At 63.4% G+C, this 55,416-nt stretch carries 58 protein-coding genes (2 of these 58 running past the window's edge); 32 read left to right on the forward strand and 26 right to left on the reverse strand.

From position 1 onward, the window contains the following. Nucleotides 1-56 carry the final stretch of a TetR family transcriptional regulator gene (locus DOM36_RS07690; protein ID WP_110642372.1) on the forward strand. It extends 616 nt beyond the left edge of the window, so only the last 56 of its 672 coding nucleotides appear in the window; its start codon lies beyond the left edge, outside the window; it ends in the stop codon at nt 54-56. A 135-nt stretch (nt 57-191) separates the two neighbouring features. Beyond that, complete coding sequence (locus DOM36_RS07695) at nt 192-1,145, forward strand: SMP-30/gluconolactonase/LRE family protein (protein ID WP_110642374.1); 954 nt, start codon at nt 192-194, stop codon at nt 1,143-1,145. A gap of 17 nt (nt 1,146-1,162) precedes the next feature. Here the strand turns inward: DOM36_RS07695 and DOM36_RS07700 are convergent, their stop codons facing one another. The 3 genes from DOM36_RS07700 to DOM36_RS07710 form a co-directional block, all read right to left on the reverse strand. Further along, nucleotides 1,163-2,005: a fructosamine kinase family protein gene (locus DOM36_RS07700; RefSeq protein WP_110642376.1), complete on the reverse strand. Its 843-nt coding sequence runs from the start codon at nt 2,003-2,005 to the stop codon at nt 1,163-1,165. Next, the gene (locus DOM36_RS07705; protein WP_110642378.1) at nt 1,968-3,824 is read right to left on the reverse strand and encodes a monovalent cation:proton antiporter-2 (CPA2) family protein; all 1,857 of its coding nucleotides are present in this window, start codon (nt 3,822-3,824) and stop codon (nt 1,968-1,970) included. Before DOM36_RS07705 ends, DOM36_RS07700 begins: the two co-directional genes overlap by 38 nt. A gap of 101 nt (nt 3,825-3,925) precedes the next feature. Further along, a complete protein-coding gene (locus DOM36_RS07710) occupies nt 3,926-5,098 on the reverse strand; it encodes a GNAT family N-acetyltransferase (RefSeq protein WP_075571537.1) in 1,173 nt (390 codons plus the stop codon). A gap of 132 nt (nt 5,099-5,230) precedes the next feature. Between DOM36_RS07710 and DOM36_RS07715 the strand changes: the two genes are divergently transcribed. Together DOM36_RS07715 and pncB are read left to right on the forward strand one after the other, a co-directional pair. After that, nucleotides 5,231-5,530 (forward strand): DUF4190 domain-containing protein, encoded by a 300-nt coding sequence (locus DOM36_RS07715; RefSeq protein WP_232823768.1) that lies wholly within the window; start codon nt 5,231-5,233, stop codon nt 5,528-5,530. A gap of 71 nt (nt 5,531-5,601) precedes the next feature. Next, complete coding sequence (pncB, locus tag DOM36_RS07720) at nt 5,602-6,777, forward strand: nicotinate phosphoribosyltransferase (RefSeq protein ID WP_075571539.1); 1,176 nt, start codon at nt 5,602-5,604, stop codon at nt 6,775-6,777. A gap of 135 nt (nt 6,778-6,912) precedes the next feature. Here the strand turns inward: pncB and DOM36_RS07725 are convergent, their stop codons facing one another. From DOM36_RS07725 to gap, 4 genes are all read right to left on the reverse strand, one after another. Beyond that, on the reverse strand, nt 6,913-7,716 hold the full coding sequence (locus tag DOM36_RS07725) for a dienelactone hydrolase family protein (protein ID WP_075571540.1): 804 nt from the start codon (nt 7,714-7,716) through the stop codon (nt 6,913-6,915). Nucleotides 7,717-7,825: 109 nt separating this feature from the next. Next, a complete protein-coding gene (locus tag DOM36_RS07730) occupies nt 7,826-9,127 on the reverse strand; it encodes a sensor domain-containing diguanylate cyclase (protein WP_075571541.1) in 1,302 nt (433 codons plus the stop codon). 64 nt (nt 9,128-9,191) lie between these two features. Continuing rightward, complete coding sequence (locus DOM36_RS20280; RefSeq protein WP_075571542.1) at nt 9,192-9,512, reverse strand: hypothetical protein; 321 nt, start codon at nt 9,510-9,512, stop codon at nt 9,192-9,194. 429 nt (nt 9,513-9,941) lie between these two features. Next, nucleotides 9,942-10,943, reverse strand: a complete 1,002-nt coding sequence (gap, locus tag DOM36_RS07740; protein ID WP_075571543.1) for a type I glyceraldehyde-3-phosphate dehydrogenase — start codon at nt 10,941-10,943, stop codon at nt 9,942-9,944. Nucleotides 10,944-11,193: 250 nt separating this feature from the next. Between gap and edd the strand changes: the two genes are divergently transcribed. The 8 genes from edd (at nt 11,194) to DOM36_RS07780 (ending at nt 19,634) form a co-directional block, all read left to right on the forward strand. Next, entirely contained in the window at nt 11,194-13,044 is a 1,851-nt protein-coding gene (edd, locus tag DOM36_RS07745; protein ID WP_110642382.1) for a phosphogluconate dehydratase, read from the forward strand. Beyond that, the gene (glk, locus tag DOM36_RS07750) at nt 13,041-14,000 is read left to right on the forward strand and encodes a glucokinase (RefSeq protein WP_075571545.1); all 960 of its coding nucleotides are present in this window, start codon (nt 13,041-13,043) and stop codon (nt 13,998-14,000) included. The genes edd and glk overlap by 4 nt, the downstream gene beginning before the upstream one ends. Then, nucleotides 13,997-14,914 carry a D-hexose-6-phosphate mutarotase gene (locus tag DOM36_RS07755; protein ID WP_110642384.1) on the forward strand — a complete coding sequence of 306 codons (918 nt, stop codon included), beginning with the start codon at nt 13,997-13,999 and terminating at the stop codon, nt 14,912-14,914. The genes glk and DOM36_RS07755 overlap by 4 nt, the downstream gene beginning before the upstream one ends. Then, complete coding sequence (locus tag DOM36_RS07760) at nt 14,911-15,786, forward strand: aldo/keto reductase (RefSeq protein ID WP_232823769.1); 876 nt, start codon at nt 14,911-14,913, stop codon at nt 15,784-15,786. The genes DOM36_RS07755 and DOM36_RS07760 overlap by 4 nt, the downstream gene beginning before the upstream one ends. Nucleotides 15,787-15,893: 107 nt before the next feature. Further along, nucleotides 15,894-16,862: a carbohydrate kinase gene (locus DOM36_RS07765; RefSeq protein ID WP_075571547.1), complete on the forward strand. Its 969-nt coding sequence runs from the start codon at nt 15,894-15,896 to the stop codon at nt 16,860-16,862. A 229-nt stretch (nt 16,863-17,091) separates the two neighbouring features. Beyond that, nucleotides 17,092-17,793, forward strand: a complete 702-nt coding sequence (locus DOM36_RS07770; RefSeq protein ID WP_075571548.1) for a CoA transferase subunit A — start codon at nt 17,092-17,094, stop codon at nt 17,791-17,793. 1 nt (nt 17,794) lies between these two features. After that, entirely contained in the window at nt 17,795-18,442 is a 648-nt protein-coding gene (locus DOM36_RS07775; protein WP_110642387.1) for a CoA transferase subunit B, read from the forward strand. 16 nt (nt 18,443-18,458) lie between these two features. Continuing rightward, nucleotides 18,459-19,634 (forward strand): acetyl-CoA C-acetyltransferase, encoded by a 1,176-nt coding sequence (locus tag DOM36_RS07780; protein WP_110642550.1) that lies wholly within the window; start codon nt 18,459-18,461, stop codon nt 19,632-19,634. A gap of 105 nt (nt 19,635-19,739) precedes the next feature. Here DOM36_RS07780 and DOM36_RS07785 read toward each other — a convergent pair whose 3' ends face one another. From DOM36_RS07785 to zwf, 3 genes are all read right to left on the reverse strand, one after another. Further along, entirely contained in the window at nt 19,740-20,402 is a 663-nt protein-coding gene (locus DOM36_RS07785) for a bifunctional 4-hydroxy-2-oxoglutarate aldolase/2-dehydro-3-deoxy-phosphogluconate aldolase (protein WP_075568102.1), read from the reverse strand. A gap of 80 nt (nt 20,403-20,482) precedes the next feature. Beyond that, nucleotides 20,483-21,157: a 6-phosphogluconolactonase gene (gene pgl / locus DOM36_RS07790; RefSeq protein WP_075568103.1), complete on the reverse strand. Its 675-nt coding sequence runs from the start codon at nt 21,155-21,157 to the stop codon at nt 20,483-20,485. Continuing rightward, nucleotides 21,144-22,628 carry a glucose-6-phosphate dehydrogenase gene (gene zwf, locus DOM36_RS07795; RefSeq protein WP_110642389.1) on the reverse strand — a complete coding sequence of 495 codons (1,485 nt, stop codon included), beginning with the start codon at nt 22,626-22,628 and terminating at the stop codon, nt 21,144-21,146. Before zwf ends, pgl begins: the two co-directional genes overlap by 14 nt. 235 nt (nt 22,629-22,863) lie before the next feature. Here zwf and hexR point away from each other — a divergent pair, with 235 nt between their 5' ends. From hexR to fabG, 17 genes are all read left to right on the forward strand, one after another. Further along, nucleotides 22,864-23,724 (forward strand): transcriptional regulator HexR, encoded by an 861-nt coding sequence (gene hexR, locus DOM36_RS07800; protein ID WP_075568105.1) that lies wholly within the window; start codon nt 22,864-22,866, stop codon nt 23,722-23,724. 126 nt (nt 23,725-23,850) lie between these two features. After that, entirely contained in the window at nt 23,851-24,705 is an 855-nt protein-coding gene (locus DOM36_RS07805) for a putative selenate ABC transporter substrate-binding protein (RefSeq protein ID WP_110642392.1), read from the forward strand. 6 nt (nt 24,706-24,711) lie between these two features. Beyond that, nucleotides 24,712-25,437, forward strand: coding sequence for an ATP-binding cassette domain-containing protein (locus DOM36_RS07810; protein ID WP_075568107.1), 726 nt, complete (start codon nt 24,712-24,714; stop codon nt 25,435-25,437). Then, nucleotides 25,434-26,930 carry an ABC transporter permease gene (locus DOM36_RS07815; protein WP_110642394.1) on the forward strand — a complete coding sequence of 499 codons (1,497 nt, stop codon included), beginning with the start codon at nt 25,434-25,436 and terminating at the stop codon, nt 26,928-26,930. The genes DOM36_RS07810 and DOM36_RS07815 overlap by 4 nt, the downstream gene beginning before the upstream one ends. Before the next feature lie 317 nt (nt 26,931-27,247). Next, nucleotides 27,248-27,943, forward strand: a complete 696-nt coding sequence (locus DOM36_RS07820) for a beta-ketoacyl synthase chain length factor (protein ID WP_110642396.1) — start codon at nt 27,248-27,250, stop codon at nt 27,941-27,943. Between the two features lie 149 nt (nt 27,944-28,092). Beyond that, nucleotides 28,093-28,359: a phosphopantetheine-binding protein gene (locus tag DOM36_RS07825; RefSeq protein ID WP_075568110.1), complete on the forward strand. Its 267-nt coding sequence runs from the start codon at nt 28,093-28,095 to the stop codon at nt 28,357-28,359. A 16-nt stretch (nt 28,360-28,375) separates the two neighbouring features. Then, nucleotides 28,376-28,999: a hypothetical protein gene (locus tag DOM36_RS07830; RefSeq protein ID WP_110642398.1), complete on the forward strand. Its 624-nt coding sequence runs from the start codon at nt 28,376-28,378 to the stop codon at nt 28,997-28,999. After that, complete coding sequence (locus tag DOM36_RS07835) at nt 28,986-30,734, forward strand: AMP-binding protein (RefSeq protein ID WP_110642400.1); 1,749 nt, start codon at nt 28,986-28,988, stop codon at nt 30,732-30,734. The genes DOM36_RS07830 and DOM36_RS07835 overlap by 14 nt, the downstream gene beginning before the upstream one ends. 3 nt (nt 30,735-30,737) lie before the next feature. Then, the gene (locus tag DOM36_RS07840; protein ID WP_110642402.1) at nt 30,738-31,493 is read left to right on the forward strand and encodes a glycosyltransferase family 2 protein; all 756 of its coding nucleotides are present in this window, start codon (nt 30,738-30,740) and stop codon (nt 31,491-31,493) included. After that, a complete protein-coding gene (locus tag DOM36_RS07845) occupies nt 31,490-32,503 on the forward strand; it encodes a glycosyl transferase (RefSeq protein WP_110642404.1) in 1,014 nt (337 codons plus the stop codon). Before DOM36_RS07840 ends, DOM36_RS07845 begins: the two co-directional genes overlap by 4 nt. Nucleotides 32,504-32,541: 38 nt before the next feature. Continuing rightward, nucleotides 32,542-33,099, forward strand: a complete 558-nt coding sequence (locus tag DOM36_RS07850) for an outer membrane lipoprotein carrier protein LolA (RefSeq protein WP_110642406.1) — start codon at nt 32,542-32,544, stop codon at nt 33,097-33,099. Continuing rightward, nucleotides 33,096-35,426 (forward strand): hypothetical protein, encoded by a 2,331-nt coding sequence (locus tag DOM36_RS07855; protein WP_110642408.1) that lies wholly within the window; start codon nt 33,096-33,098, stop codon nt 35,424-35,426. The genes DOM36_RS07850 and DOM36_RS07855 overlap by 4 nt, the downstream gene beginning before the upstream one ends. After that, a complete protein-coding gene (locus DOM36_RS07860) occupies nt 35,419-36,717 on the forward strand; it encodes an NAD(P)/FAD-dependent oxidoreductase (protein ID WP_110642410.1) in 1,299 nt (432 codons plus the stop codon). The genes DOM36_RS07855 and DOM36_RS07860 overlap by 8 nt, the downstream gene beginning before the upstream one ends. Next, the gene (locus DOM36_RS07865; RefSeq protein ID WP_110642412.1) at nt 36,717-37,340 is read left to right on the forward strand and encodes a DUF3261 domain-containing protein; all 624 of its coding nucleotides are present in this window, start codon (nt 36,717-36,719) and stop codon (nt 37,338-37,340) included. The genes DOM36_RS07860 and DOM36_RS07865 overlap by 1 nt, the downstream gene beginning before the upstream one ends. Next, complete coding sequence (locus DOM36_RS07870; RefSeq protein WP_110642414.1) at nt 37,337-38,518, forward strand: beta-ketoacyl-ACP synthase; 1,182 nt, start codon at nt 37,337-37,339, stop codon at nt 38,516-38,518. Before DOM36_RS07865 ends, DOM36_RS07870 begins: the two co-directional genes overlap by 4 nt. Before the next feature lie 49 nt (nt 38,519-38,567). Continuing rightward, the gene (locus DOM36_RS07875; RefSeq protein WP_157958594.1) at nt 38,568-39,083 is read left to right on the forward strand and encodes a hypothetical protein; all 516 of its coding nucleotides are present in this window, start codon (nt 38,568-38,570) and stop codon (nt 39,081-39,083) included. Nucleotides 39,084-39,125: 42 nt separating this feature from the next. Beyond that, complete coding sequence (fabG, locus tag DOM36_RS07880; protein WP_110642418.1) at nt 39,126-39,863, forward strand: 3-oxoacyl-ACP reductase FabG; 738 nt, start codon at nt 39,126-39,128, stop codon at nt 39,861-39,863. A 22-nt stretch (nt 39,864-39,885) separates the two neighbouring features. Here fabG and DOM36_RS07885 read toward each other — a convergent pair whose 3' ends face one another. Further along, entirely contained in the window at nt 39,886-40,071 is a 186-nt protein-coding gene (locus tag DOM36_RS07885; RefSeq protein ID WP_110642420.1) for a hypothetical protein, read from the reverse strand. A 556-nt stretch (nt 40,072-40,627) separates the two neighbouring features. Here DOM36_RS07885 and DOM36_RS07890 point away from each other — a divergent pair. The 3 genes from DOM36_RS07890 to DOM36_RS07905 all read left to right on the forward strand — a co-directional run bounded on the left by DOM36_RS07890 (nt 40,628) and on the right by DOM36_RS07905 (nt 42,275). Beyond that, entirely contained in the window at nt 40,628-40,873 is a 246-nt protein-coding gene (locus tag DOM36_RS07890; protein WP_110642422.1) for a DUF1654 domain-containing protein, read from the forward strand. A gap of 177 nt (nt 40,874-41,050) precedes the next feature. Continuing rightward, complete coding sequence (locus tag DOM36_RS07900; RefSeq protein WP_110642426.1) at nt 41,051-41,371, forward strand: hypothetical protein; 321 nt, start codon at nt 41,051-41,053, stop codon at nt 41,369-41,371. A gap of 217 nt (nt 41,372-41,588) precedes the next feature. Next, a complete protein-coding gene (locus DOM36_RS07905) occupies nt 41,589-42,275 on the forward strand; it encodes a hypothetical protein (RefSeq protein ID WP_110642428.1) in 687 nt (228 codons plus the stop codon). A gap of 54 nt (nt 42,276-42,329) precedes the next feature. On the opposite strand, the gene DOM36_RS07910 is transcribed toward DOM36_RS07905, so the two are convergent. From DOM36_RS07910 to DOM36_RS07985, 15 genes are all read right to left on the reverse strand, one after another. Then, nucleotides 42,330-43,205 (reverse strand): hypothetical protein, encoded by an 876-nt coding sequence (locus DOM36_RS07910; RefSeq protein WP_110642430.1) that lies wholly within the window; start codon nt 43,203-43,205, stop codon nt 42,330-42,332. Between the two features lie 12 nt (nt 43,206-43,217). After that, nucleotides 43,218-45,275 carry a hypothetical protein gene (locus tag DOM36_RS07915; RefSeq protein WP_110642432.1) on the reverse strand — a complete coding sequence of 686 codons (2,058 nt, stop codon included), beginning with the start codon at nt 45,273-45,275 and terminating at the stop codon, nt 43,218-43,220. An 89-nt stretch (nt 45,276-45,364) separates the two neighbouring features. Further along, nucleotides 45,365-45,835, reverse strand: coding sequence for a hypothetical protein (locus DOM36_RS07920; RefSeq protein ID WP_110642434.1), 471 nt, complete (start codon nt 45,833-45,835; stop codon nt 45,365-45,367). A gap of 14 nt (nt 45,836-45,849) precedes the next feature. Then, nucleotides 45,850-48,588: a host specificity factor TipJ family phage tail protein gene (locus DOM36_RS07925; RefSeq protein WP_110642436.1), complete on the reverse strand. Its 2,739-nt coding sequence runs from the start codon at nt 48,586-48,588 to the stop codon at nt 45,850-45,852. Further along, a complete protein-coding gene (locus DOM36_RS07930; protein WP_110642438.1) occupies nt 48,554-48,970 on the reverse strand; it encodes a hypothetical protein in 417 nt (138 codons plus the stop codon). The genes DOM36_RS07925 and DOM36_RS07930 overlap by 35 nt, the downstream gene beginning before the upstream one ends. Continuing rightward, entirely contained in the window at nt 48,970-49,467 is a 498-nt protein-coding gene (locus DOM36_RS07935) for a DUF1833 family protein (protein ID WP_110642440.1), read from the reverse strand. Before DOM36_RS07935 ends, DOM36_RS07930 begins: the two co-directional genes overlap by 1 nt. Before the next feature lie 2 nt (nt 49,468-49,469). Next, complete coding sequence (locus DOM36_RS07940; protein ID WP_110642442.1) at nt 49,470-51,959, reverse strand: phage tail tape measure protein; 2,490 nt, start codon at nt 51,957-51,959, stop codon at nt 49,470-49,472. Between the two features lie 60 nt (nt 51,960-52,019). Beyond that, nucleotides 52,020-52,406, reverse strand: coding sequence for a superinfection immunity protein (locus tag DOM36_RS07945; RefSeq protein WP_110642444.1), 387 nt, complete (start codon nt 52,404-52,406; stop codon nt 52,020-52,022). A gap of 49 nt (nt 52,407-52,455) precedes the next feature. Continuing rightward, nucleotides 52,456-52,788 carry an HIRAN domain-containing protein gene (locus DOM36_RS07950; RefSeq protein ID WP_110642446.1) on the reverse strand — a complete coding sequence of 111 codons (333 nt, stop codon included), beginning with the start codon at nt 52,786-52,788 and terminating at the stop codon, nt 52,456-52,458. Nucleotides 52,789-52,991: 203 nt separating this feature from the next. Continuing rightward, the gene (locus DOM36_RS07960) at nt 52,992-53,480 is read right to left on the reverse strand and encodes a phage tail assembly chaperone family protein, TAC (protein ID WP_110642448.1); all 489 of its coding nucleotides are present in this window, start codon (nt 53,478-53,480) and stop codon (nt 52,992-52,994) included. Nucleotides 53,481-53,489: 9 nt separating this feature from the next. Continuing rightward, entirely contained in the window at nt 53,490-53,981 is a 492-nt protein-coding gene (locus tag DOM36_RS07965; RefSeq protein WP_110642450.1) for a phage tail tube protein, read from the reverse strand. A gap of 90 nt (nt 53,982-54,071) precedes the next feature. After that, entirely contained in the window at nt 54,072-54,443 is a 372-nt protein-coding gene (locus DOM36_RS07970; RefSeq protein WP_110642452.1) for a DUF3168 domain-containing protein, read from the reverse strand. Continuing rightward, on the reverse strand, nt 54,443-54,934 hold the full coding sequence (locus tag DOM36_RS07975; protein WP_110642454.1) for an HK97-gp10 family putative phage morphogenesis protein: 492 nt from the start codon (nt 54,932-54,934) through the stop codon (nt 54,443-54,445). Before DOM36_RS07975 ends, DOM36_RS07970 begins: the two co-directional genes overlap by 1 nt. Then, entirely contained in the window at nt 54,927-55,133 is a 207-nt protein-coding gene (locus DOM36_RS07980) for a hypothetical protein (protein ID WP_157958595.1), read from the reverse strand. The genes DOM36_RS07975 and DOM36_RS07980 overlap by 8 nt, the downstream gene beginning before the upstream one ends. Beyond that, nucleotides 55,126-55,416, reverse strand: partial view of a phage head closure protein gene (locus tag DOM36_RS07985; RefSeq protein ID WP_110642458.1) — the 3' portion only. 42 nt of this gene lie beyond the right edge of the window; only the last 291 of its 333 coding nucleotides appear in the window; the start codon falls outside the window, past its right edge — the gene reads right to left on this strand; it ends in the stop codon at nt 55,126-55,128. Before DOM36_RS07985 ends, DOM36_RS07980 begins: the two co-directional genes overlap by 8 nt.

Consider the following 55,416-nt stretch of genomic DNA (forward strand, 5'->3'; position numbering starts at 1 on the left):
CAGCGGGCATTGGCACGTCCTCTGCACCCACCGAATCTTCCGGGTCAGTGCAGTAACGCGACGACGCCGGATCGACACTCCCGGTTCGGCGTCGGAGGCCCCATTTTCGTCACAAGACACTTTCGTCGCAAAGACATTACCGCCGCGAGCCTCGACACTGGGCAATTTCCAAACCGACAAGATTGCCTACCATGCCCTACCCTGACTGGCTCGTCATCGAAGACGAACGTTTCTCTTCCCTGATCCTGCTCAACGGCCAGCTCGATCATCTCTGGCAAGCGGGCCGCTGGTGCGAAGGACCTGCCTATTCTGCCGCCGGACGCTATCTGCTGTGGTCGGATATCCCCAACGATCGCATTCTGCGCTACGACGAGAACGACGGCCATGTTTCCACCTTTCGCCAATCCTCGGCGTTCAGCAACGGCCAGACCCTTGACCGGGAGGGGCGCCTGATCACCTGCGAGCACGGCAGCCGCAGCGTCACGCGCACCGAACACAACGGCCGCGTCACTACGCTTGCCGATACCTTCGAGGGCGCCCGACTCAACTCGCCCAACGACGTCGTGGTCAAGTCCGACGGTTCGGTCTGGTTCACCGATCCCAGCTACGGTATCGATAGCGACTATGAAGGTGGTAAACGCCATTCCGAGTTGGGCTGCCACGTCTATTGCCTCACCGTCGACGGCGCGCTGATTCGGGTGGCCGACGACTTCGAGAAGCCCAACGGCCTGGGCTTTTCCCCAGACGAGGCGTGGCTCTACGTTTCCGACACCGGCGCCACGCATCGTGATGGCGGACCCCGCCATATCCGGCGCTTCCGCGTGGAGGAGGGTTATCGCCTGAGCGGCGGCGAGGTGTTCGCGGAATCCGACCGCGGGCTATTCGACGGATTCCGCCTGGACGTCGCCGGCAATCTCTGGACGAGCGCCGGGGACGGCGTTCACTGCTATGCCCCGGATGGCGCGCGCCTCGGTCGCATTCTGGTTCCGGAAACCGTGGCCAACGTCTGCTTCGGCGGTATCAGTCGCAACCGGCTGTACATCTGTGCCACCACGTCGCTCTATGCGCTGACGCTCAATACCCGCGGCCACCACATCATCGGCGAGGCGGTTTCCCCCTCCGATGTCCGCACCCCGACACGCTGACGATCGTTGAGATACCGTCAGCCGGCCAACACGCGATCCACCACCCGCGAGACGCTTCCGAGATAACCCGGACCGAACAGATAGAGATGGTTGAGCAACGGATATAGCTGGAACAGCGCCTCGCGTCGTTCCCAGTCCGCAGGGCGTTCACCATTCCAGTAGGCCTCGAAGAACGCGTCGCCCGGGCCGCCGAACAGGGTCAGCATGGCGACGTCCACCTCCGGATAGTGCCGATAGATGGCGGGATCGATGATCGCCGGTCCGGTCGGCGTGAACAGCACGTTGCCCGACCATAGATCGCCGTGGACCAGCGACGGCGATACATCGGGCAGCCAGCTTTCGAGCGACTCGGCGAGGCGTTCGATGCGTTCGGCGAGCGCGGCGTCCAGCAACCCCTGCTCGCGGCACAGTCTCACCAACGGCAGCAAACGACGCTCGCGCTGGAACACGCGACCGTCCGCCAGCGACGCGTTGGGCTGGGGCGTCAGGCCGCAGGCGTTGTCCCGCGGCCAGCCATGTTCGGCCCCCGCCTCCCGCGAATCCCGGTGCATCTGGCGCAAGCCTGCGCCCAGCGCCGCGGCATCACGCGGCCCCGTGCCATCCAGGGCTTCCATCACCAGCAGATCACCGTCCTCTGCCAGCACGGCGGGCACAATGAGATCGCGACAGGCGTCGCCCAGCGCCCTGAGACCGTCGGCCTCGCCGGCGACACGCTGTGGCGAATCCTGTTTGACGATACAGGGCGTCGTACCATCGACCCGCCATAGCCCCGCACCGCTGTCGCCACCGGAAAGCGGCGTGAGCACGCCATCCGTTGCGAGTTCAAGCGCCGCGAGCCGGCGCTTCAGTGTCTGCGTCATCGCGGGCCTCCTCGTGGTCGTTGGCGGCAACGTCTTCTTCGCGTTGGCTGTCGCGGGCACGTCCGCGATCGAGCTCCTGCTGAAACAGCGATTGCAGCTCGGCCATGGCCGCCTTCTCGGTCGCCATCAGCTGCTCGGTATCGTTGCGATGGGCGTAGGTATCCTTGAGCAACTGATTATCGAAATCGCGAAAGGTGCGCACCGCATTGATGGCATTGGCGCTGGGATAGCCCAACCCCTTGAGCACCTCGACGCTCATCTCCATGCTCGAGGCGAAGGTTTCGCGAACCACGCCATCGACGCCGATTTCCATCAGCTTCCAGGCGTGATGCCGGTTACGCGCTCGCGCGTAGACGGTCAGATGGGGAAAATGCGTCTTCGCCAATTGTGCGATGGTCAGCGCGGCACTTTCGCTGTCCACCGCGATGACGAGCAGGCGCGCCTTGTCGATGCCTGCCGCGCGCAGCAGATCGAGCCGGGTGGCATCGGCATAGAAAATGCGCGAACCGAACCGGCGAATAAACTCGACCTGGGTGATGTTGGGGTCCAGCGCGGTGAAACTGATGCCCTGCATCTTCAGCATACGTCCGACCATCTGCCCGAAACGACCAAGGCCAGCGATGATCACCGGAGGGGTGTCGTCGCCGAAGTCGGTATCGAACGGCCGGCTTTCCTTGAGACGGTCACCCGCTCTCTCGCCCAGGCGATACAGAAACGGCGTCGCCGCCATGCTCAGCGTCACCGCCGCGATACACAGGCTGGCGATGCGCTGGTCGATGACACCGGCGGCTACCGCGGCGGTCAACAGGACGAAATCGAACTCGCCGCCCTGTGAAATGATCGCCGCCAGGCGAGGGATTTCCGTGCGGGGCAACCGTGCCAGCAGGCCCACGATCGCCAGTACCACCGACTTGGCCAGCGTCATCGCGATGGCCAGTCCCAGCACCAGCCAGACGTTGTCCAGCACCAACGCCAGATTGACCGACATGCCGACGGCAATGAAGAAAAGCCCCAGCAGCAACCCTTTGAACGGCTCGATATTGGCTTCGAGCTCGTGCCGATACGGGGTGTCCGCCAGCATCACACCGCCCAGGAAGGCGCCCAGCGCCATCGACAACCCCGCCCACTGCATGACCAGGGCCATCGCCAGCACCAGAAACAGCGCCGCGGCCGTGAATATCTCGTGGACATCACTGCGCGCGATCAGCGCCAGCACGCGGGGAAAGACCAGGCGACCGAAGGCGATGGCGGCGATCACCACACCAATACTTTGGGCGATGACCCAGCCGTTATCCGGTGCGGCATCGGCACGTCCGGCCAGAAACGGCAGCGCGGCCAGCAGCGGTATCACGGCCAGGTCCTGAAACAGCAGGATCGAAAACGCGCTCTGCCCGTGCGGCGTCGCCAGCTGGCGCCGCTCGTTGAGCACCTGCAGCGCAAAGGCCGTCGACGACAACGCCAGCGTGAGCCCGAGAAAGATGGCGATGCTCGGCGGCAGATCCAGCATCAGCCCGACCGGCATCAGCAGCGCCGCGCAGCCGGCCATCTGCAGAGTCCCCAGCCCCAGCAGACGTTTGCGCAGCGACCAGAGGCGCTTCGGCTCGAGCTCCAGACCGATGATGAACAGCAACATCACCACGCCGAACTCGGAAAAATGCAGTACCGACTCCGGTTCGGAGATGAAGCCGCTGATAGACGGGCCTGCGAGCAAGCCGACGCAGAGATAGCCCAGGATCGACCCCAGGCCCAGACGCTGGAATAGCGGAACCGCGATGATCGCGGCACCCAGCAGCACAGCCGCTTCGGTAAGAAAACCCATTGAATCTCTGTCCTCGTCACGGCGAGCGCTACCGCCCAGTATGATCGGGATTCAGCATATCACTCACGCTGGCAGCCCGGCTCGCGCCAGATGCCACGAATTCAGGATGCTGAATCCTTGAACGGCAAGCGGGACCGGCACTGCTCGAAATAGGCCTGAACATGGGCCCGTTCTTCACGACAGAAGCTCTCGACGGCATCACGAAACCCGGGGTGGTCCAGATAGTGCAGCGAGCGGCTGATGACCGGCGCGAAGCCCCGCGTCAGCTTGTGTTCGCCCTGCGTCCCCGGGTCGAAACGGGACAGGCCACGCGCCAGGCAGTGCTCGATCCCCTGGTAGTAGCAGGTCTCGAAATGCAGAAAATCGGCCTCGACCTCGCTGCCCCAGTAGCGACCATAGAGCGTTCCCTTTCCCTCGAGACCCTGCCCTTCGCAACCTCGTCCTTCAAAGCACAGCGCCGCGGCCACGGCCCGCCCTTCCACGCTGGCACGCACCAGCATCAGCGAATCGGTCAGGCCGTCGCGCAGCCGGATGAAGAATTCCAGCGTCAGATAGGGACGTTGACCACGCTCCAGATAGGTCATGCAGTAGCAGCGATAGAACTGGGCCAGCGCGCGATCGTCGATCTGCGTCCCGGTCAACCGCTCGAACACGAAGCCCTGCTCGGCCAGCTTGCGACGCTCGCGCCGGATCTCCTTGCGCTTGCGCGAACTCATCCGGGCCAGAAAGCCCTCGAAATCGCCGAAGTCATCGTCTTGCCAGGCAAACTGCACCGCCTGGCGCTCCAGCAGCGGGGCGTCGAATGACGCCTGCCAGTCGTCCACTTCGCCGCTTTCGGCAAACAGCAGGTGCCAGCTTTGCAGGCCGGTGTCACGAATCACCGGCGCCAACGCCGCGATCACCGCGCGTCGATCCACGTCTTCGACGACCGCCAGTCGCGGTCCCGTGGCGGGCGTGAACGGAATCGCCGACAGCGATTTGGGGTAGTAATCGCCCCCCGCGCGCTCCCACGCATCCGCCCATGACCAGTCGAACACGTACTCGCCGCGGGAATGATACTTGGCATAGCGCGGCAGTACCGCCACCGCCCGATCGCCATCGAATACCATCAGGTGGTCCGGCTCCCAGCCGGTATCGGTGTTGGCGCAGTCGCAGGCTTCCAGTGCCGCCAGAAATTCGTGTCGCAGAAACGGATAGCGATCGCCGACAACGGCATTCCAGAGCGGCGCCTGGCTGGCGGCCAGACTTCCGATATTTTCGACCCGCAATGCCATCCCGTCTCTCCTGTTACGCGTTTCGGTCATTTGCCCCTCGTTGCTCCCTGTTCCGGTTTGAAAACGTCGAGAGCCATGGGCAAGCGTGCGATACTCACGAGACAATCCTGGATTCGTGAGCCGCTCCATACGATGACATTCGCCTCTTCTCCTCCCGATCAGCCAACGCCGCCACCAGCGCCTACCAACACCATGGCCCTGGTCGCCTTCGCCCTGAGCGTGGTGGGGACTCTGGTGCCCCCGGCCGCCTTGGGCGGCGTCGTCTGCGGCCATCTGGCCCGACGCCAGATTCGCCGCAAGCACGAATCCGGCGACAGCTGGGCACTGGCCGGGTTGATATTAGGCTATCTGCTGATTCTGTTGTCGCTGGCAGGTCTTTTGCTGTTCGGCGGTTTCGTCGCGACAATGTTCGGTATCATGGTATTCGTGTAATCAATCCTCTTGAAGAAACGCTCGCTGGTGATACCGACCGCGGATTGTGTTCATGCTGATGACGAGTTTTCATGCTGACTTCGCTTATCGATAACGATTTCTACAAGATCACGATGCAGAACGCCGTGATCAAGCGCTTTCCCTACGCGCAGGCGCGCTACGCGTTCATCAATCGTGGCGAGCATGCTTTTCCCGCCGGATTCGGCGAAGCGCTGCGACGCGAAGTGGACGCGATGGCCAGCCTCGTCCTGAGCGATGCGGAAAAGCAGTACCTCGAGACCACCTGCCCCTATCTCGATCCGACCTATCTCGATTTCCTGGCCGGTTTTCGCTACAACCCTGCCGAAGTGGTCATCGAGCAGACGGGAACCGAACTCTCGGTCACTATCGAAGGGCTGTGGTATCGCACCATCCTATGGGAAGTCCCGCTGATGGCGCTGATCAGCGAGCTCTGGTATCGCCTGCGCGGCGTCGAGCGCGATGACGATGCAACGGTCGAAGCGCGCACCCGGACCAAGATCGAACAGTATCAGCGGCTGGGCCTGAAAATCGCCGAATTCGGCACGCGCCGACGTTTCTCCTTCGATGTTCATGACCGGGTGGTCGGCGCGCTGCGGCATCACGGCGGCGAGGCGTTCAGCGGCAGCAGCAATGTGCTGCTGGCAATGCGCCATGGGGTCAAGCCCATCGGCACCCACGCCCACGAATGGTTCATGTTCCACGGCGCGCGCTTTGGCTTCAAGATGGCCAACAGTCTGGCACTGGAGCACTGGGTCGATGTCTACCGCGGCGATCTGGGCATTGCGCTGACCGACACCTTCACCTCGCGCGCATTTTTCGAAAGCTTCGACAAGAAGTTCGCCAAGCTCTTCGACGGCGTGCGTCACGATAGCGCCGATCCGATCGACTTCGCGGCGTCGACCATCGCCCACTACGAGAAGCTGGGAATCGACCCGCGCAGCAAGACGATCATCTTCTCCGATGCCTTGACGCCGGAGAAAGTCGAGCGAATCCAGTCGTTCTGCCAGGGCCGTGTCGGCATGGCGTTCGGCATCGGGACCAACTTCACCAACGATGTCGGCGTCGAACCGATGAACATGGTGATCAAGATGGTCGAGGCCAGACCGGAAGGCCAGCACTGGCTGCCGGTGGTCAAGCTCTCCGACGTTCCCGACAAGCATACCGGCGACCCCGAGATGATCGCCCTGGCCAAGCGCGTTCTCGCCCTTAGCCGTCCTTATGACTAGCCATCCTTAAGACTGGCCGCCCCTGTGGCTAGTCTCGATCGACCACAAAAAAACCACGAACGTGACCGCTCGTGGTTTTTTGTGGCTTCTGTTTTCTGGCCATAGCCCGTATTCCTGACCATGGCCGCCGGGCAGCTACTGATTCAACGCCTCATCCAGCGTCAGCAGCGCGGCCTGCCAGGACGCGGCATCCGCGGCGGCGTTGTAACCGAGCGGAAGATCGTACTTCTCGGCCAGCGCGTCGGCATCCGGATTGGTGAAGGCGTGCTTGGCGCCAGGATACTGCACCACGCGAACATTGGCGCCGTCCTTCGTCAGCGCCGCCGCCATACCGTCGAGCGCCTCGGGGTCGACCAGCGAATCATCCTGACCGTTGTAGATGCGCACCAGACCATCGAACGGTTGCGGGTTGGTCACCACCTGAGTCGGGCTGCCATGAAAGCTGATCACGGCGTCCAGTGGCATTCCCGCCAGCGCCATGTTCATGACCACGCCACCCCCGAAGCAGTAACCGATCGCTGCCATCCGGTCCTCGCGCACGGCGGGATGCTCCCGCAACGCCGCCATCGCCGCCTCCAGGCGCGCTCGCGCCGAAGGCCAATCCTGCATGACCTGGCTTGAGAATTCCTTGGCATCCTTGGGATGCTGAGCCACCTTGCCATCCCCGTACATATCCACCGCCAAGGCGACGAAACCCAGCGCGGCCAGCTGGTCGGCCTTGTGCTTGATGTAGTCGTTGACCCCCCACCATTCATGCACCAGCAACACGCCGGGGCGAGGCTCGTCATCGCCGGCGTTGTAGGCAAGATATCCCTGATAAGTCTGGCCGCCCGTGGTGTACTCGAAAGTCTCTCCCTGGACATGCGGACCCTCGACCTCTTCGGCCCACGCCGACACACACATCAGGCTGAGCAGCGAGGCCAGCAGTAATCTTCCCATTATCGTTCCCCTCTTAGACTGGCTTGGCGCCTGTTCCTGCGAATACCGATCCTGCTCGAAACCGACCCTGCTGATTGCCGACTGGGCGAGGGCAGGCTCGAACGGCGCCTCAGAGCGCCTGCTGCACACGATCCCTTCCGTGCTGCTTGGCATCCTGCATGCCCGCCTCCGCCCGCGCCAGCATGGCCTCCGCGAGCTCCCCACCGCGCCGTTCGGCGATTCCAAGACTAACCGAGAAAGACAGCCAATGACCATGAAACTCCACTCGGGTCGACGCAAAGCGGCCACGCAGTTTCTCGGCAATGGCGGCCGTTTCCTGCAATGACTTGCCACTCATCAGCAGCGCGAATGAGTCATCGCCCAAACGGCCGAAGCTGAATCGTTCTCTCAGTGTCGCCCGGCACATTTCGCCGATACAGCTGAGCACGAGGTCGCCGCCCTCGCGTCCCCACGCCTGATTGATGTCGCTGAAATGATCGACATCGAACACGATCAGCGTGAAGCGGGCTCCCGCGTCTGCGCTGGCGAAGGCGTGTCTGAGCAAGCCCATGAACGGCTCGCGATTGAGTGCCGAGGTCAGCTCGTCCGTGGCGGTGTACGCGTTCCACTGCAGCGACTGCTGGCGGCGACGGGTGATGTCCCTGGCGATGGCGACCCAACCCGGCATCACCGACGGCTCCTCGGGCGGCCCCAGCGGCAACGGATAGGGCGAAAAATGGATCTCGAACCAGCGATATCCGCCATCCCGGTGCCTCAATCGCAGCTCTACCATCGGCGAACCGGCCTCCGCGCCCCCCTCCACCAGCAGCCGCCGAATCCGAGAACCGTCCTCCGGCGCCATCAAAGCGAACAGCGAAGCCGAGAGCAGCGACGCCGTGGTCACGCCCAGCGTCTCTTGCGTGTTACCCGCGACATAGTGGCAGTCGAGGTCTTCATCGAGCGCCATGATGATATCGCCACCATGATCGAGCAGAGACTGCAGCGGCGGGCCATCCTTCGCCGCCGCGACGGGGCTCGCCTGCAGCAGCCCGACCAGAGCCTCTACCGCACCGCTCGCGTCACGCTGAATGCTGACACTGTCATCGACCGCGCACTGCGAGCCATCGCGCCTCTCGATGACGTAGGAGAGCCGCACCGCAGAGTCGCCCCGGGTCATTGCCTGCTGCAGTTGCTCGAGCAACGGCCAGCGCTCGGTTTCGGCAACCTGCGCCAACCACAGCTCGGGTTGAGACGCATGATCCGCGGCAGACCGGTGACTCAACGTGCTGATGGAATCGGCGACAAAGCGAACCTCGCCCAGCCACCAGGCCGAGTCGGTGGCGTAAGCCGTACCGGGCAAGGATTGCAGCCACTGTTGCGCTTCCGCGCCCAAGCTTCGCTCGCCATGCACGAAGGCATCCCTCGAATCCATGCACTCCGGCCTCGTCTCGCCGCGGTGCTGTTTCCAGGCGGCTGGGTGGTAAACCAGGATCGTGTCAGCGATAGCCGACACGACGTTGAGCAAATGCCGATGACGCGGACACGCCATCATCGGATGAAACCGGCGCGTCATCACTGCCTCGACCCCGTCGATCCTGCGCCGTCGGGCGCGGCCGACAACAGGCGTCCGCCAGTTGGCGAAGCTCGTCGCGGGTCAATTCGAAGCGCTGTATCCCCGCCCGCTCTTGCCAGATCACGAAAATCACCGGTGTAGAACGGGCCTGGTCGACGCCCACGATCTTGCCGCGCCGCTCTTCTCCAGGGTCGTGGATGATTTCGCCAATCAGGCGATGCGCGTTGATGATGTTGTCCTGCATGGCGCCGCCAACCTCGATGCATGGTGAAAAAATGGAGCCGTAGGTGGCCTTACACTAGAGGGTCAGCCCGGCAACGCCAAGCCTGCCGACACAATTGACCAGCATACCGGGTTCTATCGACGCCAGAATGGATGACTTGAGCACAAAACAGCGGCTACTTCGAGCGCCAGCGGCTCCGTCACGATAGCGGAGGCAGCGGAGAAGCCCGCACTGCAAGGTGCCGGAAAGAGGATTTGGAAAGTGAACTTGGAAAGAGGAATCTGGAAGAAAATCGGGGAAGGGAATATCCGGATAGAGATAACGCGGGAAACCATCGAAGCGAGGGGTGACAGATTCTCAGTGACCCCTCGCTCTACATCGTTGTCGGACGATTTCTTCCGGACCGTCTCTTCCGGACGATTTCTTCCGAACTGGCTGGCCTCTTCCGGACTAGCTGGCCGCCTGCATCGCCAGCGCCGTGTCCAGCATGCGGTTGGAAAAGCCCCATTCGTTGTCGTACCAGGCCATGACCTTGACCAGACGGCCGTTCACACGGGTGTGGTTGGCATCGAAAGTGGAGGAGTTGGGATCGTGGTTGAAATCGATCGAGACCAGCGGCTGCGAGTTCACCGCCAGCACCGGTGACTTGGCGGCAGCCTTTTCGAGAATCTCGTTGATCTCTTCCTTGCTCGTGTCGCGACCGGCAGTAAAGGTCAGGTCCACCAGCGACACGTTGATCACCGGCACGCGCACGGCGAGACCGTCGAGCTTGCCGTTCAACTCCGGCAGCACCAGTCCAACCGCCGCCGCGGCACCGGTCTTGGTCGGGATCATCGACTGCGTGGCGCTGCGCGCCCGGTACGGATCCTTGTGATAGACGTCAGACAGGTTCTGGTCGTTGGTGTAGGCATGCACCGTGGTCATCAGGCCATTCTCGATACCCACGCTGTCCTGCAGCGCCTGAGCGACCGGTGCCAGGCAGTTGGTGGTGCAGGACGCGTTGGAGACCACGCGATGATCCGCCGTCAACGTCCCCTCGTTGACGCCAAAAACGATCGTTGCGTCGGCATCTCCGCTGGGGGCGGAGATCAGCACCCGTCCGGCACCCGCTTCGATGTGCTTGGCGGCGGCGGCACGGCTGGTGAACAGGCCGGTACACTCCATCACCAGATCGACATCGAGCGATTTCCAGGGTAGCTGCGCCGGATCCCGTTCGGAGAGGATGCGGATGCTATCCCCGTCTACGCTCAGAGTATCGCTATCGTGGGTGACTTCGAATCCGAAATGCCCGTGGACGCTGTCGTGACGCAACAGGTGGGCATTGAGCGCCGGATCGCCCAGGTCGTTGATGGCAACGACGTCGATCCGATCCCGGTAACCGTTCTCGTACATGGCGCGGAGTACATTCCGACCGATACGGCCAAAGCCGTTGATGGCGACACGCAGTGTCATGGTGCTCTCCTCATTGATGACTTGATTCAGATGATGGCATGACGCGAACGTCAGGTGATGACGGCGCTGAAAGCCGGGGTGCCGTGTCATCACCGCAAGCTGCCGAATAGTCTAGTACACGCAGTCTAGAACATCGGAACGTGAAAAAATATTACCCCAAAAGACTAATACGAAAGGCGCATTCTCGAACAATGGCGATATTTTTTTGGTAAGTTTACCAAATAAACCTGACTGCTCGATGAGGCACACCATGACGCTCAACCCCACCTTGGATCGTGTGACGAGGCGCATCGAGGACCGCTCCGCCGACCGCCGCCGCCTCTACGAGGACCGCATGCAGCAGCAACATCGCCGCGGCGTCCACCGTGCCGAGCTCTCCTGCGGCAACCTGGCTCACGGCTTCGCCGCCTGCAACGCAGGCGACAAGAACAGCCTGAAGCTGATGAACAGTACCAATATCGGCATCGTCTCTTCCTATAACGACATGCTGTCGGCGCACCAGCCTCTCGAGCATTTTCCCGAACTGATCAAGAACGCCGCCCGGGGCATGGGCAGCACCGCGCAGTTTGCCGGTGGCGTGCCGGCCATGTGCGATGGCGTGACCCAGGGCCAGCCGGGGATGGAGCTGTCGCTGTTTTCCCGCGACGTGATCGCCATGTCGACGGCGATAGCGATGTCGCACAACATGTTCGATGGCGCACTCTATCTCGGTGTCTGTGACAAGATCGTGCCGGGTCTGTTCATCGGCGCCGCGCGCTTCGGCCACCTGCCGGCGGTGTTCGTTCCCGCGGGGCCGATGCCGAGCGGCCTGCCCAACGCCGAGAAATCGCGCATCCGACAGCTCTACGCCGAGGGCAAGGTCGGCCGCGATGCATTGCTGGAAGCGGAGTCGGACTCCTACCACAGCGCCGGGACCTGCACCTTCTACGGCACCGCCAACTCCAATCAGCTGATGCTCGAGATGATGGGCCTGCACATGCCGGGCACCTCGTTCGTCAACCCGGGCACCCCGCTGCGCGACGCCATTACCCGCTTCAGCACCGAGCAGGTGATTCGCAACAGCGACCAGGGCGGCGACTATCACCCCTTCTACAAGCAGATCGACGCCCACGCCATCGTCAACGCCATGGTCGGACTGCTCACCTCCGGCGGGTCGACCAATCACACCCTGCATCTGGTAGCGATGGCTGCAGCCGTCGGTCTGACCATCACCTGGGACGACTTCGCCGAGCTGTCGACGGTGATTCCCGGACTGACCCGGATCTACCCCAATGGTCAGGCTGACGTGAATCACTTCCATGCCGCCGGTGGCGTCAGCTTCCTGGTCCGGGAGCTGCTCTCTGCGGGGCTGCTGCATGCCGACGTGCGCACCGCCTTCGGCACCGACATGACGGCTTACACTCAGGAGCCATTCCTGGAAGGGGATCGTCTGATCTGGCGTGAAGGCACGCAGCAGAGTCTCGACGAAGACGTGCTGCGGCCGGCGACCCGCCCCTTCTCGCCTACGGGCGGTCTGGCCGTGCTCGACGGCAACCTGGGGCGCGGCGTGATCAAGGTCTCGGCGGTCAAGCCCGAGTTCCGCCGAGTCGAAGCGCCGGTGCGCATCTTCGACGATCAGAGCCAGGTCAAGGCGGCATTCGAGAATGGAGAACTGGACCGTGACGTCGTCGTGGTCGTGCGCTTCCAGGGCCCGCGCGCCAACGGCATGCCGGAACTGCATCAGTTGACGCCGTTTCTGGGAGTGCTGCAGGATCGCGGCCACAAGGTTGCACTGGTCACCGATGGGCGAATGTCAGGCGCCTCTGGTAAGGTACCCGCGGCCATCCACATCACCCCGGAAGCGGTCGACGCTGGCCCGATCGCCTACCTGCGCGACGGCGACACGGTCCTGCTCGACCCGGATAACGGCGTGCTCGAAGCGCTGGTGGATGCCGAAACCTGGGCGCAACGCGAACCGGCGACCTGCGACCTGGATCACTATCATCAGGGAATGGGCCGCGAACTGTTCGCCGGCTTCCGCCAACTGGTCGGCGGGGCCGAGGAAGGCGCGGCGACCTTTGGCGGCTTCGATGCCGCCGACTTGCCCGGAGGGCATACATGACGACTCCCGCCTTGATCGGCGACATTGGCGGAACCAACGCGCGCTTCGCGCTGGTCATGCCCGGTAGCGTCGAGCTTCAATCGGTCGAGACGCTGCCCTGCGCGCGCTATGCCGGTCTGGTCGAAGCCATTCAGGCCTATCTGAAACAGGTCGGCGCCGAGGCGCCCGAGGAAGCCTGTCTGGCATTCGCCTGCCCGGTTCATGAAGACTGGGTCAAGATGACCAACAACGACTGGGCATTTTCCAAGAAGGCGGTCGCCCAGGCGCTGGGGCTGTCCAACTTCAAGGTCATCAACGATTTCACCGCCCAGGCGCTGGGGATCCCTCATATCGACGAGAAGGATCTGGTCAAGATCGGAGAAGGCGAAGCCGAGGCCCGCCGCCCCCGCCTGATCATCGGCCCCGGCACGGGGCTTGGCGTGGCCGGTCTGATTCCCAGTCGACGACACTGGATCCCGCTCACCACCGAAGGTGGCCACGCCACTTTCGCCCCCACCGACAAGCGCGAGCGACAGCTTCTCGACTATTTTCGAGCCCGCTACGGGCGCGTCTCGATCGAGCGTCTGCTGTGCGGTCAGGGCCTGCTCGACCTCTACCTCGCTCACGCGGCGCTGCTCAAGACGACCCCGCGCTACAATACGCCGGCGGAAGTGACCGGGGCGGCGCGGGCGGGCGACCGAGTCGCCCGCGAGACGCTGATGCGCTTTCTCAAGATCCTCGGCGGTTCGGCCGGCGACGCCGCGCTGACGCTCGGCGCCCTCGGCGGCGTCTACCTCTGCGGCGGCATCACCCCCCGGTTGATCGAATGGCTGCCGCGCAGCGACTTCCGTCGCGCCTTTGCCGACAAGGGCCGCCTTAGCGCCTACAATGCCGGCATCCCCACCTGGGTGGTGACAGCGCCGTGGACCGGATTGCTGGGCGCGGCGGAAGCCCTGCACAACGAGGAGGTGACATGATTCCCGATACGCTGCGGCAGTTGGTCGATGCAACCGACGGCCAGCGAGAGACCGAGTGGGAAGGCCGGCGCGTGCTGGTCATCAATGCCGACTGGGGGGAGCTTGCGATCTCGCTGCAAGGCGCCCAGTTACTGCATTTCCTACCTTTGGTCCCCGAAGCCGAGCGAGCCGAGGGCACCCGCCCGGCGTCCGGTGCGGAGGATGGCTGGCTGTGGGTCACGCCCACACCTCAGCCGATGCCCGGCGCCATTCGTGGCGGAATCCCGCTGTGCTGGCCGTGGTTCGCCGACGAGTCACCCGACGGCAAGGGCCCCATGCATGGCCCCGCGCGCACGGCGGCGTGGCGGGTCGATGCCATCGACGAGAGCGTGACCGGCAGCGGCGTCGAGATCCATCTCTCCCCGCAGGAACGGCTGCATGATCAACTCGTTCCCAACGCCGTGGTTCATGCCAACGCGCAGCGGCTCAGCGTCGAGCTGATGACGCGCCACGTCGGCACCACGCCGGTCAAGATGACCGCCGCGTTGCACACCTATTTCGCCGTCGCCGATACCCATCGATGTCGTATCGAGGGGTTGGCCGGCGCGCGCTACCTGGACAAGCTCGAACACTTCGCCGAGCATCACCAGCAGGGCGAACTCGGCATTCGCGGCGCGCTCGATCGCATCTATCAATCCAACCGCCCGGTGACTCTCGACGATGGTCAGCGTCGATTGCTGATCAGCAAGCAGGGCAGCGACTCGACTGTCGTGTGGCATCCCGGCGACGCTTTGCCGGGCGACACGCCGGCCGCGGTCGGTCAGCGTTTCTTATGCGTCGAAGCGGCCTGCACCCGGGTCGATCCGGTCTGGCTGGTGCCGGACGGCCAGCATCTCCTATCCACCACGATCGTGCGGGAGGCGCAGCCGGCGTGAGTGACGACCTGGTTTTCGATTCGCCCTTCATCCTGGGCATGATGCGCCTCAACGAGCGCCCCGAATTCGACGACGTCGAAAAATTTGCCGACTGGCTGGAAGCCCGGGTCGATCAGGGGTTGCACTGGTTCGATCACGCCGACAGCTACGGCAACCATCTGGGCGAACAGCGCTTCGGCGAGGCACTGGCCCGGCGGCCGTCGCTCAAGTCCCGGGTTCGGGTGGTGACCAAGGGCAATATCGTTCTGCCCCACCGCGACACCTCCCCTTTCGGGGTCAAGCATTACGACACCTCCGAACGCCATCTCACGCAGGTCATCGACGGCTCCCTTTCTCGCCTCGGCGTCGACCGTCTCGATCACTTCCTGCTGCACCGCCCCGACCCGCTGATGGATACCGAAGCCGCGGCGCGAGCGCTGGATGACGCCATTGCCGCCGGCAAGGTCGGCGCCGTAGGTGTCTCCAACTTCCTGCCGGAACAGTGGCGCCGCCTGCAGGCCGCGATGCACCATCGCCTCGGCGTTCACCAGCTCGAGCTCTCGCTGGCGCATCCGGATGCGCTATTCGACGGTTTCTACGATGCCGTTCTGGCCGATGGGCTGGCGCCGATGGCCTGGTCGCCGTTGGGCGGCGGCTCGGTCTTCGAGGACGTGCTCGGCACGGCGCTCTCGCGGCTGGCGGAGCAGCTCAATTCGACCACCGCGGGGCTGGCGTTGGCCTGGCTGCGTCGTCTGCCCGGCAAGCCGATTCCGGTGACCGGAACGTTGAATGAAAGGCGTATCGACAATTTGCTGTTGAGCAGTAATCTCGAACTCGATCGCCCAACGTGGTTTGCACTGCTCGAGGAAGCGCGCAGTCACCGCGTACCGTGATGACGTTTGGTGCGGCAGTTTGCAGGATCAGAGCTCGATAAAGTCAGGGCTCGATGAGATCCCGAACGCCGCATCTCGATTCCGTTCGACAAGAGAGTCGGTAACCCATGACCCCCATCATCGCCTTCGGCGAAGCCCTCGTCGACATGTTGTCCAGCCGTCTGGGCGACGACAGCGGCCCCGAGACCTTCACGCCCTATGCCGGCGGCGCGCCGGCCAATGCGGCCGTCGCCTGCGCCCGCCAGGGCGTCCCCAGCCTCTTTCTCGGCATGATCGGTGACGATCGCTTCGGCGACTTCCTGGTCGACGAACTGACCCGCTATGGCGTCGATACCCAGCACGTGAGGCGAACCCGCGAGGCGCGCACGGCTCTGGCTTTCGTCTCACGCGATAGCCAGGGCGAGCGTCAGTTCGACTTCTATCGCCCGCCCGCCGCGGACCTGCTCTATCGGCGTGAGCATCTGCCGCCGGGCATCTTCACCGAGCCGGCCCTGGTGCACCTGTGCAGCAATAGCCTGACCGACACTGCCATCGCCCGCACGACGCTGGATCTCGCCAGCATCGCCCGGCGCGGCGGCTGCCTGATCAGCGTCGATGTCAACCTGCGCGCCATGCTGTGGCCGCAGGGCAAGATCGATATCGGGCTGGTCGAACAGCTGCTCGAGCGTGCCCATGTCATCAAGCTCTCCACCGAGGAGCTCGACATCCTGCGCGGCGATCGCAGCGTGGAGGAGTGGGTCAGTGCAAGGCTCGCCAAGTGCGCCCGACTGATCGTCATCACCGACGGCCCGGGGCCAGTCACTGCCCATCTGGCCGACCGTCAGCTGCAGACGACGCCGCCCAGCGTTCAGGCAGTGGACACCACGGCCGCGGGCGACGCCTTCATCGGCGGGCTGCTGGCCTCCCTGGCACGAGACGACGTGACCTGCGAGACGCTTTCCGACTGGCTGGCCAATGAAACGCGACTGACGGAGGCGCTGACGTTTGCCGCCCGCTGCGGTGCCTTCGCTGCCACGCGGGCCGGTGCCTTCGTCTCGCTGCCCGGCACCGATGATCTCGACGATCTGCCTCGCTAGTCCTCCACCTTTCCTGCCGCGAAGACGATTAGCGCCGCCCATGGCGGCGCATTCTACTATCGTCTAACCCGCCTGTGCCGCTTACGCCCGGATGATAATGTCCACATCCATCGGTCGCTTGTGACAGCGCGTGCCCGCCCGTTCATTGCTAGTCTGAACGGAGCTTTCGGGGTGACGCGATCGCTTCGAGACGACCTTTTGCGCGATTTCCGTTTCAGGACTAGGACACATGGACAAACTGTTTGGCAGCGCCGACGACGCGCTGCGGGGGCTCATTGAAGACGGCATGACGATGGCCGTCGGCGGCTTCGGCCTGTGCGGCATCCCCGAATCGCTGATCGTTGCCCTGCGCGACACCGGCAAGAAGGACCTGACGGTGGCCAGCAACAACGCCGGCGTCGACGGATTCGGCCTCGGGCTGCTGCTCGAATCGCGCCAGATCAAGAAAATGCTCTCCTCCTACGTCGGCGAGAACAAGGAGTTCGAACGCCAGTATCTCTCCGGCGAACTGGAGCTCGAATTCTGTCCGCAAGGGACACTGGCGGAGCGCCTGCGCGCCGGCGGCGCCGGTATCGCCGCTTTCTTCACCAAGACCGGCTATGGCACCAAAATCGCCGAAGGCAAGGAAGTGCGCGAGTTCGACGGCGAGCACTACGTCATGGAGCGTGGTCTGCCGGTCGATGTCTCGCTGATCAAGGCACAGGTAGCCGACAAGGCGGGCAACCTGCGCTTCAACAAGACCGCGCGCAATTTCAACCCGCTGGCCGCCATGGCCGGCAAGGTCTGCGTGGTAGAGGTCGAGGAGATCGTCGAGACGGGTGCCATCGACCCCGACGACGTCCACCTGCCGGGGATTTTCGTGCACCGCATCGTGCACAACCCGACGCCGGAAAAACGTATCGAGAAACGCACGCTCAGGGAGGTGAACTGAGATGGCCTGGACCAAGGAACAGATGGCCGAGCGCGCCGCCGGCGAGCTGCGCGACGGCTTCTACGTCAATCTCGGCATCGGTCAGCCGACGTTGGTGGCGAACTACATCCCCGAGGGCATGGACGTCTGGCTGCAGTCGGAAAATGGCCTGCTCGGCATCGGGCCGTTCCCAACCGAAGAGACCGTCGACCCCGATCTGATCAATGCCGGCAAGCAGACCGTCACTGCCCTGCCCGGCTCGAGCTACTTCGACAACGCCGAGTCCTTCGCGATGATTCGCGGCGGCCATATCAATCTGGCGATTCTGGGCGCCATGCAGGTCTCGGAACGAGGCGATCTCGCCAACTGGATGATCCCGGGCAAGATGGTCAAGGGGATGGGCGGCGCCATGGATCTGGTCGCCGGCGTGCAGCGGGTGGTGGTATTGATGAGCCACACCGCCAAAGGCGAACACAAGATCCTGGAAGCCTGCAATCTGCCCCTGACCGGCGTCGGCGTGGTCGACCGCATCATCACCGATCTGGGCGTGATGGATGTCACCGACAACGGGCTGGCACTGACCGAACTCGCGCCCGAAGTGACACTCGAAGAGATTCGCGAAGCCACCGGCTGCGCGCTGATCGACAAGCGGGAGACGGCCAATGCCTGATACCAACGCTACCGCCATGCGCGATGTTGTCATCGTCGCCGCCACCCGCACGCCGATCGGCACCTTTCAGGGCGGTCTCGCAAGCGTTCCCGCCGTGACCTTGGGCGCGACCGTCATTCGCCGCGTGCTCGATGGCATCGATCCGGCGGGCATCGATGAAGTGATCATGGGCCACGTGCTGCGTGCCGGGTTGGGCCAGAACACGGCGCGCCAGGCGGCGATCGAAGCCGGCCTGCCCGATAACGTGCCGGCGATGACCGTCGACAAGGTCTGCGGCTCGGGGCTCAAGGCCGTCCACCTGGCCGTCCAGGCGATCCGTTGCGGCGATGCCGACGCGATCGTCGCCGGTGGCATGGAAAGCATGAGCCTCGCGCCCTACGTGCTGCCGAAGGCGCGAACCGGGCTGCGCATGGGCCACGCCGAGCTCCTCGACAGCATGATCAGCGACGGCCTGTGGGACGCCTTCAACGACTACCACATGGGCATCACGGCGGAGAACGTGGCCGCGCAGTGGGGCATTTCCCGCCAGCAACAGGATGCCTATGCCGCCGAATCCCAACGACGTGCCTCGAAAGCGCGAGAAGCCGGCCGTTTCGATGCCGAGATCACGCCGGTGAGCGTGCCGCAGCGACGCGGCGACCCGGTCGTCGTCGACCGTGACGAGCAGCCGCGCGACGGCGTTACCGCGGAATCCTTGAGCAAGCTCAAGCCGGCATTCTCCAAGACCGGCAGCGTGACCGCCGGCAACGCCTCATCGCTCAACGATGGCGCCGCCGCCCTGCTGATCATGAGTGCCGAGCGGGCCGCGAAGCTCGGTCTTCCAATCCTGGCGACCCTCCGTGCCTACGCCAATGCCGCCGTCGATCCGGCGACCATGGGTATCGGGCCGGTACCGGCGACCCGACGCTGCCTGAGACGGGCCGGCTGGAAGATCGACGACCTGGACCTGATCGAGGCCAACGAGGCGTTCGCTGCCCAGACGCTGGCCGTAGCCCAGGATCTGGGCTGGAACCAGGATAAGGTCAACGTCAACGGCGGTGCCATCGCCCTGGGGCATCCGATTGGCGCCTCCGGCGCGCGCATTCTGGTAACGCTGTTGTACGAGATGCAACGCCGCGACGCCAAACGCGGCCTGGCGACACTCTGTATCGGTGGCGGTCAGGGCGTGGCGACGGCAATCGAGCGGAACTGATGCCCGCCTTTGCATCGCCCACCTCGGCGCTGCCGGATTGAAACCCTGAAAACACGAAAAGGCGCCGTGGACGGCGCCTTCCGGTATGACGAGACCGAACCGCGTTCAGCGTGGATAGCGCTGCGTCGCGGCTCTTGTCAGTTCGGTGATTCCTGCCCAGTCCTCGTTGTCGATCAGCGACTTCGGCGCCATCCAGGAGCCGCCGACGCACATCACGTTGGGCAGTGCCAGATAGTCGGCGGCGTTGTCCACGGTGACGCCGCCGGTGGGGCAGAACTGCGCCTCCGGCAGCGGGCCGCCGAAGGACTTCAGTGCCTTGGCGCCGCCGTTGGATTCTGCCGGGAAGAACTTGAAACGGCGATAGCCATACTCCCAGCCGGTGACGACTTCGGAGACGGTGGCGACGCCCGGCAACAGCGGCACATCGCTGGCGATCCCGTACTCGAACAGCGCCGGGGTGGTGCCGGGCGTGACCACGAAGTCGACGCCGAGCTCCTCGGAAATCCGATACTGGTCGATACTGAGCACGGTGCCTGCGCCGACGATCGCGTCCGGCAGGGCTTCTCGAATGCGCTTGATCGCATCGACCGCACAGTCGGTGCGCAAGGTGATCTCGAGAACGTCGAGACCGCCGTCGACCAGTGCCTTGGCCAGCGGGACGGCATGCTCGAGACGTTCGATGACCAGCACGGGAATGATGGCGCTGGAGCGACAGATCGCATCCAGGCGATCGATATGAGACTGAGGCAGTCGTTGTTCGGATGACATATCGAGATGGCTCCTTTGAAGGGTTTCGGCGCCTCTCCCGGCTTCGATCAGGCACGGGAATCGGGCAGCCGCGAGCGGCGCTAAGGCGCCCAATAGAGGGTCAACGGGCAGGTCAGGAAGGCTCGAATCGGCAGCTCGCGAGCATCGTCGCCACTGAGAGCCTGGGCCAGCACCGCCTTCTTGGCATCACCGACCAGATGCAGCGCGTGACGACGGGCATCGTGCAGGCGGGCCGCGCTCAACGTGATGCGCGGCTGGGAAACGCTGGGCGCTCTAACGGCGACGACGCTGTCATCGGTGCTCAAGGCCAACGAGAGCTCGCCGCTGTCGGGGAATAGTGATGCCGTATGCCCATCGTTGCCCATGCCCAGCACGACCAGACTGGCCGGCCACGGTAACGTTGCCAGGCGAGCGGCAACTGCCGCCACGCCCTGCTCCGGCGTCGCATCGGACGTTGTCAGCGAATGAAAGGTCGCGGCAGCGGCCGGCCCGACCAGCAACGTGTCCCGGATCAGGCGCGCGTTGCTGTCCGGATGGCTCTCTGCCACCCAGCGCTCATCGGCCAGCGTGATATCGACCCGCGACCAGTCCAGCGGCTGTTCGGCAAGACGCTGCAAGAACGGTAGCGGTGTCGAGCCCCCGGAGACGACCAGCAGCGCCCGTGGCTGGCTGGCGAGATCCGCCGTCAATGCCTGAGCGGCGGCGACGGCCAGCTGCGCGCCGATCTGCTCGCGGGCGTTTTCAGTAGTCTTCATACCAGGAACGACCGTCCTGCGTGATCATCGCGATCGAAGCCACGGGCCCCCAGGAGCCCGCCGGATAGCGACGCGGCGGGATATCGCGCTTTTCCCAACCGGCGATCAGTTGATCGACCCATTTCCAGGCGTATTCGACCTCGTCGCGGCGCACGAACAGGTACTGCTGCCCCTTCATCACTTCTAGCAGCAGGCGCTCGTAGGCGTCAGGAATCCGCTCCTTGGGGAAGGCGTGGTTGAAATCCAGATGCAGCGGACCGGGGCGCAGACGCATGCCCTTGTCGAGCCCGCCGTCCTTGGTCAGTACCTGCAGCGCAATGCCTTCCTCCGGCTGCAGCCGGATCACCAGCTTGTTGGCGGCGAGATTGCGCTGGTCCGGATCGAAGATGTAGTGAGGCTGCTGACGGAAGTGGATCACGATCTGCGACAGCTTCTCCGGCATGCGTTTGCCGGTACGCAGATAAAACGGCACCCCGGCCCAGCGCCAGTTGGCCACTTCGAGCCGCATCGCAACGAAGGTTTCGGTGGTGCTGGACGTATTGGCGTCCTCTTCGTCGAGATAGCCCGGCACGCTCTCGCCTTCCATGGTGCCGGCGACGTACTGCCCGCGGACCACGTGGCGGTTGAGATCCTCGCCCTCCAGCGGCTTGAGTGCCTTGAGCACCTTGACCTTCTCGTCACGAATGGCATCCGCATCGAGATTGGCCGGCGGATCCATGGCGAGCATGGTCAACAGCTGCAGAAGATGGTTCTGAACCATGTCGCGCAGCTGGCCGGCCTTGTCGAAATAGCCCCAGCGCCCTTCGATCCCCACCTGCTCGGCCACGGTGATCTCGACGTGGGAGATCTGACTCTGGTTCCACTGATTGCCGAACATGGGGTTGGCGAAACGCAACGCGATCAGGTTCTGGACCGTTTCCTTGCCCAGATAGTGATCCATGCGGTAGATCCGAGATTCCGGGAACACGGCACCGATGGCATCGTTGATCTCGTGCGAGGACTCGAGGTCGTAACCGATCGGCTTCTCGACCACCACGCGCGATTCGCTGTCCAGGCTGCCGCTGCGCTCGAGATTGGCGCAGATCGCGCCGTAGATGCTCGCGGGCACGGCCAGATAGATCGTCAGCGGACATTGGGAATCCGGGCTCTGGCCGTGCCAGTCCCTGATCTTCTCGTAACCGTCGACGGTATCGAAATCGAGTTGCGTGTAGTCGAGTCGCGCCAGAAAGCGATCAAGACACGCCTGTTCCAGCTCCTTGCCCTTGATCCGCTTCTTGAGCGTGGCGAGCACCGTACTGCGAAAACTGTCGGCGTCGTGCTCGCGCCTTGCCAGTCCCAGAATGCGCGTATCGGTACCCAGCAGACCATCGCGATCCAGATGATAGAGCGCCGGGTATAGCTTGCGCAGTGCCAGATCGCCAAGCGCACCGAACAGCGCCAGGTCCACGTTGGGCGTTGCCTCTCGAGTCATTGCCTCCCTCCGCCAAAGTCGTTAACTTACGAACAAAATACGCCATCCAGGCATGGTTTGACATTCAACTTCGTAACTAAATTACCGCCACCATCTCAGTATACCGCGCGAAAGATGACCGAGCGTGCCTGGCCCGGTTCCGACGCGGCTTGGCGCTGCTGTCGCCAGAGGCTAGGATGCAGGGCTTGTGTCATGAATCACCCGTCATTCCGCCGCAAGGAGATGCCCCGCAACCATGGCAATGCACGATCTCATCGACCGCATTCGTTCGCGGGTCGACGACCTGAATCGCTCGGAGCGCAAGGTCGCCGACGTCATCCTCCAGGACCCCAATGCGGCGATTGGCATGAGCATAGCCACTCTGGCACAGGCTGCCACGGTGAGCGAACCCACGGTCAACCGTTTCTGTCGTAATTTCGAAACCAAGGGCTATCCGGATTTCAAGATCCAGCTGGCCCAGAGTCTGGCCGGCGGAACGCCCTACGTCAGCCGCAGTGTCGAGAGTGACGATAACGCGACGGCCTATACCGACAAGATCATCGGCGCGACCATCGCCGCGCTGGATGGCGCCCGCCGCCAGATCGATCCCAAGCGGATCGAACGCATCGTCGACCATCTGTCTCAGGCGCGTCAGATCAGCTTCTTTGCCCTGGGTGCTTCGGCGCCGGCCGCATTCGATGCGCAGAACAAGTTCTTTCGCTTCAACCTACCGGTCGGCGCTTACAACGATGTGTTGATGCAGCGAATGATCGCGGCGGCGTCCCATACCGGCGACGTCATCGTCGTGATCTCCTATACCGGGCGTACTCGCGAGCTGGTCGAGGTCGCCAAGGTCGCGCGTGACAGCGGTGCGCTGGTCATCGGCATCACTCGCGACGGCTCGCCGCTGGCCGAGGTCTGCACCGAGATACTGCCGGTCGATCTGCCTGAAGACACCGAAGTCTACATGCCGATGAGCTCGCGCATGATCCACATGGCGTTGATCGACGTCCTGGCAACCGGCGTGACGCTCCGCCGTGGCGAGTCGTTCCTGCCCCATCTCAAGACGATAAAGGAGAGCCTGCGGCCGACCAAATTTCCGCCGAAGGAAAAGTGACGGCGGCAAGGCTTCGGCCGTCGACTGGCCCGGTGTCGACTTCAGCCTACAACCAACGCGCGGCTTAAAACCCAAGCCGGAAAGCGGTTATCATGAGCGCCTTCAAAAATATCGAGGCCTTAACCCATGCGCTGGCTGCTTGCCCTGGTTCTGTTGGTCGCCTGCTCGGCCGCCAATGCCGCCGAGACCTTCCGCTTCACTGCCATTCCCGATGAAGACCAGTCACGCCTGGTCGAGCGCTTCTCCAAGGTGGCCGATTATCTCTCGGAGCAGCTCGGCGTCGATGTCGAGTACGTTCCCGTCACCTCCTACGGCGCCGCGGTCACCGCCTTTCGCAACGATCAGGTGCAGCTTGCCTGGTTCGGCGGATTGTCCGGGGTCCAGGCACGCCAACTGGTGCCCGGGTCGCAGGCCATCGCCCAGGGCAAGGAAGACGCCGCGTTCGTGAGCTACTTCATTGCCAATACCGCGACCGGCATCGAGCCGGAGCAGAACGAACTGCCGGAATCGGTCAGCGGCCACTCTTTCACGTTCGGCGCCAAGACCTCGACGTCCGGACGCCTGATGCCGGAACATTTCATCCGTCAGCGCTTCGACAAGGCCCCTGAAAAGGTCTTCTCCCGCGTCGGATTCTCCGGCGATCACTCTCGCACCATCGCACTGGTCGAGTCCGGCACCTATGACATCGGCGCCGTCAACTTCACCGTATGGCAGGCTGCCGTCGAGGAAGGCCGCGTCGATACCGACAAGGTCGAAGTGGTCTGGGAGTCGCCGACCTACCCGGATTACCAATGGACGATACGCGGCGACGCCGATGCGCGTTACGGCGAGGGCTTTACCCAGAAAGTGCAGAAGGCGCTGCTCGACATGACCGACCCGGCGCTGCTGGAGAGTTTTCCGCGCTCGGGCTTCATACCCGCCAGCAATGATGACTACGCCCCGATCGAGTCGGTGGGAAAATCCATCGGCGTACTGCGCTGAGGCTCCATGCCATTACTGACGTTCGATAGCGTCGACCTGGGTTACGGAACCCAGGTCGTGCTTCCAGGGCTGACGCTATCGCTGGAAGCCGGCGAGCGCGTGGCGCTACTGGGTCAGAGCGGTGCCGGCAAGTCGACGCTGCTCGCCGAGATTCGCCGCCGCCTGGGCAACGCTGCCGCCTGGTGTCCCCAGGGGCACGGGCTGGTGCCACTATTGTCGGTGTATCACAACGTCTATATGGGGCAGCTGGAGCGCCACGCCGCGCTGACCAACCTCGTCAACCTGCTGAAACCCCGACGCGAGGCGTGGCAAGCCATCGACGCCGTGACGCGCGAACTGGGTCTCGAAGGCCTGCTCCGCCGCCCGGTAGCGCAGCTCTCGGGTGGGCAGCGCCAGCGCGTGGCGATCGCCAGAGCCTTCTTCCAGGGACGCGAGATATTCCTTGGTGACGAGCCGCTGGCCAGCGTCGACCCTCATCAGGCGCTGCGGCTGCTGGACCGCATTCAAGCACGGCACACTTCCAGCATCATTGCGCTGCATCAGCACCGGTTGGCGCTGGAATATTTCGACCGAATCATCGGTCTGCGCGACGGCCACGTCGTGCTGGACGCGCCGGCGCGCGAGCTGACACTCGCACAGCTCGATGCGCTCTACCCCGATGCCGGGAAAAATGCCGGTACCAGCCCCCCCGGACATTCTGACCGCGAGGCCAGGCTAGAGACCTCGCCATGAGCGCAGCACCCGGCCTGCTGCGGGGTGACAGCCCCGGATTGACACTCGGGCGCCGTTCGCTGGCGCTGATCGGGTTGTGTCTACTGCTGCTGCCCTTCGCCGATCTGCGAATCATTGCCGTCGATCCCTGGGGCGAATTATCGCGCATGGCCCAAGGCTTCGCCTGGCCTGACTTCCTCGCGTTGGAAAACCCGTTACGCGCGATTGCGCTGACCGTGAGCGTCGCGCTGTGGGGGACCTGCATCGGTGCCATGCTGGGCTTTCCGCTGGCACTGCTGTTCCATCGTTCACGCCTGATACGCGGCTTCTGCGCGTTCGTGCGCGCCATTCACGAACTGTTCTGGGCGCTGCTGTTCATTCAGGTATTCGGGCTCTCCTCGATCACCGCTCTCGCGGCGCTGGCGATTCCCTATGCCGGCATTTTCGCCAAAGTCTATGCAGAGATTCTGGAACTTGCGCCGAAATCCCCGACCGATGCGCTGCCTGCCGGCACCGATCGCCTGTCCCGATTTCTCTACGCCGAGCTGCCGCTGGTCTGGGAGCGCCTCGCCAGCTATACCCGCTACCGGTTCGAATGTGCCATGCGAGCCAGCGTGCTGCTCGGCTTCGTCGGACTGCCGACGCTCGGCTTCTATCTCGAGAGCGCTTTCCGCGAGGGCCGTTTCTCCGAAGCCGGCGCGCTGCTGTGGATCTTCTACGCGCTCGTCGCCACCTTGCAGTGGTGGGGAGATCGCCGCCTGCTGCTGCCGCTGTTGATCGGCGCGCTGTTCTTTCTCGGGCCATGGCCTGATGTCGATGGCAACCTGCTGTGGCGCTTCGTCAGCCACGATCTATGGCCTGCACCGCTACTCGATGGAGATCTGGTCGGGCTGGGCTCCTGGCTCGCCAGTCTGCCCGACCTGCTGCCGGCAGTCGGCAACACGCTGCTGCTGGCACTCATGGGGACCGTCGGCAGCCTGATACTGGCCCTGCTGCTGTGGCCCTTGGCCAGCCACCACTTCGGTCGTCCGTGGCAGCGCATTGGCGGACGACTGATGCTGGTCGTGCTGCGCTCGACGCCGGAGCTGATGCTGGCGTTCATCTTTCTGCTGATGCTCGGACCTTCGATGCTACCGGCGTGGCTGGCACTGGCACTGCATAACGGTGCCTTGATCGCCTTCCTGGTGACGCGCCACGCCGACGGTCTCAAGGTCGGCATGGCGGATCTTCCGGCTTCCGGGCGCTACGCCTACGAACTGCTGCCGCGGCTCTACCCCAATCTGCTGGCGCTGATCTGCTATCGTGCGGAAGTCATCATGCGCGAGACCGCCCTGCTCGGGATGCTGGGCGTCGCGACGCTGGGCTTCTACATCGATTCGAGCTTCCAGTACCTGATGTTCGATCAGGCCTTTTTCCTGCTGCTGGTCACCGCCGCGCTCAACATCGCCATCGACGCGATCTCCCGTCGCTTCCGGCCGCGCGAGGCTCCGCTCGACGATCCGTGCAGCCGCTGAATCACGCGACGCGATCTCCACGGCTTCGGCCTCTCATGTATCTGAACCGTACGCCTCCGAGCCCGGAGACTGGTTTTTCGACCGCTGCCCGAGAGTATTTAATCTGTATCAAGTCCTGTCGGGAAAACCGGCGTTAGGCTTGTCGGGCCTTCGGGATCGTCCTCCCAGGGTGCGCCGGACCCCGGTTCGGCGCTTTGACGCCCTCCTGTTGGTGAGGGGCGCTACCCTTCAAAATGCATAAAGCTTGCACCGCCTGGGGCTTCTTTTTCCGTTATGATGCGTAAAGTTGTGGCAATACGGATCGTTGAAACGACGCAATGACGGACCTTTACCTACAGGATTGGCGAGCCTGGACGCCCCATCGGAAGACCGCTGGGGAGTGCCGCCTCGACACCCGTGAAAAACCTGCCGGCGCGGCCGTACCGTCCATGTTGCGACGGCGTCTCAACCTGCTCGGACGGGCGGTTTGCGACATGCTCGCGACCCTCGATTCCGGTGCCGACAGCATCGTGCTGCACGCTTCACGTCACGGCGACGGCGAGCGAACGCTGGAGATGCTGTACGGTCTGAACGACGGTGAGCCGCTGTCGCCGGCACGTTTCGGACTGTCGGTGCACAACGCCACGGTGGGGGTCTACTCCATTGCCAGCGGCAATCGGCGCAGCCAGCAAGCGGTTGCCGCCAGCGGCGGCGAGTGGGCGGCCCTGATGGCAGAGGCGCGCGGCTATCTCGCCGATGGCCAACCCAGTGTCATCATCGTCTTCAGTGACCAGCCCGTTCCCCGGCGCTTCGCCGCCTACGCTCCCGAGTCGTCTTCCGCCGCCGTCGTTCTTCGCCTGGGCGGAGATCCGAATCCCGGCGCCCGGCGACTCTTGGAGACCTCTGTCGAGCTCGAGCTCGAGACAGCGACGCTGCAACCCCTCGATATCATCGATTGGCTGATGGACAGCCGTCGGGTCGTGGCTTGCCCCTTGAGTCGTCGCAGTTGGCAACTTCCAGCCGTTCGGCCATGATCCGCGGCCTGAGAGGCCATGCGCATCGCGGTGGCGTCTCAGGATACCGATATGAGAGTCTCGCCTTCGCCGCAGGTTTGCGGCAACGCGCTCGACACCGGGATCGAGCGTCAGCCATTGATAATGAATGACAAGGACGATCAAGACAGATGACAACGACAGCGCTGGAACACGAACTCAAAGAGATGATCATCGAGACTCTGGAGCTGGAAGATGTCACACCCGATGACATCGACCGCGACGAACCGTTGTTCGTCGAGGGACTCGGGCTCGACTCCATCGACGCGCTCGAACTGGGTCTCGCGCTGCAGAAGCGCTACGGCATTACGCTGGAATCCGAAGCGGAGTCCTCCCGCCAGCATTTTGCCAACCTGAAAAGCTTGGCAGCCCTGGTTGAATCGCGTCGCCAGAAATGAAGCCGGGGGCGTCTTGATGTCGTCAGCTATCAGCTCCGGTCGCCATCGCCTTCTCTGGCTGGCCGTGGGCTTCGTGGGCCTGCTGTGGCCGCTGGTGGTGCATTTTCTGCTGCCGCATTACGGGGCCTGGCCACTACTGATCGCGCTTGCCGCCATCGCCTGGTGGCGCCTGCCTGCGGGGCAGCGCCGCTGGGGCTGGGTTCTGCTGCCACTGACCCTGGTGCTGATGGCCACCGACAGCGCGGAGCTCGGCCTTCGGCTGTGGCCGGTCGTGGTGAATCTCGCGCTACTGCTGGTCTTCGCCCACGGGCTGCGCCATCCGCCCACGCTGATCGAGCGTTTCGCCCGCCGCCAGGAGCCGGATCTGCCGCCCCACGCCGTGCGCTATACCCGTCGGGTCACCCAGGCCTGGTGCGTGTTCTTCGTGCTCAACGGCAGTGTCGCCCTGGCGACCGCGATCCATGCCGATCTCGATGTCTGGGCGTGGTACAACGGCGGGATCGTCTATGGGCTCATGCTCGCCATGTTTCTGGGCGAATGGTGTATTCGCCAACGGGTCAAACGTCGGGCGGAAGAACACCGGGACGGAGCCCTTCAGGGCGATCATCATGAAGAAAAGGCGCGTCATGACGTTTCGTGAATTGACCGAACGCCCCTGGCGTCATCGTTCAGCGGCAGAGGTCTTTGCCTGGATCCCACCGGCGGGCGCTGCGCCAGCACGCTGGTTCACCGTCGGCGAGTGGCACGCGCGAATCGGGGCGTGGCAGCAACATCTGCTCGACACACCCAACGAGAGCGGCATCTGGCGGCTCTTCGAGCCGGACCCGATCGAATTCAGCGCGGCCCTGATCGCAATCTGGGAACGCGGCGAGCGGGTCGTACTGCCGGCGGATAATCAGCCGGAGACACTGGCGAACCTGCGTGCTACGGGTGTCGCACTGGGAGCAACCCCCCCGGCGCATGAAGACGACGCGCCGACAGAACTGCCGAGTCGCCCCCCTCGCTGGTCCTCGCGGTCACTGCCCGACATCGCCGTTTCGCTCTACACCTCCGGCTCCAGCGGCGAGCCGCAGAGACTGGACAAGCGCTTCGATCAACTGGATGCCGAACTCGCCACCCAGGCATCACTCTGGCCCCTTCGGTCGCAGCTGGTGGTCAGCCAGGTCAGTCATCAGCACATCTACGGGCTGCTGTTCTCGATTCTGCGTCCACTGTGCGAGGCGAGCCCATTCGCGGCACAGACCTGCCGCTACCCGGAAACCCTGCGTACCTGGCTGCAGAGCAGCCGGACGGCGGGGCGTCGGATCATCCTCGTCAGCGCCCCACCCGCGCTGTCACGCCTGCCCGAGGCGCTCGACTGGAAACCGGTGAGCGCCGCGCTGGAGACGATCTACAGCTCCGGCGCGCCACTCTCGAAAGGTGCCAGCGATCAGGTCCATGAGCTGCTCGGCAAGCCCGTTCACGAGGTCTACGGCAGCTCCGAGACCGGCGGCATCGCCTGGCGCATTCAACGACACGGCCCGGACTGGATCGCCCTTCCCGGCGTCGACGTGCGCCATGACGAGGACAACCGCCTGTGGCTGCGCTCGCGCCATCTGGCGTCGCCGGATCAGTGGCAGCGTCAGGCCGACAGGATCGCGCTGACAGAAGCCGGATTCGAGCTGCTGGGCCGAGCCGATCGCATCGTCAAGATCGGCGGCAAGCGGATCTCGCTGACAGCGATGGATCGGGCGCTTGCCACACTTCCGGGCGTCGAGCGGGCACGAACCTGGACACTGCAGCGTCGAGAACTGCGTCTGGCCGCGGTCATCCAGCTGACGCCGGGCACGATGCCCCACGACCACCGCCACCATCGAGCCATGGTAAAACGGCTGCGACGGGGGCTTGCCGCGCATTTCGAAACGCCGGCGCTACCGCGTTACTGGCGCTTCGTGGATCACTGGCCCACCAACACCCAGGGCAAGTTGAGCGCCGAGATCCGCCAGCGTCTGTTCCGGGATCTGGAGGACCGACGCGCGCCGCGCTGGCTGGGCGAGCATCCGCACCAAAACGGCTGGAAGATCACGCTGGAAGTTCCGGAGCGCTGCGCTTTCGTCGATGGACACTTCGACGGCCAGCCTGTGCTGCCAGGTATTGTCCTGGTGCAATGGGCGATGCAGCAGGCGCGCCGACTGTTCGCGCTGAGATCCGATTTTGCCGGGCTCGAACGCCTGCGATTTCCCCAGCCCCTGCTGCCCGGCGACCGCTTCGAGATGACGCTCGATCATCGTCACGGCGACGCGAACGAGAGCCTGCGCATCGACTGCGATAGCCAGCGCGGAAAGCACGTCACCGGGCGCATCGCCCTGGTGACCCGGCAAGAGTGGGAGAGGTAGCGGATGTCGAACGACAACAGCGCCCGTGTCGCGGTTCTGGTTCCCGTCTATAACCATGCCGAGGCCATCGGCCACACGCTGGAGCGGCTCCGGCTGCTGAGCCTACCGTTCATTCTGGTCGACGACGGTAGCGACGCGCACTGCGCCGAGGTGCTGGAAAACCTGGCCGAGTCGGACACGGTGGATCTGGTCAGGTTGCCGGTCAATCGTGGCAAGGGCGCCGCCGTGAGAGCCGGACTGGCGCGGGCTGCCGAGCGCGGGCTGACTCACGTGCTCCAGGTGGATGCCGACGGCCAGCACGAAGCCACCGACCTTCCTCCTTTCGTCGAGGGGCTTGGTGCCGACGACGAGGTGCTGAGGATCGGCTATCCACGTTTCGACGCCAGCGTGCCACGACATCGCTTCTATTCCCGCTATATCACCCATTCGCTGGTGTGGCTGGCAACGCTCTCTTTCGATCTTCGCGATACCATGTGCGGGGTCAAGCTCTACCCGGTTTCCGCCGTCAATCGATTGGTCGCCGAACATCCCTGCGGCGACCGCATGGAGTTCGACAGCGAGCTACCGGTGCGCTGGCACTGGTGGGGGGGCGCCATCGCCAATCTGCCGGTACGGGTTCGCTATCCGATCGACGGCGTCTCCCATTTCAAGCTGTGGCGAGACAACGTTCTGCTCGCCCGCATGCATTTCCGTCTCGTGATCGGCATGTGCCGACGCCTTCCCCATCTCTTGAGCCGCCGCCAGGAAACGCTTTCATGACACCGATCAGCAGCAATCCCAATCACTGGTCGAGAATTCGCGAAACCGGCACTGCCCGTGGCGTCCGCACCATGGTCTGGATCCGCCGCAAACTGGGCCGGCTGCCGTTTCAGATCATGCTGACGCTGGTGATCGTCTACTACTATATCGCCCACGGTCTGCATCGACGTGCGTCCCATACCTACCTGACCCGGCTGTGGCAGCACCGGCATGGTCATGCACCCGGCCATCTGACCTGGCTGAGCCTGCGCCATTTCCGCAGTTTCGGACAGAGTCTGATGGACAAGATCGATGCCTGGAGCGGCATTCCACCGGTGCTCAGCTTCGAGGGCGACACGCGTGAGCGTTTTCGCCAGGCGGTCGTGGGTGGACGCGGGGGCATCATGCTCGTCTCCCATGTCGGCAACATGGAGATCTGTACCGCCATGAGCGACATGCAGGATGACTTCCAGGCGACACTGCTGATGCATACGCGTAACGCCAAGCAGTTCGACGAGGTACTGGCGCGCTCGACCCATCGCGAGAATCCGCCAGAGATCATCGAAGTCAGCGAGATCACGCCCTCGACGGCGATGCAGCTGGGTCGCAGAATTGCCGAGGGCGGCTTCGTCGTCATCGCCGCCGACCGGGTGCCGATCAGCGATAGCGGACGCGCCCGGACGCTGCCGTTTCTGGACCATCCGGCACGATTCCCGGAAGGGCCGTTCTGGCTGGCCAGCCTGCTGCGCTGCCCGATCTACACCATCGGCTGCTTCCGCGAAGCCACCAGCTACCGGATCGATTTCGATCACTTCGACGACACCAGCGAACTGAGCCGACGGGATCGTGCGGCATGGATCGACAGCGCCATGCACCGCTATGTCGACTGGCTGACCCGTCAATGCGAGAAGACGCCGTTACAGTGGTTCAACTTCTTCCCCTTCTGGCTGGATTGCGATGACGCCCATGCCGACGCCGACCGCGATCAGCAACGCGAGAACGCCCCCGAAGATCGACACTCCGCCACCTGACCCCCGGCCACACAGACATCAAACCGAAGGATTCGAACATGCCGCTTCGTCGATGGTTGATTACGCTCCTGGTGCTGGTGCTGGTGCCAATGAGCGCCCAGGCTTTCGATCTGGACGATCTGCAACGTCAGCTCGCCGCTACGCCGTCGGTGGCGGGCCGCTTCGAACAGCAGCGCGAACTGGCGGATCTCGACAGCTCGTTGACCAGTACCGGCACCTTCGTCTTCGAGCGCGGCAAGCGCGTCGTCTGGGAGCTGAAAACCCCGGTCCAGGAGCGCATCGAACTGACGCCCCAGGCCATCACCGATGGCAGCGGCGAGACTGCGCCGCCGGGCGGCGAACAGGTCGCCCAGCTGTTTCTGCAACTGCTGGAAGGCGACTGGCAGGCGCTGGAATCCCGCTTCACGCTGCAACTGTCCGGCGATCAGGACGCCTGGCAGGTCGCGCTGACGCCAAAAGAGGCGGCACTGCGTGAGCGCATCGCCGGAATCACCCTTCAGGGGGACCGCACCATCGATCATCTCGACATGCGCACGCCCGATGGTGACCGGCTCAAGGTTCGTCTGTTCGACCAGCACCCGCTGAACGGCGCATGACCCGCGCCAACTATCACCGCCTGGGCTGGCTCTGGTTCGCGGTACTGACGCTCTGCACCCTCTGGCTGGGCTGGATGCTACGTCAGGGACTGCCCGCGGATACCGATCTGACCGCCCTGCTGCCCGCCGATCGGCAGGCGCCGCTGGTCGAAAGGGCGGATCGCGAACTGGGGCGCGGTTTCGAGAATCGCTTTCTGCTGCTGCTCGGTGACGACGATCGCGTCGCGACGACCCAGGCACTGGGGAGATCGCTGCAGACGCTGGTCGACGAAGGCCAGCTTGCCGCGATCGACTGGCGCGAGCTGGATCTGGCCGACGCCGATCCGCACGGCTGGATGGGACCGTGGCGCTATCGGCTGCTGACGCCGCAATGGCAGCAGACCCTCGATGACGGCGATGGCCGCACCCTGGTCGAGCCGGCGCTGCGCCGACTGTTCTCGCCGACGGCCCGTCCGGATCCCGTCGCCGACCCTTTCGGCCTGCTGGATGTCTGGCTTTCGAGGTTGCCACAGAGCCCGATCGGCGCCGCCGATGGCCTGTTGACACTGGATACCGGCGATCAGCCCGATGGCCGGCAGTGGAGCGTGCTGATCGGCGAGCTCAAGGGTTCCCCCTACGATCTACCGATGCAGAATGCCCTGCACAGCACGCTTGCGCAGTTTCAGCAGCAGCATCCCGAGGCCGAACTGCTGCGCTCCGGTCTGGTCTTTCACGCCGCCGCCGGCGCCCGTCAGGCCAAACACGAGATGTCGACCATCGGCGCCGCGTCTCTGCTCGGGGTGCTGTTGATCATCGCGTTCGTGTTCCGCTCGCCCCGAGTGTTGCTGCAACTGATGGTCCCGCTGCTGGCCGGATCGCTGTTCGCGTTGACCCTGACCCTGGGGCTGTTCGGCCGGCTCCACCTGCTGACGCTGGCCTTCGGTGCCAGCCTGATCGGCATTGCCATCGACTACGTGCTGCACCTGCAGTGCGATCGCGCCATCGCGGGCCGGGGATTTCGCCTGCGCCGGCTGCTGCCGAGCCTCGTCCTGGGGCTGATCTCGAGCGTCATCGCTTACGTGGCCCAGGCACTGACGCCGATGCCGGGATTACGCCAGATGGCCGCGTTCGCCGCGTTCGGACTGATCGGAGCCTGGCTCACCGTGGTGCTGTGGCTGCCTCGCTTCACGCTGCACGCCAGCCCGTTTACCGACCGCCTGGCCACCCGATGGTGGCGTCTGTGTCAGCCACGCTGGCAGCTACCGCCGTGGCTCGCCTTGATCGGCGCGATCGCGCTGGTGATCGTCTGCGCCGTGCGCCTGACCAGCGACGACAGCCTGGAACTGCTCAATCCTTCACCAGCGGCGCTGATGCAGGACGAGCAGCGCGTACAACAGCTGCTCGACCGCGATACCGGTAGCCGCTATTTTCTGGTTCAGGCCGAGAACACCCAGGCGCTGCTGGCCCGGCTCGACGCACTGGATGCCGAGCTCGACCGGGCCATCGCCGACGGACTCCAGATCGAGTACCAGTCGCTGGCCGGCTCGGTACCGACGATGGCCGAGCAGCAGGCCAATCTGGCAAGGGTGGGCAAGCTCTATGGCGCGCCGCTGGATGACCTCGTCCAACGCGCCGGGCTGCCGGCCGAAGTCGCCCGGAAAGCCAGAGCCCAGCTCGGGAAGTCGCCGCCCTTGACTCTCGATGACTGGCTCGGCACACCATTGGGAAAGCTTCAGCAGCGGCTATGGTTGGGCCGGACGCCGGAAGGCGGTGTCGCGGCGACGGTGGTCATCTCCGGTGCCCGGGGCGCCGCACCCGACAAGGTCCTGCGCGACCTGGCCGGCGCGCAGGCCGGCGTCGAATATGTCGATCGCGTCGAACGGATCGGCGCCCTGCTCGGCGAGTTGCGCCGCCATACCGCGGTATGGGTTCTGGCGGCGATGACACTGATGACACTGGCACTGATAGGGCGCTACCGCCGCCACGCCTGGCGCGTCATCGTGCCACCCTTCGGCGCCACCCTGATCGTGCTGGCCTCGTTTGCCCTCGCTGGCGTCCCGCTCAACATTTTCAACCAACTGGGGCTGCTGCTGGTATTGGGGATCGGACTGGATGCCGGTATCTTCAACGTGGAGCACGCCAGGAAGCCGTCGGCCTGGCTCGCGATCACGCTGTCGACGCTCACCAGCCTGCTGGCGTTCGGCATGCTCGCCTTCAGCGCCACGCCCGCGCTGCACTATCTGGGTCTGACCTGCCTGATCGGTCTGGCCAGCGTATGGATGCTGGTTCCCTGGGTAAGACCAGTCGATCCCAACCGGACGCAACGACAGGAGATCGAACATGAGTGAAGTCGACCACGATGTCATCGTCATCGGCGCCGGGCCGGCCGGTGCGACGGCTGCCGCTCGTCTGACGGCGGCCGGACGGGACGTACTGGTGGTCGAGCGCAGCCATTTTCCACGCTTTTCCATCGGCGAGAGTCTGCTGCCGCAGTGCATGATCCATCTCGAGGAGGCCGGCCTGCTGGACGCTGTCATGGCCGCCGACTACCAGCCCAAGAATGGCGCCGCATTCACCCGCAACGGTGAAGAGACGGCAATCGATTTCCGCGAGAAATACACGCCCGGCTGGGGCACGACTTTCCAGGTCGAACGCGCCGACTTCGATCAGCGGCTGATCGAAGGTGCCCGCGACCAGGGCGCGAAGGTCGAATTCGGCGTTACCGTCACCGCCTTTCGCCCCGACGAGCGCTGTCCGCAGGTCGATCTCGTCGATGAATCCGGCGATGTCCGTACGCTGACGGCCCGCTTCGTGCTCGACGCCAGCGGCTATGGGCGTGTCCTGGCCCGACTCGAGAATCTCGAGCGCGATGCGCGCCAGGACCCTCGCACGGCGCTATTCACCCATGTCGAAGCCTGCCCGGTGGAACCAGGCCACGATCGCGAAAAGATTCTGATTGGTGTCCATCCTGAAGATCCCGGCATCTGGTATTGGCTGATTCCGTTTCGAAATCAGCGCGCCTCGGTGGGCATGGTCGGCCAAACCGATCGCATCCATGCCCATGGCGCCACTCCGGCAGCGCGATGGCAAGCGCTGATCGATGCCGAACCCCGCTTCCGCCAGCTTCTCAATGGGGCCCGCCCGACCCGGCCGGTGGGCGAGCTATGCGGTTATTCCGCCGATGTGACGCAGCTGCATGGCCCCGGCTATGCGCTGCTGGGCAACGCCGGGGAGTTTCTGGATCCCGTATTCTCCTCCGGTGTCACCATCGCCCTGCGCTCGGCCAGCCTCGCCGCACCGTTGGTGGAACGGCAATTGGCGGGGGGAGACACCGACTGGCACACCGAGTTCGAGGCTCCGCTGCGCGAAGGTATCGAGACGTTCCGTGCCTTTGTCGATGCCTGGTACGACGGTCGCCTGCAGACGATCATCTTTCATGCCGATGCGCCGAGCGACATCAAGGCCCGCATCAGCGCGATCCTGGCAGGGTACGCATGGGACCGAAGCAATCCGTTTGCCAGTGCCTCGCGCCGCCATATCGACACCCTGGCGGCGATCTGCGAGATGCGGACAGCCGCATCGAACCATTCCGGAACCGACGACCCCGATACCGACCTGCCCGCGGAGAGCCGATCGTGATGCGCCAGTTGTCTCCCCGCCTGCTGGCGTGCTGTCTGATGCCCTGGCTGGCACTGATGCTGGCCGCCTGCAGCCTGACGCCACCGGCCTCGCCGTCGCCGACGCTGGCCGCGGCGACGACGTCCGATACCTTGAAGAGTCAGCTGACGTTTCAGCCCGAGGATGGCGACGCCCGCACGCTGATCGCATTCATCCGAATCACGCCGGAGCAGCTGCGCGCCGTGCTGATCACGCCTTATGGCCAACGGCTGACGACACTGATTCGAGATGCCGATGGCGCACGCTTCGAAGCCGGGGATGCGCCGGGAGAATCGCCACTGCCGATCCCCCCAGCGTGGCTGGCGTCGCGTCTGGAATGGAGCCTGTGGCCACTGGACGCCCTGCGGCAGTCCTTTTCCGGTAGCGCCTGGCAGGTCGTCGACAGCGCCGCGAGTCGCGACATCCGCTACCGCGGCAAACTCGCCGCGCGCATCACGCCGGTGCCGGACCGCGATCACCCCACCACGCTGGTGCTGGATGATCGGCAGGGCAACTACCAACTGACGATCGCTCCCATGCAAGACGCCAACGAGAAGCAGAACAACGAGCAGGACAACGAAGAACAGGAGAATGCCGAGCCATGAGTGCCGCTTTCGCTTGCCGCCTGTCCCGACCCGGCGTCGTCTGCTCGCTGGGCGACGATCTGGAGACGATCGGTCAGGCGCTTTTCGACGGTGAGCGCGGCCTGACGAGCAGCGATGCCTTTACACCAGGCCATCCGCTACCGCTGGGACGCGTCACCGGCGAACTACCCGACGACAGCCAGTGGCCGAAGGATCATCGCAGCCGAAACAATCGCCTGCTGGCACTGGCACTGAAACGGCTCGAGTCGGAAATCGAGCCGTTGCTGAAACACGTCGCGCGGGATCGGATCGGCGTGGTCATCGGCACCAGCACGTCGGGGATCGGCGAAACCGAGCAGGCGCTGGCCGTCAGCGGCCGGGAAGGAGCGCTGCCCGAGACGTTCGCCTACGCGCGTCAGGAACTGGGGGCACCGGCACGCTTCGTCGCCGAGCGTCTGGATATTGCCGGCCCCTGCTACGCCCTGTCCACTGCCTGCAGCTCCAGTGCCAGAGCGTTGGCCAGCGCCAGACGACTGCTCAAAAGCGGCCAGTGTGACGCGGTGATCGCCGGTGGCGCGGACAGCCTGTGTCGCCTGACGGTCAACGGGTTCATCAGCCTGGAAGCCGTCAGCGACAAACCGTGCCTGCCTTTCTCCCGGCATCGCGACGGCATCAACCTCGGCGAGGCGGCGGCGCTGTTCGTCATCACGCGAGAAACCGGCGGCATTCAACTGGCAGGGGTCGGTGAAAGCGTCGATGCCCATCATATTTCGGCGCCCCGGCCTGACGGCAGCGGCGCGGCCGATGCCATGCGCCAGGCGCTGGCAATGGCCGGACGCGATCCGGCGGAGATCGACTATCTCAACCTTCACGGTACCGGCACGCGGCTCAACGACAGCATGGAAGCGGCAGCCGTGGCGACGCTCTTCGCCACGCCGCCCGGCTGCAGCTCGACCAAGGCGCTGACCGGCCATACCCTGGGCGCGGCCGGCGCGCTGGAAGCGGCATTCTGCTGGCTGGCGCTCGATCAGGGGCGGCTGCCAAGGCATGTCTTCGACGGTGAGCACGACCCCGAGATCGCGTCGCTGCCGCTGGCAACCACCAGCGCGGCACCGGCGCGTCGGCTGCGCCATGCGTTGAGCAACAGCTTTGCATTTGGCGGCAACAACGCCAGCCTGCTGCTGAGCCGAACCGAGTGACGCATCCGAAAAGATTGAGCCACGAATACGAGAACGGAACGTTATTCCTGTGATTGCCCCCGACACGGTTTCACCGCCCGGCGCGATGCCATTGCCCGGACCCATCGCGCCGCTGGTCCCCCATGCCCGAGGCATGTGCCTGCTGGACCGGCTGATCGACGCTCACGTGGACGGCGCCACGGCCGAGATCGTCACCCGGCGCGACGATCTGTTTGCCGAAGCCGATGGCATTCCGGCCTGGATCGGCATCGAGTGGCTGGCGCAGACCGTCGCCGCCTGGGCCGGCTTTCGCGCTGCCGCGACCCAGGAGCCGCCGCCCCCGGGTCTGCTGCTGGGCGCCAGGCGCTACCGCGCCTGCGAGCCCGTCTTTGCCTTCGACCAGCGGATCCGCGTCGTCGTGACCATCGACTTCGTCGCCGACAACGGCGTCACCCAGATCAACGGTGAGCTGCAGGTCGCCGAAAACGAGGCTTCGACGGCTCTCGCAGGTAGCGAGGCGCCCTTGGCTCACGGCAGTCTGACGCTCTATCGACCCGACTCGATGCCAATATCCAACCGCGTCTGACGGCATCGGTTTTATCACTCGCAGCGCTACGCTTGAGGCTCCATGGAAGAACGACATTCCGAGACTGTTCTGGTTACCGGTGCCAATCGGGGCATCGGCGAAGCGATCGCCAAACGTCTGGCCCGGGACGGCTACGACCTGGTGCTGCACTGCCGGCGCCCGGGCGACGATATCGACGCGGTCAAGGCTGCAGTGGAAAGCGAAGGTCGCCGAGTGCGCCTCGTTCACTTCGACGTCACCGAGAGGGACACGGTCAAGGCGGTGCTGGAGGCGGACATCGCCGCCCACGGTTGTTACTACGGCGTGATCTGCAACGCCGGCATCACCGCGGACAAGCCTTTTCCGGCCCTGGACGGCGAGGATTGGGATCGCGTCCTGCGGACCAATCTGGATGGCTTCTACAACGTTCTGCACCCACTGGTCATGCCGATGATCCAGCGCCGCAAGCCAGGACGTATCGTGGCGCTCTCCTCGATGTCCGGTTTGACGGGCAATCGCGGTCAAGTCAATTACAGCGCAGCCAAGGCCGGAATCATCGGCGCCAGCAAGGCGCTGGCCGTCGAACTCGCCAAGCGTCGGATCACGGTCAACTGCGTCGCGCCCGGCTGGATCGAGACACGCATGACCGACGAGCTACCGCGCGATGAGATTCGCAAGCTGATCCCCATGCAGCGCACCGGAACAACCGAGGACGTCGCCGGCACCGTGAGCTTTCTCTGCTCGGCGGATGCCGCCTATATCACACGACAGGTGATCGCGGTGAACGGCGGCATGTGCTGACCGCCAGTGGTAGAGAAGACGCTCAGTCCGGGGCACGGGGATCCAGCACCGGCGGCAATGCCGCCGGTCGACGGGCCGCCAGTTCGGCAACGGCGATCTCCAGCAGCACCACGGCCAGCTCGCTCAAGTTGACGTTGCGTTTGTTGGCTTCGATCGCCAATAGCCGATATGTGGAGTCGCTGAGGTGGTTTAGCACCAACCGGGCCATAGGGAAGTCCTCGAGTGCCAGTGTCAACACTGTAACGAGTTATCGACGGGCTCTCAGGTTGAAATCACTAGACCTGAGGCATGATCCCCACTAAGGCGGTGCGGCCGTCGCCTCGTGTCGTGCTGGACCCAGCCACTGCGTGGTAACCTTGCCTCTCATCGTATGACCCCGGCATCCCGATGCCCCATCTGTGCCACAAGAATCGACGGAGCTTACCGAGAAACCATGCAGGACGCGGCCTCCAGCAAGAACACTCAGCATACGCCGATGATGCTGGACACTGTCGATTTATCCAGCGCCGAAACGGCGTAAGCCGCGCCATATCTGGGCTCAGCTCTGCCCGCCTTTCTCCCTGGACAGCGCCAAAATGGCATAGTTTGGCGCTCGGTTTGCCCCATTTTTGCCCCATGGTTTCGTGCCGTTACAGGATCGGCCGCTACGGGCCAATAGCCCAGCCGATGCATACCCGGCGCCTATAGCCAAATTCTGCTATTTGCCTACCTGCCGGTGACTGCTAGATACTGTACGTGCATACAGTATTTTGGAGCACAACCACATGGCGAAGCCACGCAAGCCCTCCAGCTACGAACTCCTCGGCGAACGGATCCGGAACCAGATCGCGAGTGCGAACGCGAGGAAGCAATACCAGGTCACGCTGCACCGATTCGATGATGAGTCGGAGGCTGACTGGGAGCGAATGCTGAGCGAGTTCGAGACAGTCGATTACGTCACGGTGACGCGCGCTGCTGACGCCGAAGTGATCGTGAGCTGGAACCCGGTCGAAGCAGAGGAAGCGATGTGATCACCGTGGTCGAGCATGGCGGTGGTATCGAGGTCGAATGCGGCGCCTGCGGCACTTCGGAAAGCGCGGATACGCGTGAGGGCATCGCTGGCTTCGTGCTGAGCCGCAACGGTTCGGCGGGCGTCCACTGCTGCTGGTGTGGACGTGATGGGCGGGGACTTCTGGAGGCGGGAAAGGATGAACTACCGAGCCGCGCTTGATCGCTGGGCGCAAGCGCGACGAGACCGCGGCTGGAACGAAGGGTCGCCGCCGACGGGCATCTGGATCGAGTACCACGCCACACATGCCCAGTTCGTCTACAGCGGCCGCTGCCGGATCGACCAGCTTTCCCGCGACCACATGATGATGCTCGAGACCCACGCGCACATCCTGCTTAACACTGGGCGATCGCAGATCCGGTACCTGTTTTGGCGGCCGGCAGCAGTGGAGTCAGAGTGGGGGCCGCGGAGGATGGACCTGATCAGCGGTGATGTGCGGATGCGGGGCGATCCGGAATAGCGCACACAAGAAGCCCCAGGCCGCATGGGACGGCGCAACCATTTCTCGCGGGAAAGACACCGGCGTTGATTTGCGCTAACGGCAAAGTGACGATCGACTGCTCATTGATGGGCTTTAGTGCGAGTATTGCGCCGCGCTGTGTCAGTGAACGGCTACAGTAAATTTATCAGTTTCGCGTTAAGGTATCCACATGCTAACAATACAAGGAGGGAGCATTATGGACTCAATAGACGCAGCGCTCTACGGCGCCATATTTGCTACAGCATTTACTTCTGTCGCGGAAATAATGAAGCTTCTACTAAAGGTTTTTTCTATCAACTACCGATATTACCGGGAAGCCAAAGTAGTTATAGTAAACATGCTGATAAATATAATATTTATTAATGATATGAAAAAGAACATCCTAAACCGAACAGGGTTCTGTTGGCCGATACCCGTGAACACAGATGCACTTAAAGAAATGCATAACAACGAATCTTTTTATATATTGCACAGTAAGCGGCATTGTGGACGGGTTTTGATTGACATAGCTGAAAAATATAACCTAGAGCTTATAGCTATTAAGAAGCACATTGCCCAAACAATTCGTAATGGAGAGCCGGTACAAAATGATGATATAGACCAGCTCGACTACAGGACATGGCAGTGTCAAGAATCTCTAGCGATAGCAAACGGAGTTTTTAGAAACCATTTCAAACTCGCCGTCAAAGTTGGAAAGAACTACGAAGATGAAGCTATAAATATAGCCGACTCCGCCATAAAGGACAGAATATCTCGAGACACGCAGGAGGGTCTTAATGGGCATGCCGGATTAGGTGATGAGCTTTCACGAATTCGTACAATTTCTATTAAAAAGGGTATAGAGTTCATGAAGACAAAGGAAGAGCACAAGGAAGGCCAGTAATATCTTGTAAAATAAGTTTCGCGGGCACTTAGCCCGCGAGAACACATAATACAATTATATCCCATACTTCGTTTTCAGCGCTTCCACCAGTCGACGCAACTGGTAGAGCGTGGATGAAGAAAGGTCGAGGGCCTCGTTGAAAATGAACATGTCGCCGATTTTGCCGGCAAAGCTCCCGGTATTCAGGTCGGCGGCCGCACCCCCGATGTTCCAATAGGAACTCGCCTCTTGATCCACAGTGAGCTCAGTGACGCCTGAGGCAATCACTGTGCCCTGCAGGTTCATGCCGTTCAGATAGAGGTTGAGCGTTTTGGTGTTGAAGTCGAAGGTTTCGACGAACAGGAATGGCTGGTCGGGGCTGAAGTTCTCGAAGCCGATATTCGCGGTCGATCCCGAATCGTTGTGATTATCGGGCCAAACCATCAAGCCTTCGGAGCCTGGTGAAGAAACCGAAGGGAGTCGGTACCTAGTGTTGTTCTTGAGCGGCTGTGCGTCATCGACACTCGGCACCAGAGAGGACAACAGCGTGCAATTCAGGGTTCCGGATGAAGGGCGAGTCGAAAGCTCAGCATTGGGGCTGGCCACTCCAACAACGGTGTAGCTGTTGGATACCTTGCCGGGCGCGAAGCTGAGACCCCACGCGCCAGACCCCCGGTTATCGGCTTTCAGTACCGTCTGTCCGTTGAAATCAGCATCCAGTGCGCTGATCGACAGTCCGCTGAACGCGGCACAATCCAACAGACGCCCGTCGGTTCGATCGACGACTCGGATAGAACCATCGGTATTGACGCGCGCCGTTCGCGGGTTGAATGCATGAACGAGAGACGGCACCGATGCGGCGACGATATCAGCGCTGTCCATATCGATTCTTGCCTGGCCGGGAATGCCGGCCGAGCGAACGCCATCCAGCTTGATCAATTGACCTGCCATGTGAAAACCCTCTTAGGTTGAAGTGACCGAGATGCGCTGATGGCATGCCCAGTTGTGCATCGTGTTGCCCTGAATCCCGATATCCGGCGAACTGTCGCGCAGATTGCTGCGGGCGCCCGTAGTTGGTCCCCCGGGCTGCCCAGGCACACCGATGTCCGCGATACCAATAAACCCGTTGCTTCCCGTCGGGACGTCGTCTAGCGTTATCTCGATCTGGTTCGACCCGACAACCTGAACTGCACTGACGCTGACGTTATTGCCGTCGCCATCATCACCCCAGCGGATGCCGTAATTTCCTGGATTGGTGACCGCAATGGTGTCGATGACGACACTGCCGTGCGGCACGTGGAACGTCACGGCGACGACGTCCTGAACGATTGATGCCTGAATTGCGTAAAGCGGTTTCCATCCATCGCCGCTCATAAGTGCGTGGGCTGCTCGGCCGTGGTATTCCCCCATTTGGATATAGCCATCGGCGTCCAAGTGAACCCCGTCGACGGTGGTCCAGAGGTACTTGGGGCCGACGCAAACGAATTTTTCTGGCTGATCGATTGAGACCTGCAACTGATCCAGAGGGACAAAGCACTCGGCCAGGTTGTAATGCGTCCAGTTACTGATCTGGTCGAGAAGGAATGGGAAGGCTCCTGTGCGGTTCAGCATTTCATTGACCGTGAGCTCCATGTAGCTCTGATAATCGTAAAGCGCCTGGGCGTACTCATCGGGATCCATGCCTCGATCATTCTCGCCCTGCACCCAGTCCATATAGGGCACCTCGAAATCGAGGCCCGCCGCTTGACTCAGCACGAACGCCCGCTCTAGGCACGTGAGCAGGTTGGCGGTCGCCTGGGTCCCTTCGGCGAGCATTGAGATTGGCCGGCCACCAACGCCGGTAGCGGCGACTACATAGCCATAGTTTTCGTGATCGTCATCATCGTTCAGCTCGGACAGCTGATCTGCCGACATGAGCAGGTGGACCTCGGTGAACTCAGACCGCGCATCCTTGAGCGTTTCGATATTGGTCTCGGGGACTGGGGTATAGACCTCAGAGCCCCCCGGCTGCTGGCCGATCGGCAAAACCCCGCCATTGAAGCTCGCAATACGCCCAGGCCGGATAATCCCCGTAGTCGGCTCACCGTGAGCCCCAACGGAAAGCGACTGTCCGTTGCCGGGGATGTAGACCATCCTGGAAACGTCAAACGAGAACGGGAGATCGGATACAAGCGCCACGGCCTTTTCAGCCAGAGCCCCGTTGGTCATGTTGAGATAGTGGAGCTTGCCGGCCTCAATTCTCGGGGCCCAGTTATCGCCCAAGGAGGACAACTGCCGCTCCTCGCCGCCGACATAGGCATAAACGTTTCGACTGCCTTCGGGCCCACGCGTGTAAGCGTAGGATCGCCCTCGGATGCCCGACCCCGCGTCGATAGAGCCGTCCCACCGAACGCCGCGCAGGATGAATCCGTTATCATCAGTTTCGACCCACTGATACTCATGATCGAGCAATGGCTGGACGCGATTGACATGAACGGTGCCATTCCACCGGATACCCAACACGATATTTCCGAAGGCGTCGGTGATGCCCCAGGCGAACTCTCCATCGAGCGAGGCGGTACCCGGCAGCATGTCGGTGTTCGATCGGAATACCCCTTCATCAGTCACAACTGCAATAGGTGACCCGCCCTCGTCAACGATCCCCCACGGGTACGGCGCAAACGACCGCGGTGTGGCCAGGGAAGTGATGATCTCGGGAATCTCTTGCTCGACCAGATCGGTACTTGGCAGACGACCAACCTCAACCGCATTACCCCCATCGTTGCGATAGCGAACATCGAGATTCTTGGAATCGGTTGAGACTGTGAAAAACCGGTTATTGGTTCCCGTTCCGGAGGTTACAGACAAGCCATCCTGGATGCTCTGATAGACGTTCTGACTCGCGAGAAACTCGGCAAATACCTTGGCGAGCGTCGGGCGAGACTCTCCGCCCAGCGAGACCATGCCGGGATCACCGAGAGCGATCTCGTTCAGCACATTGATGATGTCGTTGAAATTCGCAATGGGATCGCCAGTTGCCATTCGGTTTTCTCCAGGCACAAAAAAACCGCCTCAGATGGCGGTCATGGTGGTGGTCGGGGGTGCCGGTTCAGGCCGGCGTGGGGGTGTCGTCAGTCGAGCCAGCTGTCGGTGTAGTAGTCGCTCAGCACACCATCGAGTCGGTCGACGAAATCGCCGAGCGGAGCGATGTCGTAGATCAGCTCGAGGGTGCGCTGCTCGCTGGGAACGTCTCGCGTCAACACGCGCACCGGGTAGGTGACCTTCCAATGCCGGCCCAGCCAGCTGTCCTGGTGCACGCCTGTCGGTTGCACCTTGCGGGGGCCGAGCCCGGTTGCGGTCCGCATGCGCGCCGAGTAAGGAATCGCGCCGTCCTTGATGATGTGCACCCACCAGCCGCAAAACATCTCGTACTGCTCCGGGCTGAACAGGTGCGCCACCTGCAGGTCAGTCGGTACTGAGATGTACCGCTGCCGGTTGCGGGTCGTGCCCGACTCCATCGGCGTGCGCAGCAGCGGGTCGACGTCCTGCAACTGGTAGTTTTCGAGCAACGGAATCGGCAAGGCTTCGGGGTACTGAATCACAGTTGGCGCTCCGTTCAGGCCGGCGGCTCGGCATCATCGTGTTGGTAGACGCGGACGTCGTAGTTCTCGGCCTCGACGGAGACCTGGTCATTGCTGCCGGGCTGGATCTTGTTGATCAGCACGTCGAAGCACCACTGCTCGGCGGTACCGAAGTGGACGCGCGGCGGCTCCATCTCGCCGGAGAAATCCGGCTGGAAGCTGAGCGCGGGACAGATGACCTGGTATTGCGTCGGGCCTGGCTCGGCCGGGTGCGGGCCGTCGAGGCGCCCTGTCGGCTTCGACACGGCAACGACGTGATTCGCCCCGCTCTCCCAGTTCGGCGGCTCGGAGAGCGTCAGCAGGTCCCGCTCCTCGTCGTAGACCTCGATCGCCTCCAGCACGGCGCTCTGGCCGTACCCGGGCACGTCGCTGGTGACCGGCACGTAGGAGCCGAAGCGGCTATTGAGCGCGTCCATCTCGGTACCCCAGGTGAACCCCCAGCGGCGATATTCCAGCTTGCAGCGCTCGCGCATGCCGATCCGCCAGGCCTGAGTGGGATTGGTGATGAACGGCATCGATAGCTTCTTGACCTTGAGGCCTTTATCGCCGGGAAGCCGGCACGGGATTGGCTCCTTCTTCCACGTCAGCGCGTTGGTGTACTCGACGTCGATGCCGTCGTAATCGTCCGGCTTGCGAGCGTCGAAGCGGATCTGCAACGGCTTGGCCATGTTGCCCAGCGTGTAGCTGTGGCCGAGCTGGGTGCGGGGTTCGTCCCTCACCGGCAGGATCTTGCCCAGGTCCAAGGTCAGTTCGGCGAAGCCGGCGGAGAGCGCATCGCGGATCGTCTCGCGCACGGTACCGCTCTCGACGATATGTTCGAACGTGTCGCCGCGGGCGCGCCAGATGGCGTCCAACCGGTCGAGCTCCTCGAGGTCGAGTTGGGCATCGGTGTAGCCCACCGACTTGGCGGCGTGCATCACCCAGGGGACGATGTCGCGTGTCGGCTGTTCCGGCTGCCACTCTCCTTCGCGGCGCACCGGCAGCAGCCGAGTGCCGATCACGCTCACCTTGTTCTCGGACTGGGCGGCAAGCCGGTCGCCGCCGCGTACTTTCACCGACATCGTGGTGACGGCGTCGTACTTGGTTACGGTGTCCAGCTGGCAGCGCAGGCCGTACCACTCGACCGCGTCGCTTACCTGGGTGTCGTTGGACTCGGCGCCGATCCGGCGCATCCGGCATTCGGCGCGCATCTCGTAGGGCAACTCCACGTCGATCGTGAAGCCGAGTTGATCCCGCGTCCGCTTGGTCCAGCTGCGTTGTACCGAGCTCCACTCGCCGCCGATGGCCATGTCCCGGTATTGGAATTCGACGGTGACCGTCTGGTCTCTCAGGTTGCCGTTGTCCTTGATCCGGCACAGACCGCCCTGGAAGTAGACGTCGAACTGCACCATCGAGGTGGCCTTGTTGGGCGGGCACGCAGCGTAGGGCCCCGCCCAGTTTCCCTCGACACTGTACTCGTCCAGCTCGATGACGATGTCGCTGCCGGCGTAGGTGCCGGCGAAGAAGCCCGGCCAGCCTTCATCGATGGACCCGTTCTCCTGCAGCTTCTCGACGGACAGCGTCGTGCGGCTGGCGCTGACGACGCGGTAGCGTAGGCCCTTCACACCTACCGTGACATCGAAGTCGCCGGACTTTAGCCAGGTCACCGGCTGGCCTTCGAGCGTTGCCAGGGTGATCTGCTCCTCGGTGCCGGGCTCGGTCTCGGTCGGGTCGGTTGCCGGGGTGTGGGTTGCAATCAGGTACTCGCCGGCGTTGGTGCCGACGATCTCGATCGACATGCCCACGCTGGGGTCCAGGCGTGAGAAGTCCATCTGCAGCGTATCGCCGCCGCTGAACACGACGGACTGCGGCTGCTCGACGCGCAAGATCTGCCCCGCGGTCCAGCCATCGGGGAAGGCGTCCGCCCATTCCTCACCGGTCTGGGTGGCATTGGTCGCGGTGATGACCTTGCCGGCGAAGGTGACAGCCGAGACATCGGCGGCACGGTCGACCGTGGTCGTAGCCCGCAGCTCGAGGCCGGCGGATCCGGTGGAAGTCGAGCCGACTTCCGGGGCGATGTACCAGTGATGGTGCGCGCTGTCGGCGCTGAGGTCGGCGCCCGGCTCGTAGACCTGAAAGGACGCCGCGTCCCCCAGCGCCAGCAGCGGCGTGGAGCCGATCATCACGTCCTCGGACAGGATCTGGTAGCGGCCCTTGGCCACGCTCAGCATCAGCTCGAGATACTGGACTGTCTTGCCGTCCTCCTCCACGAAGTACTTGTGGGGTGGCACGCAGTAGGACGGGTAGATCCGGCGGCGGCCGGCGATCTCGGCGATGACGTCGTTTCGCTTGGCGGTGTTGGCCTCGACGTTGGCGCCCGAGATGTCGCTACCCTGCACCTGGTTACTGTTGTAGTCGGGGACGCTGGGCGTCGAGAGGCCGAATAGCTTACCGACGAACGAGAACACCGAGCTGACGATGCTGCCGATGGCATCGAACGCACCGCCCTTGCCCTCGAACCGGACACGCAACGTGTCGGCCGCAGAGACCCGCAGTGCGAGCCATTTATCCGGGGAGACGATCCGCCCATTGAACTCGACCGACCACATGGAGGCATGCTCTTCGTGCCGGTAGCTCGGCACCTTGCGCGCCAGCCAGTCGCCGAACGTCTCGCCATCCACGGCGTGTCGCTCGAGCGGTTCACCCGGCAGCTTGCTGGGATAGATCTCGATCATCGTGGTAGCTCACTCGCATGTAGAAGCGTTCGAAGTCCTGCAGCCGAATCAGGCGCGGTGTCAGGCTTTGGCTGTTGATGTCGAAGACGCAGCGGCGCCCGTCGGCAATGACCACCGTGCCCATATGGACCAGCAGCCCGCAGCGCCAGGCCAGCGCCAGCGCGCCCGGTACCGGCCGGGATTCGACCAAGGCGGGCAGCGTGGCCATCGCCGCGCGTGTCGTAGCCCGGGCATCGTCAACGCGGATCTCGCCCCAGCTGGCCAGCAGGGCCCGCCCAAAGTGGTGGTGGCGCACGTGCCGCGCCAGCCCCCAGCAGTCGAACAGCAGCGGGCCGCGCCCGCCATCTTGGTAGCGGGCGTGCCGTATGAGATCGTTGAGCATCAGAGATAGGCCAGGCCGGGGAAGCGGGTCAGGTCGTAGGTGTCGCGGCAGAACAGGTAGTTGATCAGGTCGAAGTAGCTGGCGTTGATGTTCAGCGTCCCGCCGCTCATCTCTCCCTCAGTGATCGTCGCCCGGTTCGGTGGCTCGTAGAGCTCCGTCAGATTGGTCGACAGATACGTTCGGTGGATCAGCTCCATCGGCTCGATATCCTCCAGCGCTGCGCGGATATTGCGGTAGGCGTGACCCAGAACGTTGTCGATCGCGAACCCGAGATCCTGCCGACCGGTGGCGTTCTTTGCTGGCAGCGCGACGTCCATGCCACAGGCGATGAACTCGACCCACTCTCCGGTTTCCAGCCTGGCGGTGATATTTTCGAAACCAACGCAGAGGAAAAAACGCCCGTTGTTGTCGAAACGGCGCTGCCTCAGCTCCAGCGTTGGAATCTTTATGATGCCCGCCGGCGCCGACGCGCAGACCATTTCCATCAGTTCGCTCATGGTCAGCGCCCCCGCTTCAGGCCATAGGTTTGCTCGAGCGCATCGGCCTCGTCGTTACCGCCCTGCCGGATCCGGGCGACCCAGATGTCGAGAACGGTCGTGCCGTTGTCCTGACGGCGGTTACTCTGACCAGCTCGGCTAGCGTCCTCGTTGAGGTTGACCACAACATTGCCGCCATCGCTGCCACTTTGCGTCATCCCGGATTGCACGCTATCTAGCGTCCGGTCGAGCTTGGCGCTGGTCTCAGACGTGGTAACGCGTTCACCCTTCTGCAGGAACCAGCTACCGTCTGCCGGCACCGAGTCGATGCCGTCGTGGGCCATGCCGATGTTCTGCAATTGTGTTGCCTGAGCAACCTGAGCGGCCGCAGCAGCCGCACCGGCTGCCGGTGCCAGCACAGGGCCGACGTAGGGAATACCCACAACCGCATCGAACGCTTTCGAGAATGACGACGGTACGTTCATCAGCGCCTGGGCGACAGCCGCTGCCTTGGATACCGCGAACAATGCGCGGTAGGCGCTGGACTGCTCACCAACAAACGCTGCCGATAGTCCGGCAAGATCCCCGAACACGCTTTCGGCGGCGGCGAGCTGGGCCACCTGGCGTGCCTGCTCGATGCTGGCGAGTTCGTCTTCGTGCTCCTGCTTGAGATCGCGTTCCTGGGCGTCCCACTGTTCAGTGAGGTCCGCGCGCTCGCTACGGTAGGTGTCGAGCATCTCGAGCTGGGTGGCGTACCAGTCCTCGAGCTCGGCCTGGGCTTCGTCGATCTTGCCCAGTTCACCGAAGGCGCCACCAATGGAAGCATCGAGCCCTTCGTACTCCGGGGCGTCTGTGAACCCGGCATCGGCGATGCGCGCCACAGCGTCGGCGTATTCGTCCTGCGAGACCTTGGCCGCCTCGAGGATGTCGAGGCGCTTGAGCAGCGTGTCGTTGAGCTTCTCTTCCGGCGTGCGCAGCTCGTCGACCAGCGAACGGTAGTCCTCCAGCGCCTGCTGCTGGTCGTCGTATGCCGCGACCGTCTCCAGCGCTGCGCGTGCCTGGGCCAGCTGCGCCTCGGTGGCGCCCTCGGCGGCGAGCTTGAACAGCGTCTGCTGATCGGTATTCAGGCCGACCATCTCGGCCTGCTGCTTGAGCGAGGCGATCTGGTCGCGGATGGCCTTGGTGGGGTCGTCGGTGTTGCTCCCGGCACCGGTGCCGCCAGTGACTTTCGACGGCGGCTTGAATAGCCAATCGTCGAGCGGCTTCAATTCCACCCCGTCGTGCTCAGCGCGGAACGCGGCCAGCTTGGCGTCTACGTCGGCGAGGTACTCGTCGATGGCCGTGCTGGGCAATGGGTCCGTGACGGCATCGACGAAGTCTTGCCGCTGCTTCTCCGCCCTCTCGGCGACTTCCTTCGCCATCGCCCGCACCGATTGCATGTAGGGCGAATTGTTGAAGCTGCCGATCAAGGGAACATCAACACCGGGAAGGTGGTTGAACCCAGCGATCAGCTCGTTCAACCCGCCAGCGATGAAGTCGAGCGAGTTCGTCGCCGCCTCGGTGATCGTGGCGAATGCCGTGGTGTACGCCTGGGCGATGGTTCCGGCGAAAGCCTGGAGTCCCTGCAGCGGCACGTTGAGCAGGTGCAGCGCATCCAGTAGCCAGCCCGTGGCCTCGATGCTGTCTCGAATGGCGGTCGGGAAGATCAGCCCCAACTCCTCCGAATTCTTCGAGACGTCCTGAATCCGATCCCCTATCACCGTGAGGTACGGCGCAAGGTCTGCTGCCAGCATGTTGCCGATGGTGCTGATCTGCCCGGAGATGCGATCGAACTGCCGAGCGAACTCCTCGAGCTGGGCGATATCCATATCGCTAAGCACCAGCCCCAGACGCTCGGCCTCATCGCCCATGCTCGCAATGCTCTTGCCGCCATCGCGCAGTAGAGGGATCAAGGCCGTCGTGTCACTGGCCAAGGCCTCCAGGTAGAAGGTCATATCCTGCTGGCTCAGGTTCGCTTTCTGCAGCGAATCGTAATATAGCTGCAGCGCCTGCGGACCGGAGAGGTATCGGAACTGTTCGGCGGTCACGCCGACCTGAGGCGCGATGTTCTCGAAGAAGTCCGCCATCGGGCCACCGCCGGTGGCCATGAAATCCCCGACGCGATCGTTCACGTCCTTGAGGATGTCGGCGAGCTTGTCCTGCTCGATACCTACCTGCTGGCTGGCGTAGCCCCAGCGCTGGATTTCCGTGGTGGAGGCATTGGCCAGGGAGGCCTGATTCTTCAACTCCCGGGCACTGTCGGCGGCGTGCTTGGTGAATGCCACCACCGCAGTCCCCGTGGCGGCCGCAGATCCAGCGATCGCGAGAACGGCAGTCGATGCGACTTTCGCCGATTTCGCGATATCCGACATATCGGACTTTGCAGTGCGCTTCGCCTTTTCCAGCGGACCGGTAAAGCCGCCAATGCGCGCCACCAGATCCAGCGTCAATTGACCGAGCGATCGCGTTGCCATGCTTTCTCCGGGCACAAAAAAACCGCCCGGAGGCGGCTTAGTAGATTTTTGGAGCGCGAGCTAGAGTTCGCGCTCATCCGTATCGGGCGATGCCTGTTGTGTCTGCTCGGCGCCTATCGGCGCTTCGGCATTCTGATGCTGGTAGACCAGGTAGATTACCCCTGCAGCAACGACCAGCACCGCTATCCAGACGCGGCTCCGGCTCATTCGCTTTTCGATCTCATCGATCGACTGGTGTTGCTCCCGACTCATGGGCTGCTGGTTGGAATCCGGCTTGTCATGCATGAGAGACCAGACCAGCGCCACCACCCAGCCGATCAGCGTCCAGCCGAGAAGAATATTCAGCGCGCCGATCGCGACAACATTCCGCTTGTGGCGAGCGGCAGCGATGATCGTTGGCAGCAGGTACAGCGCCAGCGATATCGCCATCGAAATAAGAGCTTCCATAGTTCCCCCGTTACTTTTTCCAAACTGTAACGGGCATCGATGCTGGCATCTACCAATCCGTGACGATCCGCAAGGAAACGCGCGGATGGTCAAGTGGCAGGTAGAGACTGTCGATTCTCGCCGAGACAATGGTGCCACCGGCATCCATGCGCTTACTCAACGTCGCCGCAAATCTCGCTTTGATGTAACCGATCTGCGTTTCGACAGGCCTGAATAGCGTGTACCACCGGGCCACGGTGATATAGACAGCGATGGCGTTGGCATCGTGGGGGTTGCTGGGTTCGCGCTTGAGCACCACTGACATGCCCTCCTTGGCGAAGGCCCTGATGCGGCCCGCTCTGCCTTCAAACCCTGTACCGGCGACTATCGCTGAATACTCCATAATCCCCCCGTTACTTTTCCAGACTGTAACGGGGGTCGTGGCTCAATGCCACGTCGCCATGGCCTGCTCGAGCGATTCGCCCTCGCGCTCCCAGTGCGGGATGAAGTCGTGGAGCCCGAACGGCTCGACCTCTTTCTTCCGATGCGCGTTGGCGTAGATCGTGGTGAGCTGGGCAACGGCGCGCTCTATCTTCTCGCCCTGGTTCAGTCCGCCGTGCTTCCGTCGGTACGCCGCCCACTGGCGGACTTCCGCGTAGCTGAGGCGCTGCCGTGCTTCTTCGATGGAGCGGCCGCCGATGCCGTTGAGGACGAGCTCGTGGAAAAGTTCGGCTTCGGCGTCGAGCTCGTCCGGTTCTTTCCCAGGCCGGTGACCTCACCGATCACGCGCAGCAGTTCCATGGTCAGGTTGCCGTTAAGCGCGCCGCGCTCGGGGTCGGCATCGCCGGTGATGTCCGCCACCGTGAATACCGGCTTGCCCTCGGCGTCGCAGATGCAAGCCGCGATGCGACCGGCGACGGCATCGCCACCATTGCGCGCCGAGGCGATGTCACTGACGGCGGTGTGGTAGGACATCGCCCGGACGTAGGTCGTGGCCTTGAACGTCTCGCCGTCCTGCGTCCACTCGATGTCTTTCTTGACCGGGGCGCCGGTGAAGGCGCCCTGCTGCTTGAGGTTGTCGATAGATAGCTGCATGGCTGTCGATTACTCCCCAGTGCCGGTGCCAGCGTCGGGCGTTCTCGGCGTCCACTTGCCGTCGCCGCTGCGCTGGATGGTGATCTGGGAGCTGACGAGCGCGTTGGTGGCGAAGTCCATCGGGAAGTCGCTGACGTAGCCGTCGAATTGGAACCACGTGCGCGAGGTGGGCAGCGTGACGGACTCACCGGAAACCGTCGGCGGTTGGTCGCCGTCCGACCAGCCGACGAAGAAGGTAACGTTCTCATCGGTCCTGGAATTGGCCATGTCGTAGAGCTGGACGTGCGCCGGCTCCTGCGGGTCGGCGTTGACGGTGATCGACGCCGATCCTGGTGTTCCGAGGCCTTTCTTGTACTGACGCGAAACGGTCTCTTCGAGCGTGGTGTCGTCGATCTGGTCGCGCGGGTTGCCGGCGGGGTTGAATGCCGTCGCACCGGGAATGCGCACGATGGCGCCTGCGGCCAACATGAATACCTGCGTGCCCTGGGTCAGAATGGACATCTTGCTATCTCCTGCCCCAGCGGGGCTTTGGTGCAATGAAAAGGCCCGCTCAGTGGCGGGGCCTCGTGGGGTGGTTGATGAGTGGTCAGGTCAGCGCCGGACCCACCAGTCGACATCGAACGACCGGTGCCGGGCGCCCGTGTCGGGGTCGGTATATTCGTCGCCCCAGCGCGCGATGTTCACGCCAGGCTGCGACTCGAGCATGTCGCGCAGCGCAACAACGCCGGCGATTAGCTGGTCGTCGGCATCCGCGTAGATATCGATCTGGATCGTGGCGCTGTCGATGTCGGGCCGCTCGGCCAGGTAGGTCTCCGGGGCGCCGGTAATGATCTGCCAGGTGGCGTACGGGCTGGCGACGCCGGCGGAGGCCTTGCCGAACGGATAGACGCGGGGATCGCCACCGAACACGGCGCGGACGCCGGCGTCTGCCAGGCAGGCGGAATAGATCGGTACGGTTCGCATCAGCTACCTGCCTGCTTCGCGGCGCGCCTGAGCGCGCGATCGATGGATTTGCCGTACTGCGTCACGAACTCTTGCGATGCGGCGTCGATGCTGCTGGCCAGCGCGGTGCGCATGAACGGTTGGGCGCGGGCATACTGGGTACCGAACTCGACGTGACGCCAGTGGCGAGTGTCGCCGCCAGGCAGGCTGGCCAGCGCATCGCTCTTGGCTCGACCGCCAGCACCACCCATGATCCCGACGCGAAACTTGAGATCGCCGGTTTGTTTGAAGTAGCGGCCAGACCAGCGAACGGCCACGTTCTCGGCGATGTCCGCCGCCGATTCCGGATCATCGATCCGCTTGGCGTTGGCGATGGCCTGGTCCCGCACCACGTTGGCCGCCTTGCGCAGCGCGAAGCGACCACCCTTGCGCTTGATGTCGTACTGCAGCCCCTCGAGGCGGTCGCCCAGTGCGGCGAGCCCATGAACGTCGAAGGTGATGGAGTCAGCCATCGTCTCGTTCGATCTGGACGCGGGATGAAGCACGACTATCCGCGACGAAGGTAACGACGACTTTCGTCAAATCGCCAGGCTCTTGGATGATCTGGAGGCTCTGCTGGGCTGGCAGGATTTCTCCGGTTTCTGCGTCATGCAGAGCGTAGGCGGTGCCATCCTTCGTGCGGCGCAGCGCGAGTTTCATTGATTCATCCATCATTGACTCCCTCGCTGCAGGGCAGCGTCAGGTACTCCCGGCCAGACTTGTCGTCGGGTAGTACGCCTTCGATGTTGTAGATCTTGCCGCGGCTGACGGCGCGCATCTGTGCGGTGACGCCCTCGCGGTAACGGATGGTGATGCGGGTTGTCACCGATGCCTGGGTCGCGCCGGCGGCGATGAACTCCCGAGCGCTGAGCGGTTCGATCGAGGCCCAGACGGTCGTGACCGACTGCCACACATCGATAACTCCGCCCGTATCTGGATTGCGCCCGGTGCCTTT

The sequence above is a fragment of the Salinicola sp. CPA57 genome (assembly GCF_003206035.1).
Lineage (GTDB): Bacteria > Pseudomonadota > Gammaproteobacteria > Pseudomonadales > Halomonadaceae > Salinicola > Salinicola socius.

Coding starts and splice junctions, on each gene's coding strand:
- DOM36_RS07910 (WP_110642430.1), bottom strand. CDS start 43,205: ATGGCAGGTCAATTGATCAAGCTGGATGGCGTTCGCTCGGCCGGCATT.
- DOM36_RS07840 (WP_110642402.1), top strand. CDS start 30,738: ATGTCGAACGACAACAGCGCCCGTGTCGCGGTTCTGGTTCCCGTCTAT.
- DOM36_RS07715 (WP_232823768.1), top strand. CDS start 5,231: ATGACATTCGCCTCTTCTCCTCCCGATCAGCCAACGCCGCCACCAGCG.
- DOM36_RS07935 (WP_110642440.1), bottom strand. CDS start 49,467: ATGAGCGAACTGATGGAAATGGTCTGCGCGTCGGCGCCGGCGGGCATC.
- DOM36_RS07870 (WP_110642414.1), top strand. CDS start 37,337: ATGAGTGCCGCTTTCGCTTGCCGCCTGTCCCGACCCGGCGTCGTCTGC.
- DOM36_RS07815 (WP_110642394.1), top strand. CDS start 25,434: ATGAGCGCAGCACCCGGCCTGCTGCGGGGTGACAGCCCCGGATTGACA.
- DOM36_RS07805 (WP_110642392.1), top strand. CDS start 23,851: ATGCGCTGGCTGCTTGCCCTGGTTCTGTTGGTCGCCTGCTCGGCCGCC.
- DOM36_RS07700 (WP_110642376.1), bottom strand. CDS start 2,005: ATGACGCAGACACTGAAGCGCCGGCTCGCGGCGCTTGAACTCGCAACG.
- DOM36_RS07705 (WP_110642378.1), bottom strand. CDS start 3,824: ATGGGTTTTCTTACCGAAGCGGCTGTGCTGCTGGGTGCCGCGATCATC.
- DOM36_RS07730 (WP_075571541.1), bottom strand. CDS start 9,127: ATGGATTCGAGGGATGCCTTCGTGCATGGCGAGCGAAGCTTGGGCGCG.
- DOM36_RS07970 (WP_110642452.1), bottom strand. CDS start 54,443: ATGCGAACCGTACCGATCTATTCCGCCTGCCTGGCAGACGCCGGCGTC.
- pgl (WP_075568103.1), bottom strand. CDS start 21,157: ATGAAGACTACTGAAAACGCCCGCGAGCAGATCGGCGCGCAGCTGGCC.
- DOM36_RS07890 (WP_110642422.1), top strand. CDS start 40,628: ATGGCGAAGCCACGCAAGCCCTCCAGCTACGAACTCCTCGGCGAACGG.
- DOM36_RS07710 (WP_075571537.1), bottom strand. CDS start 5,098: ATGGCATTGCGGGTCGAAAATATCGGAAGTCTGGCCGCCAGCCAGGCG.
- DOM36_RS07865 (WP_110642412.1), top strand. CDS start 36,717: ATGCGCCAGTTGTCTCCCCGCCTGCTGGCGTGCTGTCTGATGCCCTGG.
- DOM36_RS07930 (WP_110642438.1), bottom strand. CDS start 48,970: ATGCTCAACGATCTCATACGGCACGCCCGCTACCAAGATGGCGGGCGC.
- DOM36_RS07695 (WP_110642374.1), top strand. CDS start 192: ATGCCCTACCCTGACTGGCTCGTCATCGAAGACGAACGTTTCTCTTCC.
- DOM36_RS07900 (WP_110642426.1), top strand. CDS start 41,051: ATGAACTACCGAGCCGCGCTTGATCGCTGGGCGCAAGCGCGACGAGAC.
- DOM36_RS07780 (WP_110642550.1), top strand. CDS start 18,459: ATGCGCGATGTTGTCATCGTCGCCGCCACCCGCACGCCGATCGGCACC.
- DOM36_RS07915 (WP_110642432.1), bottom strand. CDS start 45,275: ATGGCAACTGGCGATCCCATTGCGAATTTCAACGACATCATCAATGTG.
- DOM36_RS07835 (WP_110642400.1), top strand. CDS start 28,986: ATGACGTTTCGTGAATTGACCGAACGCCCCTGGCGTCATCGTTCAGCG.
- DOM36_RS07980 (WP_157958595.1), bottom strand. CDS start 55,133: ATGGATGAATCAATGAAACTCGCGCTGCGCCGCACGAAGGATGGCACC.
- DOM36_RS07765 (WP_075571547.1), top strand. CDS start 15,894: ATGACCCCCATCATCGCCTTCGGCGAAGCCCTCGTCGACATGTTGTCC.
- DOM36_RS07785 (WP_075568102.1), bottom strand. CDS start 20,402: ATGTCATCCGAACAACGACTGCCTCAGTCTCATATCGATCGCCTGGAT.
- DOM36_RS07860 (WP_110642410.1), top strand. CDS start 35,419: ATGAGTGAAGTCGACCACGATGTCATCGTCATCGGCGCCGGGCCGGCC.
- zwf (WP_110642389.1), bottom strand. CDS start 22,628: ATGACTCGAGAGGCAACGCCCAACGTGGACCTGGCGCTGTTCGGTGCG.
- DOM36_RS07775 (WP_110642387.1), top strand. CDS start 17,795: ATGGCCTGGACCAAGGAACAGATGGCCGAGCGCGCCGCCGGCGAGCTG.
- DOM36_RS07975 (WP_110642454.1), bottom strand. CDS start 54,934: ATGGCTGACTCCATCACCTTCGACGTTCATGGGCTCGCCGCACTGGGC.
- DOM36_RS07845 (WP_110642404.1), top strand. CDS start 31,490: ATGACACCGATCAGCAGCAATCCCAATCACTGGTCGAGAATTCGCGAA.
- DOM36_RS07905 (WP_110642428.1), top strand. CDS start 41,589: ATGGACTCAATAGACGCAGCGCTCTACGGCGCCATATTTGCTACAGCA.
- DOM36_RS07855 (WP_110642408.1), top strand. CDS start 33,096: ATGACCCGCGCCAACTATCACCGCCTGGGCTGGCTCTGGTTCGCGGTA.
- glk (WP_075571545.1), top strand. CDS start 13,041: ATGACGACTCCCGCCTTGATCGGCGACATTGGCGGAACCAACGCGCGC.
- DOM36_RS07965 (WP_110642450.1), bottom strand. CDS start 53,981: ATGTCCATTCTGACCCAGGGCACGCAGGTATTCATGTTGGCCGCAGGC.
- pncB (WP_075571539.1), top strand. CDS start 5,602: ATGCTGACTTCGCTTATCGATAACGATTTCTACAAGATCACGATGCAG.
- DOM36_RS07830 (WP_110642398.1), top strand. CDS start 28,376: ATGTCGTCAGCTATCAGCTCCGGTCGCCATCGCCTTCTCTGGCTGGCC.
- DOM36_RS07770 (WP_075571548.1), top strand. CDS start 17,092: ATGGACAAACTGTTTGGCAGCGCCGACGACGCGCTGCGGGGGCTCATT.
- DOM36_RS07960 (WP_110642448.1), bottom strand. CDS start 53,480: ATGCAGCTATCTATCGACAACCTCAAGCAGCAGGGCGCCTTCACCGGC.
- DOM36_RS07945 (WP_110642444.1), bottom strand. CDS start 52,406: ATGGAAGCTCTTATTTCGATGGCGATATCGCTGGCGCTGTACCTGCTG.
- DOM36_RS07820 (WP_110642396.1), top strand. CDS start 27,248: ATGACGGACCTTTACCTACAGGATTGGCGAGCCTGGACGCCCCATCGG.
- DOM36_RS07940 (WP_110642442.1), bottom strand. CDS start 51,959: ATGGCAACGCGATCGCTCGGTCAATTGACGCTGGATCTGGTGGCGCGC.
- DOM36_RS07810 (WP_075568107.1), top strand. CDS start 24,712: ATGCCATTACTGACGTTCGATAGCGTCGACCTGGGTTACGGAACCCAG.
- DOM36_RS07925 (WP_110642436.1), bottom strand. CDS start 48,588: ATGATCGAGATCTATCCCAGCAAGCTGCCGGGTGAACCGCTCGAGCGA.
- DOM36_RS20280 (WP_075571542.1), bottom strand. CDS start 9,512: ATGCAGGACAACATCATCAACGCGCATCGCCTGATTGGCGAAATCATC.
- DOM36_RS07725 (WP_075571540.1), bottom strand. CDS start 7,716: ATGGGAAGATTACTGCTGGCCTCGCTGCTCAGCCTGATGTGTGTGTCG.
- DOM36_RS07950 (WP_110642446.1), bottom strand. CDS start 52,788: ATGGAGTATTCAGCGATAGTCGCCGGTACAGGGTTTGAAGGCAGAGCG.
- hexR (WP_075568105.1), top strand. CDS start 22,864: ATGGCAATGCACGATCTCATCGACCGCATTCGTTCGCGGGTCGACGAC.
- fabG (WP_110642418.1), top strand. CDS start 39,126: ATGGAAGAACGACATTCCGAGACTGTTCTGGTTACCGGTGCCAATCGG.
- DOM36_RS07755 (WP_110642384.1), top strand. CDS start 13,997: ATGATTCCCGATACGCTGCGGCAGTTGGTCGATGCAACCGACGGCCAG.
- DOM36_RS07850 (WP_110642406.1), top strand. CDS start 32,542: ATGCCGCTTCGTCGATGGTTGATTACGCTCCTGGTGCTGGTGCTGGTG.
- DOM36_RS07885 (WP_110642420.1), bottom strand. CDS start 40,071: ATGGCCCGGTTGGTGCTAAACCACCTCAGCGACTCCACATATCGGCTA.
- gap (WP_075571543.1), bottom strand. CDS start 10,943: ATGACACTGCGTGTCGCCATCAACGGCTTTGGCCGTATCGGTCGGAAT.
- edd (WP_110642382.1), top strand. CDS start 11,194: ATGACGCTCAACCCCACCTTGGATCGTGTGACGAGGCGCATCGAGGAC.
- DOM36_RS07825 (WP_075568110.1), top strand. CDS start 28,093: ATGACAACGACAGCGCTGGAACACGAACTCAAAGAGATGATCATCGAG.